General features: G+C 37.3%; 57 protein-coding genes, 1 tRNA gene, 1 riboswitch and 1 other annotated feature. Of the genes, 45 read left to right on the top strand and 13 right to left on the bottom strand.

All coding sequences use genetic code 11. The features are described from left to right. The 12 genes from ACFTQ7_RS06180 to ACFTQ7_RS06125 all read left to right on the top strand — a co-directional run. The coding region (locus tag ACFTQ7_RS06180) for a group II intron maturase-specific domain-containing protein (protein ID WP_386827742.1) at nucleotides 1-451 on the top strand (451 nt) is incomplete at its 5' end. Between the two features lie 258 nt (nucleotides 452-709). Next, entirely contained in the window at nucleotides 710-1282 is a 573-nt protein-coding gene (locus ACFTQ7_RS06175) for a hypothetical protein (protein WP_386827741.1), read from the top strand. A 450-nt stretch (nucleotides 1283-1732) separates the two neighbouring features. Further along, a complete protein-coding gene (locus tag ACFTQ7_RS06170; RefSeq protein ID WP_386827740.1) occupies nucleotides 1733-3424 on the top strand; it encodes an AMP-binding protein in 1692 nt (563 codons plus the stop codon). 164 nt (nucleotides 3425-3588) lie between these two features. Further along, nucleotides 3589-4170: a fatty acid metabolism transcriptional regulator FadR gene (locus ACFTQ7_RS06165; protein ID WP_079563171.1), complete on the top strand. Its 582-nt coding sequence runs from the start codon at nucleotides 3589-3591 to the stop codon at nucleotides 4168-4170. 14 nt (nucleotides 4171-4184) lie between these two features. Next, nucleotides 4185-4958 carry an enoyl-CoA hydratase gene (locus ACFTQ7_RS06160; RefSeq protein WP_197144744.1) on the top strand — a complete coding sequence of 258 codons (774 nt, stop codon included), beginning with the start codon at nucleotides 4185-4187 and terminating at the stop codon, nucleotides 4956-4958. A 117-nt stretch (nucleotides 4959-5075) separates the two neighbouring features. Further along, nucleotides 5076-5849, top strand: a complete 774-nt coding sequence (locus tag ACFTQ7_RS06155) for an electron transfer flavoprotein subunit beta/FixA family protein (RefSeq protein ID WP_386827739.1) — start codon at nucleotides 5076-5078, stop codon at nucleotides 5847-5849. A 51-nt stretch (nucleotides 5850-5900) separates the two neighbouring features. Continuing rightward, on the top strand, nucleotides 5901-6878 hold the full coding sequence (locus ACFTQ7_RS06150; protein WP_386827738.1) for an electron transfer flavoprotein subunit alpha/FixB family protein: 978 nt from the start codon (nucleotides 5901-5903) through the stop codon (nucleotides 6876-6878). Nucleotides 6879-7147: 269 nt separating this feature from the next. Beyond that, nucleotides 7148-7381 (top strand) — a binding site (T-box leader). A 187-nt stretch (nucleotides 7382-7568) separates the two neighbouring features. After that, entirely contained in the window at nucleotides 7569-8918 is a 1350-nt protein-coding gene (locus ACFTQ7_RS06145) for an amino acid permease (protein ID WP_386827737.1), read from the top strand. 133 nt (nucleotides 8919-9051) lie between these two features. Then, nucleotides 9052-9363 carry a thioredoxin gene (gene trxA / locus ACFTQ7_RS06140; RefSeq protein ID WP_386827736.1) on the top strand — a complete coding sequence of 104 codons (312 nt, stop codon included), beginning with the start codon at nucleotides 9052-9054 and terminating at the stop codon, nucleotides 9361-9363. 112 nt (nucleotides 9364-9475) lie between these two features. Further along, the gene (gene uvrC / locus ACFTQ7_RS06135; protein ID WP_386827735.1) at nucleotides 9476-11272 is read left to right on the top strand and encodes an excinuclease ABC subunit UvrC; all 1797 of its coding nucleotides are present in this window, start codon (nucleotides 9476-9478) and stop codon (nucleotides 11270-11272) included. Nucleotides 11273-11866: 594 nt separating this feature from the next. Further along, nucleotides 11867-12045: riboswitch (Lysine riboswitch) on the top strand. 217 nt (nucleotides 12046-12262) lie between these two features. Next, nucleotides 12263-13489 (top strand): aspartate kinase, encoded by a 1227-nt coding sequence (locus ACFTQ7_RS06130; protein WP_386827734.1) that lies wholly within the window; start codon nucleotides 12263-12265, stop codon nucleotides 13487-13489. Between the two features lie 125 nt (nucleotides 13490-13614). Then, entirely contained in the window at nucleotides 13615-14874 is a 1260-nt protein-coding gene (locus tag ACFTQ7_RS06125) for a methyl-accepting chemotaxis protein (protein ID WP_386827733.1), read from the top strand. Between the two features lie 50 nt (nucleotides 14875-14924). On the opposite strand, the gene ACFTQ7_RS06120 is transcribed toward ACFTQ7_RS06125, so the two are convergent. Beyond that, complete coding sequence (locus tag ACFTQ7_RS06120; RefSeq protein WP_349659269.1) at nucleotides 14925-15359, bottom strand: YslB family protein; 435 nt, start codon at nucleotides 15357-15359, stop codon at nucleotides 14925-14927. A gap of 272 nt (nucleotides 15360-15631) precedes the next feature. On the opposite strand from ACFTQ7_RS06120, the gene ACFTQ7_RS06115 reads away from it, so the two are divergent. The 13 genes from ACFTQ7_RS06115 (at nucleotide 15632) to ACFTQ7_RS06055 (ending at nucleotide 26781) form a co-directional block, all read left to right on the top strand. Further along, nucleotides 15632-16246, top strand: a complete 615-nt coding sequence (locus ACFTQ7_RS06115; protein ID WP_197144751.1) for a succinate dehydrogenase cytochrome b558 subunit — start codon at nucleotides 15632-15634, stop codon at nucleotides 16244-16246. 67 nt (nucleotides 16247-16313) lie between these two features. Then, complete coding sequence (gene sdhA, locus ACFTQ7_RS06110; protein ID WP_386827732.1) at nucleotides 16314-18068, top strand: succinate dehydrogenase flavoprotein subunit; 1755 nt, start codon at nucleotides 16314-16316, stop codon at nucleotides 18066-18068. Nucleotides 18069-18073: 5 nt separating this feature from the next. Then, nucleotides 18074-18853 (top strand): succinate dehydrogenase iron-sulfur subunit, encoded by a 780-nt coding sequence (gene sdhB, locus ACFTQ7_RS06105; protein ID WP_132357129.1) that lies wholly within the window; start codon nucleotides 18074-18076, stop codon nucleotides 18851-18853. Between the two features lie 386 nt (nucleotides 18854-19239). Continuing rightward, the gene (locus ACFTQ7_RS06100; protein WP_349659271.1) at nucleotides 19240-19698 is read left to right on the top strand and encodes an acyl-CoA thioesterase; all 459 of its coding nucleotides are present in this window, start codon (nucleotides 19240-19242) and stop codon (nucleotides 19696-19698) included. 168 nt (nucleotides 19699-19866) lie between these two features. Then, nucleotides 19867-20088: a helix-turn-helix domain-containing protein gene (locus ACFTQ7_RS06095; protein ID WP_004226437.1), complete on the top strand. Its 222-nt coding sequence runs from the start codon at nucleotides 19867-19869 to the stop codon at nucleotides 20086-20088. Nucleotides 20089-20163: 75 nt separating this feature from the next. After that, nucleotides 20164-20616 (top strand): MarR family winged helix-turn-helix transcriptional regulator, encoded by a 453-nt coding sequence (locus ACFTQ7_RS06090; RefSeq protein WP_053484913.1) that lies wholly within the window; start codon nucleotides 20164-20166, stop codon nucleotides 20614-20616. A gap of 10 nt (nucleotides 20617-20626) precedes the next feature. Beyond that, nucleotides 20627-21424: a glutamate racemase gene (gene racE / locus ACFTQ7_RS06085; protein ID WP_386827731.1), complete on the top strand. Its 798-nt coding sequence runs from the start codon at nucleotides 20627-20629 to the stop codon at nucleotides 21422-21424. 132 nt (nucleotides 21425-21556) lie between these two features. Next, on the top strand, nucleotides 21557-22306 hold the full coding sequence (rph, locus tag ACFTQ7_RS06080) for a ribonuclease PH (protein ID WP_386827730.1): 750 nt from the start codon (nucleotides 21557-21559) through the stop codon (nucleotides 22304-22306). 1 nt (nucleotide 22307) lies between these two features. Continuing rightward, nucleotides 22308-22901: an XTP/dITP diphosphatase gene (locus ACFTQ7_RS06075; protein ID WP_386827729.1), complete on the top strand. Its 594-nt coding sequence runs from the start codon at nucleotides 22308-22310 to the stop codon at nucleotides 22899-22901. A gap of 12 nt (nucleotides 22902-22913) precedes the next feature. Continuing rightward, a complete protein-coding gene (locus ACFTQ7_RS06070) occupies nucleotides 22914-23417 on the top strand; it encodes a metallophosphoesterase (RefSeq protein ID WP_386827728.1) in 504 nt (167 codons plus the stop codon). A gap of 491 nt (nucleotides 23418-23908) precedes the next feature. Next, nucleotides 23909-25369, top strand: coding sequence for a protein adenylyltransferase SelO (locus ACFTQ7_RS06065; protein ID WP_386827727.1), 1461 nt, complete (start codon nucleotides 23909-23911; stop codon nucleotides 25367-25369). Nucleotides 25370-25838: 469 nt separating this feature from the next. Then, entirely contained in the window at nucleotides 25839-26018 is a 180-nt protein-coding gene (locus ACFTQ7_RS06060) for a DUF2639 domain-containing protein (RefSeq protein ID WP_349659277.1), read from the top strand. Nucleotides 26019-26079: 61 nt separating this feature from the next. Further along, entirely contained in the window at nucleotides 26080-26781 is a 702-nt protein-coding gene (locus tag ACFTQ7_RS06055) for a YqjF family protein (RefSeq protein ID WP_386827726.1), read from the top strand. A 2-nt stretch (nucleotides 26782-26783) separates the two neighbouring features. Here ACFTQ7_RS06055 and ACFTQ7_RS06050 read toward each other — a convergent pair whose 3' ends face one another. Beyond that, nucleotides 26784-27449 carry a hypothetical protein gene (locus tag ACFTQ7_RS06050; protein ID WP_386827725.1) on the bottom strand — a complete coding sequence of 222 codons (666 nt, stop codon included), beginning with the start codon at nucleotides 27447-27449 and terminating at the stop codon, nucleotides 26784-26786. Nucleotides 27450-27998: 549 nt separating this feature from the next. Here ACFTQ7_RS06050 and ACFTQ7_RS06045 point away from each other — a divergent pair. The 3 genes from ACFTQ7_RS06045 to ACFTQ7_RS06035 all read left to right on the top strand — a co-directional run bounded on the left by ACFTQ7_RS06045 (nucleotide 27999) and on the right by ACFTQ7_RS06035 (nucleotide 28959). Continuing rightward, nucleotides 27999-28072, top strand: a tRNA-Arg gene (locus ACFTQ7_RS06045). 139 nt (nucleotides 28073-28211) lie between these two features. Continuing rightward, nucleotides 28212-28367 carry a hypothetical protein gene (locus ACFTQ7_RS06040; protein WP_386827724.1) on the top strand — a complete coding sequence of 52 codons (156 nt, stop codon included), beginning with the start codon at nucleotides 28212-28214 and terminating at the stop codon, nucleotides 28365-28367. A gap of 151 nt (nucleotides 28368-28518) precedes the next feature. Continuing rightward, the gene (locus ACFTQ7_RS06035; RefSeq protein ID WP_386827723.1) at nucleotides 28519-28959 is read left to right on the top strand and encodes a tyrosine-type recombinase/integrase; all 441 of its coding nucleotides are present in this window, start codon (nucleotides 28519-28521) and stop codon (nucleotides 28957-28959) included. A gap of 105 nt (nucleotides 28960-29064) precedes the next feature. On the opposite strand, the gene ACFTQ7_RS06030 is transcribed toward ACFTQ7_RS06035, so the two are convergent. Then, complete coding sequence (locus ACFTQ7_RS06030) at nucleotides 29065-29628, bottom strand: DUF6241 domain-containing protein (protein ID WP_349659283.1); 564 nt, start codon at nucleotides 29626-29628, stop codon at nucleotides 29065-29067. Nucleotides 29629-30362: 734 nt separating this feature from the next. Between ACFTQ7_RS06030 and ACFTQ7_RS06025 the strand changes: the two genes are divergently transcribed. From ACFTQ7_RS06025 to ACFTQ7_RS06015, 3 genes are all read left to right on the top strand, one after another. After that, complete coding sequence (locus ACFTQ7_RS06025; protein ID WP_386827722.1) at nucleotides 30363-30563, top strand: hypothetical protein; 201 nt, start codon at nucleotides 30363-30365, stop codon at nucleotides 30561-30563. 435 nt (nucleotides 30564-30998) lie between these two features. After that, nucleotides 30999-32357, top strand: coding sequence for a lytic polysaccharide monooxygenase (locus tag ACFTQ7_RS06020; RefSeq protein WP_386827721.1), 1359 nt, complete (start codon nucleotides 30999-31001; stop codon nucleotides 32355-32357). 159 nt (nucleotides 32358-32516) lie between these two features. Further along, nucleotides 32517-32804, top strand: a complete 288-nt coding sequence (locus ACFTQ7_RS06015) for a hypothetical protein (protein ID WP_049667586.1) — start codon at nucleotides 32517-32519, stop codon at nucleotides 32802-32804. 195 nt (nucleotides 32805-32999) lie between these two features. Here ACFTQ7_RS06015 and ACFTQ7_RS06010 read toward each other — a convergent pair whose 3' ends face one another. Genes ACFTQ7_RS06010 through fdhF form a run of 3 tightly spaced genes read right to left on the bottom strand, consistent with a single transcriptional unit; the run spans nucleotide 33000 to nucleotide 37473 of the window. Further along, a complete protein-coding gene (locus ACFTQ7_RS06010) occupies nucleotides 33000-34046 on the bottom strand; it encodes an Mrp/NBP35 family ATP-binding protein (protein ID WP_386827720.1) in 1047 nt (348 codons plus the stop codon). A gap of 12 nt (nucleotides 34047-34058) precedes the next feature. Further along, entirely contained in the window at nucleotides 34059-34535 is a 477-nt protein-coding gene (locus ACFTQ7_RS06005; RefSeq protein ID WP_386827719.1) for a helical membrane plugin domain-containing protein, read from the bottom strand. Nucleotides 34536-34539: 4 nt separating this feature from the next. After that, nucleotides 34540-37473: a formate dehydrogenase subunit alpha gene (gene fdhF, locus ACFTQ7_RS06000; RefSeq protein WP_386827718.1), complete on the bottom strand. Its 2934-nt coding sequence runs from the start codon at nucleotides 37471-37473 to the stop codon at nucleotides 34540-34542. A 616-nt stretch (nucleotides 37474-38089) separates the two neighbouring features. Here fdhF and ACFTQ7_RS05995 point away from each other — a divergent pair. The 3 genes from ACFTQ7_RS05995 to moaA are packed head-to-tail and all read left to right on the top strand — an operon-like array spanning nucleotide 38090 to nucleotide 40327. Then, nucleotides 38090-38437 (top strand): Na-translocating system protein MpsC family protein, encoded by a 348-nt coding sequence (locus tag ACFTQ7_RS05995; RefSeq protein WP_323651379.1) that lies wholly within the window; start codon nucleotides 38090-38092, stop codon nucleotides 38435-38437. A gap of 12 nt (nucleotides 38438-38449) precedes the next feature. Further along, nucleotides 38450-39286 carry a formate dehydrogenase accessory sulfurtransferase FdhD gene (gene fdhD / locus ACFTQ7_RS05990; RefSeq protein WP_386827717.1) on the top strand — a complete coding sequence of 279 codons (837 nt, stop codon included), beginning with the start codon at nucleotides 38450-38452 and terminating at the stop codon, nucleotides 39284-39286. A gap of 24 nt (nucleotides 39287-39310) precedes the next feature. Next, entirely contained in the window at nucleotides 39311-40327 is a 1017-nt protein-coding gene (moaA, locus tag ACFTQ7_RS05985) for a GTP 3',8-cyclase MoaA (RefSeq protein WP_386827754.1), read from the top strand. Between the two features lie 299 nt (nucleotides 40328-40626). On the opposite strand, the gene moaC is transcribed toward moaA, so the two are convergent. The 3 genes from moaC to ACFTQ7_RS05970 are packed head-to-tail and all read right to left on the bottom strand — an operon-like array spanning nucleotide 40627 to nucleotide 42183. Beyond that, nucleotides 40627-41109, bottom strand: coding sequence for a cyclic pyranopterin monophosphate synthase MoaC (moaC, locus tag ACFTQ7_RS05980; RefSeq protein ID WP_386827716.1), 483 nt, complete (start codon nucleotides 41107-41109; stop codon nucleotides 40627-40629). Beyond that, nucleotides 41102-41692 (bottom strand): molybdenum cofactor guanylyltransferase, encoded by a 591-nt coding sequence (locus ACFTQ7_RS05975; RefSeq protein ID WP_386827715.1) that lies wholly within the window; start codon nucleotides 41690-41692, stop codon nucleotides 41102-41104. The genes moaC and ACFTQ7_RS05975 overlap by 8 nt, the downstream gene beginning before the upstream one ends. Next, on the bottom strand, nucleotides 41689-42183 hold the full coding sequence (locus ACFTQ7_RS05970) for a MogA/MoaB family molybdenum cofactor biosynthesis protein (protein ID WP_386827714.1): 495 nt from the start codon (nucleotides 42181-42183) through the stop codon (nucleotides 41689-41691). Before ACFTQ7_RS05970 ends, ACFTQ7_RS05975 begins: the two co-directional genes overlap by 4 nt. 120 nt (nucleotides 42184-42303) lie before the next feature. On the opposite strand from ACFTQ7_RS05970, the gene ACFTQ7_RS05965 reads away from it, so the two are divergent. The 5 genes from ACFTQ7_RS05965 to moaD all read left to right on the top strand — a co-directional run bounded on the left by ACFTQ7_RS05965 (nucleotide 42304) and on the right by moaD (nucleotide 46127). Then, a complete protein-coding gene (locus ACFTQ7_RS05965) occupies nucleotides 42304-43320 on the top strand; it encodes a thiazole biosynthesis adenylyltransferase ThiF (RefSeq protein ID WP_386827713.1) in 1017 nt (338 codons plus the stop codon). A 14-nt stretch (nucleotides 43321-43334) separates the two neighbouring features. Continuing rightward, nucleotides 43335-44627, top strand: a complete 1293-nt coding sequence (locus ACFTQ7_RS05960; RefSeq protein ID WP_386827712.1) for a molybdopterin molybdotransferase MoeA — start codon at nucleotides 43335-43337, stop codon at nucleotides 44625-44627. Further along, nucleotides 44588-45118: a molybdopterin-guanine dinucleotide biosynthesis protein B gene (gene mobB / locus ACFTQ7_RS05955; protein WP_386827711.1), complete on the top strand. Its 531-nt coding sequence runs from the start codon at nucleotides 44588-44590 to the stop codon at nucleotides 45116-45118. Before ACFTQ7_RS05960 ends, mobB begins: the two co-directional genes overlap by 40 nt. 303 nt (nucleotides 45119-45421) lie before the next feature. Next, nucleotides 45422-45901 carry a molybdenum cofactor biosynthesis protein MoaE gene (locus ACFTQ7_RS05950; protein WP_386827710.1) on the top strand — a complete coding sequence of 160 codons (480 nt, stop codon included), beginning with the start codon at nucleotides 45422-45424 and terminating at the stop codon, nucleotides 45899-45901. Further along, nucleotides 45894-46127 carry a molybdopterin converting factor subunit 1 gene (gene moaD / locus ACFTQ7_RS05945; protein WP_386827709.1) on the top strand — a complete coding sequence of 78 codons (234 nt, stop codon included), beginning with the start codon at nucleotides 45894-45896 and terminating at the stop codon, nucleotides 46125-46127. The genes ACFTQ7_RS05950 and moaD overlap by 8 nt, the downstream gene beginning before the upstream one ends. Before the next feature lie 111 nt (nucleotides 46128-46238). Here moaD and modB read toward each other — a convergent pair whose 3' ends face one another. Both modB and modA read right to left on the bottom strand, forming a co-directional pair. Beyond that, nucleotides 46239-46895, bottom strand: coding sequence for a molybdate ABC transporter permease subunit (gene modB, locus ACFTQ7_RS05940; RefSeq protein ID WP_386827708.1), 657 nt, complete (start codon nucleotides 46893-46895; stop codon nucleotides 46239-46241). 3 nt (nucleotides 46896-46898) lie between these two features. Then, on the bottom strand, nucleotides 46899-47684 hold the full coding sequence (gene modA, locus ACFTQ7_RS05935) for a molybdate ABC transporter substrate-binding protein (RefSeq protein WP_386827707.1): 786 nt from the start codon (nucleotides 47682-47684) through the stop codon (nucleotides 46899-46901). 397 nt (nucleotides 47685-48081) lie between these two features. On the opposite strand from modA, the gene ACFTQ7_RS05930 reads away from it, so the two are divergent. Then, nucleotides 48082-49005, top strand: coding sequence for a substrate-binding domain-containing protein (locus ACFTQ7_RS05930; RefSeq protein WP_386827706.1), 924 nt, complete (start codon nucleotides 48082-48084; stop codon nucleotides 49003-49005). A 52-nt stretch (nucleotides 49006-49057) separates the two neighbouring features. Here the strand turns inward: ACFTQ7_RS05930 and ACFTQ7_RS05925 are convergent, their stop codons facing one another. Next, nucleotides 49058-50110, bottom strand: a complete 1053-nt coding sequence (locus tag ACFTQ7_RS05925; protein ID WP_386827705.1) for an ABC transporter ATP-binding protein — start codon at nucleotides 50108-50110, stop codon at nucleotides 49058-49060. A 481-nt stretch (nucleotides 50111-50591) separates the two neighbouring features. Between ACFTQ7_RS05925 and ACFTQ7_RS05920 the strand changes: the two genes are divergently transcribed. Together ACFTQ7_RS05920 and ACFTQ7_RS05915 are read left to right on the top strand one after the other, a co-directional pair. Then, nucleotides 50592-50792, top strand: coding sequence for a cold-shock protein (locus ACFTQ7_RS05920; RefSeq protein WP_053484870.1), 201 nt, complete (start codon nucleotides 50592-50594; stop codon nucleotides 50790-50792). A gap of 275 nt (nucleotides 50793-51067) precedes the next feature. Then, a complete protein-coding gene (locus ACFTQ7_RS05915) occupies nucleotides 51068-51406 on the top strand; it encodes a hypothetical protein (RefSeq protein WP_386827704.1) in 339 nt (112 codons plus the stop codon). A gap of 62 nt (nucleotides 51407-51468) precedes the next feature. Here the strand turns inward: ACFTQ7_RS05915 and ACFTQ7_RS05910 are convergent, their stop codons facing one another. After that, the gene (locus tag ACFTQ7_RS05910; RefSeq protein ID WP_386827703.1) at nucleotides 51469-52845 is read right to left on the bottom strand and encodes an MATE family efflux transporter; all 1377 of its coding nucleotides are present in this window, start codon (nucleotides 52843-52845) and stop codon (nucleotides 51469-51471) included. Between the two features lie 517 nt (nucleotides 52846-53362). Between ACFTQ7_RS05910 and ACFTQ7_RS05905 the strand changes: the two genes are divergently transcribed. The 3 genes from ACFTQ7_RS05905 (at nucleotide 53363) to ACFTQ7_RS05895 (ending at nucleotide 54938) form a co-directional block, all read left to right on the top strand. Beyond that, nucleotides 53363-53725: a hypothetical protein gene (locus ACFTQ7_RS05905; protein ID WP_386827702.1), complete on the top strand. Its 363-nt coding sequence runs from the start codon at nucleotides 53363-53365 to the stop codon at nucleotides 53723-53725. A 64-nt stretch (nucleotides 53726-53789) separates the two neighbouring features. Next, the gene (locus ACFTQ7_RS05900; RefSeq protein WP_386827701.1) at nucleotides 53790-54338 is read left to right on the top strand and encodes a TlpA family protein disulfide reductase; all 549 of its coding nucleotides are present in this window, start codon (nucleotides 53790-53792) and stop codon (nucleotides 54336-54338) included. 96 nt (nucleotides 54339-54434) lie between these two features. After that, nucleotides 54435-54938 carry a DinB family protein gene (locus ACFTQ7_RS05895; RefSeq protein WP_386827700.1) on the top strand — a complete coding sequence of 168 codons (504 nt, stop codon included), beginning with the start codon at nucleotides 54435-54437 and terminating at the stop codon, nucleotides 54936-54938. Nucleotides 54939-55385 lie beyond the last annotated feature (447 nt).

The following is a 55385-nucleotide window of genomic DNA, read 5'->3' as shown; positions in this document are numbered from 1 at the left end:
CAGTTTTTCACACCATAAAGAACCAAAAGTTCGAGTGGCGAAAACAAGCCTTGAACGAATGAAGAAGAAAATACGAGAAATTACCTCTAGAAAGAAACCATTTCCAATGGAATACCGTATCGAGAAATTAAACCAATATCTAATTGGATGGTGCGGATATTTTGCGCTCGCAGATACACCTTCAATATTCAACAGATTAGACAGTTGGATTAAAAGGAGGTTGCGAATGTGTCTTTGGAAGAATTGGAAGAAACCCCGAACGAGAGTCAGAAATCTCATTCGTTTAAAAGTTCCATACGGAAAAGCATACGAATGGGGAAATACCCGAAAAGGATACTGGCGCATCTCAAAAAGCCCCATCCTACACAGAACCCTCGGCAATTCCTACTGGGAAAGCCAAGGGCTGAAAAGTCTGCAAATTCGTTATAAAACTTTGCGTTATTCATCTTAATTGAACCGCCGTATACGGAACCGTACGTACGGTGGTGTGAGAGGTCGGGAGCTAATCACTCCCTCCTACTCGATTGATAGGGTGAAGAGAAGAACTGCTGCTCGGATGTCTAGCTATGGAAAGAAGCCAGAGCGACGGAAAGAAGAGCTGGGGCGACGGAAAGAAAGGCCAGAACGACGGAAAGAAAGGCCAGAGCGACGGAAAGAAAGGTCAGAACGACGGAAAGAAGCGGGGGTGACGGAAGGAAGAGCCAAAACGATGGCTAGAACCTTCAAAGTCGTGGATAGAAGAGTCAAAAACGTGGCTAGAACCTTCAAAGTCGTGGATAGAAGAGCCAAAAACGTGGATAGAACCGTCAAAGTGATGGCTAGAACAGCCAAAGCAATGGAAAGAACAGCCAAAGTCGTGGATAGAGGTGTCGAAAACGTGGATAGAACAGCCAAAGTCGTGGATAGAGGCGTCGAAACGTGGATAGAACAGCCAAAGTCGTGGATAGAACCGTCAAAGCGATGGATAGAACAGCCAGAACGACGGAAAGAAGCGGGGGTGACGGAAAGAAGAGCCAAAACGATGGCTAGAACAGCCAAAGTCGTGGATAGAAGAGTCAAAAACGTGGATAGAACCGTCAAAGTGATGGCTAGAACAGCCAAAGTCGTGGATAGAAGAGTCAAAAACGTGGATAGAACCGTCAAAGTGATGGCTAGAACAGCCAAAGCAATGGAAAGAAGAGCCGGAGCGACGGAAAGAAAGGTCAGAACGACGGAAAGGAAGGAAAGCCATAGCGACGGAAAGAAAAGCTACAGCGATAAGTACTTAATTCTAAATGTCTAGTGTAGCTTCGAAAACGGCTCAGATGAGTGAAGAACTGCACAGGTCCGGAGAGGAAGTGGTCAGGTTGAGTGTGCCATCTCATCAATAAATAAAAAACTATAATACCCTCGAAAAAAATCATAAGTTACATCAACCTCATATAAATCATCGCAAAATACTACTAACATTTATTAACATTCCTTCATCTATCTAAAAAGTAAGCAATAAAAAATTATTTTTCGAATATAGAAATATGAACTCACTCTTGAGTATGAAAAAAGTAAGAGTGAATGAGTATTCATAAAGTACATCGATCCAAACCCTAAGAAACACAGTTATATAAATGTTGTTAAATGCATAATAATTAATCGTAAATGCATTTATTTTCTATTTTATGTTTGAAAGAGTATTTCTTTTTCATTATAATTAAAATAAGAGTTTACAAAGTTTGGGACAAAGGGGAGAGGACGTATGACAACAAAACCATGGCTATCAAATTATCCTGAAGAAGTACCATCGTCTTTAACGTTTGAGGAAATTCCTGTGCAAGAGTTTTTGACACGCGCCTATAAAAAGAATCCATCCAAAGTTGCGATTCATTTTATGGGAAAGGATTTGACGTATACTGAGTTATATGAGTCAGCGCTTAGGTTCGCAAACTATTTACAAGCCCTTGGGGTGGAAAAGGGAGATCGAGTAGCGATTATGCTACCAAACTCACCACAAAGTGTAATCGCTTACTACGGGGCAATGTATGCTGGAGCGATTGTCGTACAAACAAATCCACTTTATACTGAGCGTGAACTTCAATATCAAATGGCTGATTCAGGTGCGAAAGTAATTTTATTGATGGATATTTTGTATCCACGTGTTATGAAAATTATCAAAGAAACTGCGCTTGAAAATGTAATTGTCACAGCTATTAAAGATTATTTGCCATTTCCTAAAAATTTGGTATATCCATATATTCAAAAGAAGCAGTACGGTTTTAGTGTCAAGGTTGAACATAGTGGTCAAAATCACTTATTCACAGAAATTATGCGCTCCGCTCCCATCAAAATGATTGATATTCCATTTGATTTTGAAGAGGACATCGCACTGCTTCAATATACAGGTGGAACGACTGGCTTTCCTAAGGGTGTGATGCTAACCCATAAAAACTTAATTGCTAATGCAACGATGTGTGATGCATGGATGTATAAATGTATACATGGAGAGGAAACCATTATGGGCATTCTACCATTCTTCCATGTCTATGGTATGACTACTGTTATGTTATTATCCGTTTTCACGCAAAATAGAATGGTGTTATTACCAAAGTTTGATGCAGAGACGGCGTTGAAAACGATAGATAAGCAAAAACCGACTCTTTTCCCAGGTGCACCGACCTTATATATTGGTCTATTAAATCATCCGGATATTGCAAAATATGACTTATCATCTATAAAAGCATGCTTAAGTGGTTCTGCTTCATTGCCAGTAGAAGTGCAGGAGAAATTTGAAGCGGCTACAGGGGGAAAGCTTGTAGAAGGATATGGTTTAACAGAAACTTCTCCTGTCACACATGCTACACCTATTTGGGGTAAGCGTGTCATGGGCTCAATTGGTTTACCTTGGCCAAATACGGATTCAGTAATTTTACGTACAGGGGATACAGAGGTGCTTCCAGTCGGTGAGGTAGGAGAAATAGCTGTAAAGGGACCACAGGTTATGAAAGGTTATTGGAATCGCCCTGAAGATACGGCAGCGTCGTTCGTAGATGGCTGGTTTTTAACAGGCGATCTGGGCTATATGGACGAAGAAGGGTATTTCTATGTAGTTGACCGTAAAAAAGATATCATTATCGCAGGTGGTTTTAATATTTACCCTCGTGAAGTAGAGGAAGTATTATATGAACGAGAGGAAATCCAAGAATGTGTAGTTGCGGGCATACCAGACCCATATCGTGGAGAAACAGTAAAAGCTTATATTGTTTTAAAAGAAGGATATTCGATTACGGAAGACGAATTAAATAAATATTGCCGTCAAAACTTAGCCGCTTTCAAAGTTCCGCGCTATTATGAGTTTAGAGATGAGCTACCGAAAACGGCTGTTGGGAAAATTTTGCGTCGCTCGTTAGTAGACGAGGAAAAAACAAAATTGGTGAATAAAGAAGCAAAATAAATACGTGGTAAAGTATTGACAAGCAAAGTTGTAAATTATAATATGAAAATATGAATGAATGACCATTCATATTTTCATATTTTTTTAGGTTACCACGTCACATCCTTCGCAATAGATCAGCATGAATGGGGCGTGTGCAAGTTTTTTTAGGTGGTGATATAAAGGTGAAACGTGATAAGCCAAAATATAAGCAAATTATTGATGCAGCTGTCATCGTTATTGCAGAAAATGGGTATCACCAAGCACAAGTATCGAAGATTGCTAAACAGGCAGGGGTGGCCGATGGAACAATCTATTTATATTTTAAAAATAAAGAAGATATATTAATTTCTGTCTTTAATGAAAAAATGGCTGTTTTTGTAGAGTCATTACAAGATATAATAGAAAATGGAAGTACGTCTAAGGACAAACTTTCACGAATGATCGCAAATCATTTTAATGTTCTAGCGACAGATCGATACCTAGCAACCGTCACACAATTGGAACTACGACAATCGAATAAAGATTTACGACTAAAGATTAATTCGGTGTTAAGAGAGTATTTAAAATTACTGGATCAAATTTTAATCGAAGGTATGCTATCAGGTGAGTTCAATCAAACGATGGATGTGCGCTTGGCGCGTCAAATGGTGTTTGGAACCATTGACGAAACTATTACGTCGTGGGTTATGAATGAATATCGATATGATTTGATAGAACAGGTTCCAAAAGTTCAGGCATTAATCTTGAACGGTATTAAAGCTTAAAAGGATGTGGAGAAATGGAATTTCTAAGTTGGAAAGCAGAGGATGGAGTAGCGATTATTACAATTGCACGCCCACCAGCAAATGCATTATCTCGCGGAATCATCTCCGAAGTAAATGCTGTGCTAGATGAAGTAGAAAATGATGACACTGTACGTGTCCTTGTACTTCATGGCGAAGGTCGTTTCTTCTCAGCAGGTGCAGACATTAAAGAGTTTACAGAGGTTGTTTCTGGTGATGAATTTTCAAAGCTAGCGAGCAATGGTCAACAAGTTTTTGAGCGAGTTGAAACGTTCTCTAAACCTATTATTGCTGCAATTCATGGTGCTGCACTAGGCGGGGGCTTAGAATTAGCGATGAGTTGTCATCTGCGCTTTGTGACAGAATCTGCGAAATTAGGACTACCTGAATTACAATTAGGTCTTATTCCAGGTTTTGGGGGTACACAACGTCTACCACGATATGTAGGAGTTGCAAAAGCTGCAGAAATGATGTTCACAAGTGAGCCGATTTCTGGTACAGAAGCTGTACAATGGGGTTTAGCAAATCGTGCATTTACAGATGAAGCATTACTAGAAGAAACGTTAAAGGTAGCAAAGAAAATTGCGAAGAAGAGTCCGGTAGCTTTAAAAGCTGCTATTCAAACATTGCAATATGCAAAGCATGCTTCATTCTATGAAGGTATTGAGGCGGAAGCAAAATCCTTTGGTACAGTATTCGTTTCAGAAGATGCAAAAGAGGGAATTCAAGCATTTATTGCAAAACGCGAGCCTGTGTTTACTGGTAAATAATATTCCATCAGTGTCGATAGCGACTTGAAAGAGTGTTATCGACGTTATCGACACTGAAAATATATAATATTTATAAGTTTACTTAGAAATAAAAATCGTTTCAGGGGGTATGGATATATGAATATTTTTGCATTAATTAAACGTACGTTTGATACAGAAGAAAAAATCGTTGTGTCGGGTGGTAAAATCCAAGAGGATGGCGCAGAATTCATCATCAATCCTTACGATGAATATGCCATTGAAGAAGCTATTCAAGTACGAGACGCTGCAGGCGGTAAAGTAACAGTTGTTTCAATTGGTGGCGAAGATGCAGAGAAGCAATTACGCACAGCACTTGCAATGGGAGCTGATGAAGCGGTTCTGATTAATACAGAAGACGATCTAGATGAATTGGATCAAAATGCAGCAGCATATATTTTAGCTCAATATTTAAAAGATAAAGACGCTGATTTAATTTTATCAGGAAACGTTGCAATAGACGGAGGCTCTGGTCAAGTAGGACCTCGTGTTGCAGATTTACTAGGCATTAACTATGTTACAACAATTACAAAGCTTGAAATTGATGGAACATCTGCGAAAATTGTACGCGATATTGAAGGTGACTCAGAAGTAATCGAGACATCTTTACCACTTTTAGTAACAGCTCAGCAAGGTTTAAACGAGCCACGTTACCCATCTTTACCAGGGATCATGAAAGCGAAGAAGAAACCGCTTGCAGAACTTGAGTTAGATGATTTAGATATCGATGAAGACGATGTAGAAGTTAAGGTAGAAACAGTTGATATTTTCTTACCAGCTCAAAAGGCAGCAGGTCGTATTCTTGAGGGCGAACTTTCTGCTCAAGTAAAAGAGCTAGTAAGCCTACTTCATACAGAGGCAAAAGTAGTTTAAGTCATCTGGTGACACAAATCGAATCTTAAAGGGTAACGGAGGGAATATACTATGTCAAAAAAAGTATTAGTATTAGGTGAAGTTCGTGAAGGAAGCTTACGTAATGTTTCTTTCGAAGCAATTGCGGCTGCAAAGCAAATCGCTGATGGCGGTGAGGTTGTTGGTGTTCTTTTAGGAGATGCTGTAGCAGGTTTAACGGGTCCACTATTTGAATATGGTGCTGACCGTGTTGTAACGGTAGAGCATCCACATTTAAAACAATATACATCTGATGGCTATGGCCAAGCTTTATTAGCTGTAATTGAGGAAGAAAAGCCAACAGGTATCGTGTTTGGTCATACTGCAAACGGTAAAGATTTATCACCAAAAATTGCAAGTAAATTACAAGCAGGTCTTGTATCTGATGTAACGTCTATGGAAGGTGATGGTGATGATGTTGTATTCATCCGTCCAATTTACTCTGGTAAAGCTTTTGAAAAAGTGAAAGTAAAAGACGGCTTAGTTTTAGCTTCAGTCCGTCCAAATAATATTGCGCCGTTAGAAAAAGTAGCAGGGAAATCTGGTGACATCACTTCTCTTACTGTAGATATTACAAACCTTCGAACAATTATTAAAGAGGTTGTACGTAAATCTTCAGAGGGTGTCGATCTTTCAGAGGCAAAAGTAGTTGTAGCAGGTGGTCGTGGCGTAAAGTCGGAGGATGGTTTTGAACCATTAAAAGAGCTAGCAGATTTACTTGGAGGTGCAGTTGGAGCTTCACGTGGTGCATGTGATGCTGAATATTGTGACTACTCACTTCAAATTGGTCAAACAGGTAAGGTAGTAACACCGGACCTTTACATTGCAGCGGGTATTTCTGGAGCAATTCAGCACTTAGCGGGGATGTCGAATTCAAAAGTAATTGTTGCGATTAATAAGGATCCAGAGGCAAATATTTTCAAAGTTGCGGACTACGGTATCGTAGGCGATTTATTTGAAGTAGTGCCTCTTCTAATCGAAGAATTTAAAGCGTTAAAAGTGAACGCATAATAAATGTGCAGGGAGGATGCATCTTCCCTGCTTTTTTTGTTGAATTTTTTGACTTTTTAAAGTTATTGCAAAATAAAATGTTGACATAATTAATTTTTGAACGTATAGTGATGAATATTAAATTAACTTATTTCAGCGGATCAAACACTCACTGAAATAAGTTAAAGCCTCCGGCGGATGTCACGGAATCAGGAAGGAGTTCTTTGTGCAAGCACAAAGCTGATTCCAGACGCAATTATGCCGAGGCATAATTGATTTTTATTCAAAAAAGAAACGCAAAGATTAGGAGTAGTAAAAGCCCATTATTTGGTGAAGAGAGCTGCGGGTTGGTGCAACGCAGTCCAATAAGACTTTGAACTTGCCTATGAGCGGTAAAATAAATGGAATTTTCATAATATTCTATTTGTTGAACGGTTAACCTTCGTTACTAGGTTTTTAAGTAGGGTTCTAAAAGAACCAATTAGAGTGGTACCGCGGTTTGCTTATGGCATATCGTCTCTTCTTTCATTTGTTAATGAGGGAACAGACGATATGCCTTTTTTTCGTCTAGGCTAAAGCGCTACATCCTCGAGATCGCTTCGATCCCTTGGGCAAAAGTGGAGGAACGTTTACTTTTGCTTCGGGCTCTCCAGCGCTTGTCGGATGTAAACGAGCTCTTTAGCGCATTTGTTGATTTTAGGAGGTAAGGAAATGGAAAACGGCAATCAGAAATTAAAAAGAACGATGACCTCACGGCATATTACGATGATGGCTTTAGGTGGTGCCATTGGTGCAGGGTTATTTAAAGGAAGTAGTGCAGCTATTGATATGGCAGGGCCATCAGTACTTATTGCGTACTTAATTGGTGGGATAATCCTGCTGTTTGTTATGCAAGGTTTAGCAGAAATGGCAGTCCGTAATAGCGAAGCCAGAACATTTAGAGATCTAGTGCAAGCCGTTTTAGGAAAGTATCCAGCTTATTTCCTAGATTGGATTTATTGGAAAATGTGGGTGTTAAATATTGCTGCAGAATCTATAGTTGCGGCCATTTTTATTCAATATTGGTTGCCAGATTACCCGATTTGGATACTTGCATTATCTGTTTCAGTGTTAGTTACAGCCGTAAACTTGTTATCAGTGAAAGTTTTTGCTGAAACGGAATATTGGCTGGCGTTAATTAAAATTACCGTTATTGTGGTGTTCATTATAGCGGGATTAATTTTATTGCTTGTTACTTTTGGTAATCATACAGCTGTTGGTTTTTCTAATTTAACGGAACATGGTGGTTTCTTCCCGAACGGATCAATGGGATTGATTTCTGCAATGCTTGTAGTTATTTACTCTTATGGTGGTACTGAAATTATTGGTATTACATTAGCTGAAACGAAGAATCCTGAAAAAGTAGTGCCAAAAGCTGTTCGCAGTACATTAGTACGTATTGTAACTTTTTATTTAATTCCTTTCTTTATTATCGTTAGCTTGATTCCTTGGAATGAAGTAAATGGGGTTCCGGAAAGTCCGTTTGTGATGGTCTTTAAAATGGTTGGGATTCCTGGTGCTGACCATATTATGAACGCTGTTGTTATACTCGCAATTATTTCGTCAATGAACTCAGGGCTTTATGGTTCATCGCGAGTTCTGTATACACAAGCTGTAGACGGGCGTGTTCCTAAAATCTTTGCATATTTATCAAAACGAAAAGTTCCAGTATATGCCATATTAATGTGTACCTTCGCTTTATATATAGCTGTCATATTTTCTTTATTTGCGGGAAGCAGAACTTTTGATTTCCTAATGGGTTCACTTGGATATACCGTGTTATTTATTTGGCTAATTATTGCGATTGCACATCTGAAATCGCGTAAAAAACAGTCAGAAAAAACAAGTACCTATGCAGTAAAATGGTTCCCTTACACAACTTGGATAGCTATTATTGCGTTAAGTGCAATCCTAATTGGTATTATTTTTACAACATCTATTATCGTAACAGGTATTACTTTAGCTATTTATCTCTTTATTACGTTAACCTATGTCTTTAAAGGTCGTTTTCAAGAAAATTAGGAAACACTAAAAATGAACTTAATGCCTTAATCGACCTGAATTTTCATAAATTATGCATACTAGGCAGATTGTTCGCTCAAGAGAATTTATCCATGCTATACTACAAACATAGTAAGTTTAAGGAGGATTTCAAATGGCAATTGTACATGCAACAGATGCAACTTTCCAAGATGATATTAAAGAAGGGTTAGTACTAGTAGACTTTTGGGCTGCTTGGTGCGGACCTTGTAAAATGATTGGACCAGTTCTTGAAGAAATGGATGCTGCAGGTAGTGCGGCTAATATTGTAAAAGTAGATGTAGATAACAACCAAGGTACTGCAGCAGAATACCAAATTATGTCTATCCCATCATTACTATTATTCAAAGACGGTGAATTAGTAGATAAAACAGTTGGTTTCCAACCAAAAGAAGCGTTAGAAGCATTTATCGCAAAACATGCTTAATCTGTAAGAAAAAAAGAGTCAAGCCATCAATAAGATGTGCTTGGCTTTTTTTTCGTTATATAATATAGAGAAAAAGCGAACGCTATTTTAAGAAAATGGGGGCAGGTAGGCGATGAATGATTTAATTAAACGAAAGCTTGAAATTTTACCAGATCAGCCTGGCTGCTATTTGATGAAAGATCGACAAGGTACTATTATTTATGTCGGGAAAGCAAAAGTGTTGAAAAATCGAGTTCGCTCGTATTTTACTGGTACGCATGAAGGGAAAACACAGAGACTTGTAAGCGAAATAGAAGATTTTGAGTACATTGTAACATCCTCCAATATCGAGGCATTAATTTTAGAGCTTAATCTTATAAAACTACATGACCCGAAATACAATGTTATGTTGACGGATGATAAAACGTATCCGTATTTAAAAATTACAAATGAAAAACATCCACGACTTATTACAACACGAAAAGTGAAAAAGGATAAGGCAAAATATTTTGGTCCATACCCAAATGCGTATGCAGCAAGTGAGACGAAAAAGCTGCTAGATCGTTTATATCCTCTTCGAAAATGTGTACAACTTCCTTCAAAGGTTTGTTTGTATTATCACATGGGGCAATGTCTAGCTCCTTGTGTGAAAGAGATTGATGTTGACACTTACAACGATATGATTGAAGATATGACAAAATTTTTAAATGGTGGGGTTGAAGAAGTTAAAAAAGAGTTAGAGGTAAAGATGCTAGCGGCCGCAGGAAATTTAGAGTTTGAACGTGCAAAGGAATTTCGCGATCAAATTGCACATATTGATACAGTCATGCAAAAGCAAAAAATTGTATCAAGTGATACAACAAACCGCGATGTATTTGGTTATGCAGTCGAGAAGGGCTGGATGTGTGTGCAAGTTTTCTTTGTCCGTCAAGGAAAGCTCATTGAGCGTGATGTCTCGATATTTCCGATTTATCAAGATGCAGAAGAGGAATTTTTAACGTTCGTTGGGCGCTTTTATGACAAGCTAGAGCATATTAAGCCTAAAGAAATTTTTATCCCACAATCTATTGATGCGGATATTTTAACAGAATTATTAGAAGTGAAGGTACTAACACCAAAACGTGGCCAAAAAAAAGAGCTTGTTGATTTAGCGATTAAAAATGCTGAAATTGCTGTAGCAGCGAAGTTCCAGCTTATTGAACGTCAGGAAGAACGCACAATAGGAGCATGTGAGGCGCTCGGTGAAGCTATGGGCATTTCTGTGCCTTTACGGATCGAAGCTTTCGATAATAGTCATATGCATGGAACAGATGCTGTATCTGCAATGGTTGTATTTATCGATGGAAAACCTGCAAAGAAGGAGTATCGAAAATACAAAACACGTACAGCTGCCAAGCACGATGATTACGGGGCAATGCAGGAAGTGATCCGTCGTCGTTACACACGAGTATTAAAAGAAGGTCTACCTTTACCAGATTTAGTACTAATTGATGGCGGGAAGGGGCAAATGGAAGTCGCACGGGAAGTATTAGAGGATGAGCTCGGCCTTGTCATTCCAATTGCCGGATTAGCAAAAGATGACAAGCATAATACGTCTCAGCTTCTATTTGGTGATCCACCTGAAGTAATTGCATTAAAGCGCACAAGTGATGGCTTCTATTTACTGCAACGAATTCAAGACGAAGTACACCGCTTTGCTATTACTTTCTTACGACAGCAGCACGAGAAGCATGCTATACAATCTGTCCTCGATCAAATAGAGGGAGTTGGTCCAAAGCGAAAACAGCAATTACTTAAGCATTTTGGCTCTGTCAAAAAAATTCGTGAGGCAAGTGTGCAAGCATTACAGGAAGCTGGGATGCCGGCTAGTCTAGCTAGCAATATCCATACTTATTTTCATTCAGCAGAAAACACTACATCTGAAGGGTAAGTGAGATGAATGTAGATGGAATTCCTTTTCGGTGGGTGTCCAAACACCTGTACCTGTCGCTACGCTTTCGGTACAAAAGACATTTGCTGAATGAAAATAGAGCCTCCGAAGGATGTCACGGAATCGGAAAGGAGTTCTGAGGGGATGTTAGCCTAAAATCATCGCATCCATGCGATAACGGCTAACTGACCTGCATCGGTAAAAACGCCACGTCCTGTGGTATTATCGAAATGACCGATTTCGTGTCGGCCCTCGTGTCGCTGTCGCTACGTTAGCACTGCGCTTTCGTACAAAAAACATCTGCAGACCTAAGCACAAAGCCGATTTCGGACGCTTTGTTCATCTGTAGCGAAAGCAAAGCGACAGCGGCAAATGTTTTCTGCGCGAAAGCAAAGCGACAGCGGCAATTACGCTAAGGTGAAATTGATTTTAAACAAGAGACATTGTCAAAGGATTAGACGTATGCTAAGGTTTGTATATAACATAGCTATTCAATATAGCAATGTCATACACAGCATCTTAGTTTATAAGTAGTTTCTACTTATTAAATTGGAAATTTCTTCGCTAAGATTCAATTAAATACAATCACTATTTAGTGATGATAGAGGTGCAAGGTTCAAGAGTAGTACATACGAGGACGAACAAGTCCAGTGAAAATGTATGAAAGGGGAACTTGCCGAAGTGGAGCATCGTTGTTTCCGATGCTGTGCTGGTTTTACATTTAAGAGATGTAAGACTGTCGATTCTAAACGTTTCGGAGAGCTATCACACATGCGCAAGTTACTTTTATTGTACATGTTATAGGCGGCTTTCACGTTATGTGAGAGCTGCCTTTTTAGATTTCTCGAAACAACATTTTTTCAAGGCTGTTACTCTTACCTAAGAGTTGAAGGATGTTATTTGCTTTTGCGATGTTTTTTTGTGAAAGCTGCAAAATTTTAGCTACTTTATAATCAGCGAAATGATTAAATACGAAGGAGAATGAAAAGAATGGAGAGAATTGTGATGAAATTTGGTGGTGCTGCATTAGCATCAACTGAACACATTCAAGATGTTGCAAAAAAGGTAATTGCAGAAAAGGAAAGTGGTTTTGATATTGTCGTTGTCACTACAGCAATGAGAGGGACGTCTAAAGAATTAGCAAAGATGGCTTGTAATCTATCAGACAATGCGTCTAAACGTGAACTAGACGCACTATTGTCAACAAGCTCACAACTATCAAGTGCATTAGTGGCAATTGCTTTGCAGGAAGAAGGTTATGATGCAGTGTCATTAACAGGCTGGCAGGCAGGTATTCAAACTGATGCGGTGTATGGCAATGCACGAATTGATGTGATAGAAGCTAGTCGAATAGAAGAGTATTTTACTCAGGGGAAAATCGTCGTCGTTGCAGGGGAACAGGGGATCGGTAATTCACGGAATATTACGACGCTTGGTAAAGGTGGTGCGGAGACGACGGCTTTAGCTATTGCTGCAGCATTAGAGGCAGAGCGTGTAGATATTTATACGAATGTGGATGGAGTCTATACAGCTGATCCAAGTCAGATTGCTGGGGCACAAAAGGTAAAAGAAATTTCCTATGATGAAATGCTAGAGCTATCAAATTTAGGATCACAAATTTTACACCCACGGGCTGTAGAAATAGCAAAGAAGTTTCAAATCCCAGTTATCATTCGGTCAAGCGAAAAAGATACAGAAGGTACTTTATTGAAGGAGGAAGTTGAAATGGAGAAAAATTTAATTGTACGTGGTGTTGCCTATGAGTCAGACGTTATTCGCCTAACGGTAGGGTATGATGCTTATTCTAATGCTTCGTTAGCAGATATGTTCACAATGCTTGCAGAAAATCGCATAAACGTTGATATAATCGTACAAGCAATAATTGATGGCTTAAAGCCGACTGTATCATTTACTATTTTAAAAGAGGAGTTCGCTGATGCATTACGTGTCCTAGAAGATAGTAAAGTATCACTAGGGTTTAGTTTTGCTGATTTTGAAATTGGTTTAGCGAAAGTCTCTATTATTGGCTCAGGAATGGCATCTAACCCGGGAGTGGCAGCCCGTATGTTTGATCGTTTACGTCGTGAAGATATCCCTGTGAAAATGGTAAGTACATCTGAAATAAAAGTGTCTGTCGTTGTTCCTCAGGACGAAATGATTCGTGCAGCAAATGCATTACATGACGAATTTAATTTAGAACAAGCGCTTTACATATAATATGAATAGGGTGTGTCATTAAATGGCACATCTATTTTTGTTTACATTAATTTCATACTTTATCTAATTTAGTTGTTATATAATAAAATGTGACATGTTTTTCCAAATGGAAGGTGGGAGTTAATATGGTGCTATTCGGTTTATTTCAAAAGCCAGTGGATGAAAGCGTTGAGCAACACAACGATTTAGAAATACAAATATTAAAAAAGCGAATTTTGGAATTAGAACTTGAGCATGACAGTATTGATGTGAAAAATGCGATTTTAGACTTTGTACTAGCGCATATGGAGTTAATTAATTTTCAAACGGCGCTAAAGGTTCAAAATGTCTCAACAAGTGTAGGGGATATTTCAGCAATGAGTGAAGAAATGTCGTCAAATACAGAAGAGATACTTGCAGTTGAGCAAAATGTTAATGCAAACATTCAAGAAATCAAACAGCATTCATTACTCCTTGTAGAGGAAATGGAAGCGTCCATTACAAAAGGTGAACTGGTTCAGGAGTTGTTGTCTAAAGGAGCTCATTCAACAGAGCAGTTGTATAATGAAATAACTAAAATGGATGATATCGGTAAAGGTGTGACTGGGATTGCTGATCAAACACAACTACTATCCTTAAATGCCTCTATAGAAGCTGCACGTGCTGGTGAACATGGAAAAGGATTTAATGTTGTTGCGATGGAGGTAGGGAAGTTAGCTAACAGCTCGAAAGGTTCATTGCAAGAAATGACGAAGATTCGATCAGTCATTGATAAGAAATTACATAATACAATAACAAATATTAAAGAAGTCGAACATTATTTAACTGACTTTTTAAGTATCATGAAGAGCAATATTACTAATTTGACTGTAACAAGTAAAAATATTGAAGAAGCAGCACATGGCATTGATCAAATGACAGTCGCATCAGAAGAAAATGTAATAGCTGTAGGACGTTTAGCGGAAACAACGACGGAATTATCTCATACTAGTGACTTCTCGGATATAATACAAAATCAAGTATCTGAAATGTTAAAAGCTATTGCTCCTACAATCCGTAAGCCTAAAGAGCAAACGGTAGTTAGCCAATTGGCAGCAAGGTTAATGGATCATGCAAGCTTTTTAAGAAATGCTTTACAAAAGGCTGGCCTAAAAGAAATTATAAAAACGCATCATGAATGTAAGTTTGGGGAATGGTATTATGGCTATTTTGAGGAATATCGGAATTTGCCAGAATATCTTCATATAGAACAACCTCATGAATTAGTACATATGGCTGCACAAAAATTAGTGAATGAACTGTCAATCAAAAACTTAGAGGAAATGATTCAATACTCACTAAATATTTTAGAAGCGTTTATTTCGTTAATAGATGTACTTTTAAAAGAAAGACATGCCCACCTATAAATATTAAAAGGATTGTCATCCATAAATTTGGAATGACAATCCTTTTCGTTTTACTCTGAAGGAACGGTGTTCATGATTCGTTCCTTGACGTCCCATTTAACTGTAAATGTAACGTTCTGTTGCTTTTCACGTTTTTCATCATAGCATTCAGTTAAGTAACCTTTTGCTTGCTGGATTTGTTCAGCTATAAATCCTGCTTCGAGTCTAAAGCTACGAAGACCGATTTGTAACAGTTCTGAATCATTTGTCAACTGGAATGTACGTCCATCCTTCGATTCCTTGACAAGCTCTAAATTACCCCAGCAGGCATCTGCGAAAAATGCGATAAGTTCATCTTGACTTTTACATGGGAACTTCCGTGCTAGGTCTTTTCCTGCCCAGTAAAGAACATCACCTTCATGTTTACCAAGAATGGAAGATAAAATATAATCGCGAATTATCTCATAGCCAAAAGCTGAGATTGTAGGTGATGAAGTGTTTAACATTTAAATCCTTCTTTCTTAGAATTTTCTTATAATTCGACACTGATAAAGTAAAGATAGGTTTTTCGAGAAAAAACGACGCATCATGTACTAGATTGTTTCTTTAATAAGGAATACGAAAAACTCTTAGTTGCCTTGACGCTCGTAGCTCTTGAGAGTACAATAAACATGTCATAATATTGTACCATGATGAAATACACAGTCAATGAAGTATCAGTTACAAAATGATGACTTCTTTTGATGTGATATTTTAAGTACTAAGGGGGGTAACAGTCTTGTCGAAAGATCGAGAGTTTTTATGGCGTCGTTTACATTCTCTACTTGGTGTCATTCCAGTAGGTCTGTTTCTGATGTTCCACTTGTCAATGAACTTCACTGCTGTTGGTGGTGAACAAGCTTACAATAATGCAATAGGTAAGATGGATTTAATTCCACACAATCTTCTGTTAGTAATTGAATGGGTAGTTATTTATATCCCATTACTGTTCCACGCATTCTATGGTGTATTCATTGCATTCACAGCTTCACCAAACACAGGGCGTTTCAGCACATACCGTAACTGGATGTTCTCATTACAACGTTTCACTGGTGTATTCTTAGTGATTTTCATTGCATGGCATATTTTCCAAACACGTATCCAAAAAGCGTTAGGTTCAGAAGTTGAATACAATATGATAGCAGATATCGTATCGAATCCATTCATGCTTGGATTCTACATTGTTGGTATTATATCAGCAACTTTCCACTTATCTAACGGTTTATGGGCATTCCTAGTAAGCTGGGGTATTACACAGTCTCCTCAGTCTCAAAAGGTTGCTACTTATGTAACAAACATTATTTTCGTAATTCTAAGTGTAGTTGGTGTAGCTGCTATTTTAGCTTTCGTTTAATGTAATAGAAGCTACTATAGAGTACATGGCAATCATTGCAATTTTTTAAGAGGAGTGAGAAATAATCATGGCGAAAAGCAAAATAATTGTTGTTGGCGGCGGTCTAGCTGGTCTGATGGCAACGATTAAAGCAGCTGAAGTTGGTACTGAAGTTGATTTATTCTCATTAGTTCCTGTAAAACGCTCACACTCCGTATGTGCGCAGGGCGGAATTAATGGTGCGGTAAATACAAAAGGTGAAGGGGATTCTCCTTGGATCCACTTTGATGATACAGTATACGGTGGGGACTTCTTAGCGAACCAACCACCAGTTAAGGGTATGTGTGATGCAGCCCCTGGTATTATTCATTTAATGGACCGTATGGGTGTTATGTTCAACCGTACACCAGAAGGTCTTCTTGATTTCCGTCGTTTTGGTGGTACATTACACCACCGTACAGCATTCTCTGGTGCGACGACTGGTCAACAATTACTATACGCACTAGACGAGCAAGTTCGTTCTCACGAAGTAGCTGGTTTAGTTAACAAATATGAGCACTGGGAATTCCTTGGTGCAATCGTCGATCCTGACGGCGTTTGTCGTGGTATCGTAGCGCAAGATATGCGTACAGAAGAAATTAAATCATTCCGTGCAGACGCTGTTATTATGGCGACTGGTGGCCCTGGTATTATCTTCGGTAAAACAACAAACTCTGTAATTAATACAGGTTCTGCTGCTTCTATCGTTTATCAACAAGGTGCTACTTACGCGAATGGTGAGTTCATTCAAATTCACCCAACAGCTATTCCTGGAGATGACAAAAACCGTCTAATGTCAGAATCAGCACGTGGTGAAGGTGGCCGTATTTGGACTTATAAAGACGGTAAACCTTGGTACTTCTTGGAAGAGAAATATCCTGCATATGGTAACTTAGTACCTCGTGATATTGCAACACGTGAAATTTTCGACGTTTGTGTAAACCAAAAACTTGGTATCAACGGTGAAAATATGGTATACCTAGATCTTTCTCATAAAGATCCACATGAGTTAGATGTAAAACTTGGTGGTATTATTGAAATCTACGAAAAATTCGTAGGGGATGATCCACGTAAATTACCAATGAAAATTTTCCCAGCAGTTCACTATTCAATGGGTGGATTATGGGTTGACTACAACCAAATGACTGAAATTCCTGGTTTATTTGCAGCGGGTGAATGTGATTACTCTCAACATGGTGCAAACCGTCTTGGTGCGAACTCATTATTATCTGCTATCTATGGTGGTATGGTTGCTGGTCCAAACGCAGTAGATTATGTTAAACATCTTAAAAAGCATGCTGAAGATCTTCCACAAGAGATTTTCGATGCTCGCGTTAAAGAAGAACAAGCTAAGTGGGATGCTATCATGAAAATGGACGGCACAGAAAACGCTTACTTACTTCATAAAGAACTTGGTGAAATGATGACAGCTACTATGACAGTAGTACGTTATAACGACCAACTTGAAGATACATTAAACAAACTTGATGAATTCCAAAAACGTTGGGAAAACATTAACATCAACGATACACAAAAATGGAGTAACCAAGGTGCTCACTTTACGCGTCAGTTGAAAAATATGATTTACCTTGCGAAAGTAATGACAAAAGGTGCATTATTACGTGACGAATCTCGTGGTGCACACTATAAACCAGATTTCCCGAACCGTGATGATGAGCAGTTCTTAAAAACTACAATGGCGAAATTTGACCCAACTACTGGTAATCCAATCATCACATACCAAGAAGTCGACGTTTCATTAATTCCACCACGTAAACGTGATTACTCTGCGAAAGGAGACTAAGAATTATGAATATCGCAGCTAATACTGGAAGAATGGTCAAAGTTGAAATTTTACGTCAAGATACACAAGGTGGCAATGGCTACTGGCAGAAATTCGAAATTCCTTACCGTCATGGTATGAACGTTATTTCTGTATTAATGGAAATTCAAAAGAATCCAGTTATGTCAAATGGTGAAAAAACAACACCAGTTGCATGGGATATGAACTGTCTTGAAGAAGTTTGTGGTGCATGTTCAATGGTTATCAATGGACGCCCACGTCAATCTTGTTCAACGCTTGTTGACCAATTGACTGAGCCAATTAAACTTGAGCCTATGAAAACTTTCCCAGTTATTCGTGACTTACAAGTTGACCGTGAACGTATGTTCAATGCACTAAAAAAAGTTAAAGCATGGGTTCCAATTGATGGTACTTATGATTTAGGTGAAGGTCCACGTATGCCAGAAGGTAAACGTCAATGGGCTTATGAATTATCTAAATGTATGACTTGTGGTGTATGTATGGAAGCATGTCCAAACGTGTCTGAAAAAGCTTCATTTATCGGACCTGCACCATTATCACAAGTACGTCTTTTCAATACTCACCCAACTGGTGCAATGATTAAAGACGAGCGTTTAAATGCGATCATGGGTGATGGAGGCCTTGCAAACTGCGGTAACTCACAAAACTGTGTAGCTGCTTGTCCAAAAGGTATTCCTTTAACAACATCTATCGCATCATTAAACCGTGCAACTACAGTGCAAATGTTCCGTAACTTCTTCGGTTCTGACCACTACGTTGACTAATAGTACAAGCTTTTACTCACAAACTCCCTTACACATAATGTGTGAGGGAGTTTTTTTCTATGGAAAATATTAAATAAATTTATAGATTTACTACTTGTAAATGCCCGATTGGCAAAGACTGATAAAACGCCCGCTGACTAATGTTTCGCATGATAGGGAGTTCTCAATAGGGGCATTTTTAAGAAAAACTAAATAGGATAATTTAAGTACAGCGTAGAAAGACTTTGTTGCATAAAATAAGGGATTTTTAAATATAACGAGCTAAAATGTAAATTTTCTATGATAAAATAGTATTTTGCTTTATAATGAATGCATATTCATTTATCAATCGCTAATTCTATCTACTGTTTGGGAAGAGGCGAATGAAAATTAGGGGGATGGCTAAGATGAAAGCAAATTATATCGGAAATTTTCAGGAATGGACTAAGGATTTTGCATTTTATATTGAGATCCGTGTACGTTTTTCAGAAACGGATATGTACGGTCATATGAATAATACAGTTAGCTTTACATATTTTGAACAGGCACGAATCGATTATTTCCGCCATTTAGGTGTTCTCATGCCATCAGCAATGGATGAAAATATAGAGGGGATTCCGATTGTAGCTGACTTACAGTGTGATTACGTGAAGCAAGTTTTCTTTGATGATGTGCTCAGAATTTATACGAAAGTAGCGACAGTAGGGAACTCATCAATGGATATTCATTATTTAGCGAAAAATCAGCATGATGAGGTTTGCTTTACAGGTAGGGGGACGGTAGTGCAAATGAACCCTCGAACTGGGAAGAGTGTACCCTTATCTGAAGAGACAAAAACTCAGCTAGCAAGCTTAGTGATCATATAATGATCTCTCGACGGCTGAAATTGCATTTTCTCATTGAATTTATTCTTTTATGGAAGCAATTTCCGAATTTTTTTAGGAAACACGAGATATTAATGAAAATAGCCGTCACCGCTCCTCAATCCTTAACATAAGTTACAATACGTGCGGGGGAGGAGGGTGTAACTGAAAATGAATGGCTCTCATCATCGTTCTCTTTTAACAAACCGAGAACGTGAAATATTTGCGCTTTTATTAGCTGAAAAAACAACGAGGGATATTGCAGAGCAACTTGGTATTAGTGAAAAAACAGTGCGAAATCACATTTCCAATACAATTCAAAAGTTAGGTGTAACAAATCGATCTCAAGCGTTAATTGAGCTGTTACGCTTAGAAGAATTTAAATTAGACTAAAAGGACACTTGCTATTTTAGAAAAAAAACGACAAAATAGAACTATTCAACGTATTTTTAGGAGTGAAATAGTTATATGTCGGATGAAGTAACAAAACACTCACCTGAAACCGTTGCAACGGTTGAAAAGGAATTACGCTATATAGCGGCGATTGTGAAGCAAAAAGGAAGAGAGATTGTTTCACAATATGCGATTACGCCGCCACAATTTGTTGCATTACAGTGGTTAGAAGAGCTTGGCGATATAACAATTGGCGACCTGTCAAATCGACTATACTTAGCTTTTAGTACAACAACAGATTTAGTGGACCGTATGGAGAAAAATGAATTAGTTAAGCGAGTGCGTGACGAAAATGATCGTCGTGTCGTTGTTGTTCATCTTCTCGAAAAAGGCGAACGTATTATTCAAGAGGTTATTGAAAAAAGACAGCAATATTTGCAAGAGAAGCTTGTTGGTTTTAACGAACAAGAAGTCGCGCAATTATCAAGCTATTTAGAAAAACTACATGTACACATGAAACAGGATTGAGGCGGAAAGTATGAATGCCCCGATAGGCGTTATTGACTCAGGAGTAGGCGGTTTAACCGTAGCAAAAGAAATAATGAAGCGATTACCAAATGAAACGATCTATTACATTGGTGATACAGCAAGATGTCCGTATGGTCCAAGAACTCGACAAGAAGTGCGGAATTTTACTTGGCAAATGGCAAAAGCACTAGAAAAAATGAATATCAAAATGCTCGTCATTGCTTGTAATACAGCGACTGCAGTAGCACTCGAAAGTTTACAAAGAAATATGCCTTTTCCGGTACTAGGCGTTATTAATGCTGGCGCACGTGCAGCTGTAAAGAAAACGAAGCGACATGAAGTCGTTGTGCTTGCAACTGAAGGAACAATTAAAAGTGGGGCGTATGAGGAAGCCTTATTATCACTGAATACGTCAACTCATATAATTCCACTTGCTTGTCCAACATTCGTACCACTTGTAGAAAGTGGCGAATATAAAGGTGAATTTGCAAATAATTTAATTGCGGAAGGCTTAAAGCCACTGAAAAATGAACAATTTGATACGGTCATACTAGGATGTACGCACTATCCAATTTTGCAAAAACAAATTGAAGCTGTTGTGGGAGAAGAAGTTTTTGTGCTATCTTCCGCAGAGGAAACAGCGAAGGATGTTCAAGAAATGCTTGCTTACAATGGCACTTTGGCTGACCCAGACGCTGTGCCTGCTCATAAATTTTATGCAACGGGTTCTGTGCCAATTTTCCGTTCAATTGCTGAAAATTGGCTTGAGCAAGGTACTCTTCAAATAAAACGTATGACATTAAAATAAAAAATCAGCTTAGCTATGAGCTAGGCTGATTTTTGACGTTTTTTAGCATAGTACATAAGGAATGAGCACTTTTTTGAAGATCAAAATTATGTTAAGATGAGTGCGCGAAAGTATTTAGGAGGAACGAAAAATATGACAAGATTTGATGGAAGAAATGTAGATGCACTGCGTCCGGTGAAAATAGATAGTGAGTATTTATTGCACCCAGAAGGCTCAGTTTTAATTCAAGTAGGTAATACGAAAGTAATTTGTACAGCAACGATTGAAGATAAGGTTCCTGGTTTTTTACGTGGACAAGGCAAAGGATGGATCACTGCAGAATACTCGATGCTACCTCGTGCAACAGCACAGCGTACAGCACGCGAATCATCTCGTGGTAAAGTCAATGGCCGCACAATGGAAATTCAACGATTAATCGGTCGTGCATTACGTGCAGTCGTGGATTTAGAAGCACTTGGTGAACGAACTGTATGGATTGACTGTGATGTGATTCAAGCAGATGGCGGGACACGTACAGCTTCAATTACAGGAGCATTTGTAGCGATGACACAAGCAATTGCTAAGTTTGCTGAAGAAAAACAATTTAAAAAATTCCCAGTAACAGACTATTTAGCTGCAACAAGTGTTGGTATTGTAGAGGATCATGGAGCCGTTTTAGACTTAAACTATGTTGAAGATGTCGCTGCTGCTGTAGATATGAATATCGTCATGACAGGAGCAGGACGATTTGTTGAGCTTCAAGGTACAGGTGAAGAAGCAACTTTTTCTCGTGAAGAGTTAAATGAACTACTGGAGTTAGGTGAAAAGGGCATTCAACAATTGATTGCACTTCAAAAAGAGACATTAGGTGAATTAGCTAACAAAGTGGGAGGTAATGAATAACATGAAACAAGTAGTAATTGCGACAAAAAATAAAGGAAAAGCAAAAGATTTCGAAGCGTTATTTGGACCGCTTGGCTATGAAGTTGTAACGATGTTTGATGTAGCCCCAGAGATGGAAATAGACGAAACAGGCACTACCTTTGAGGAAAATGCTATTCTAAAGGCAGAAACATTAGCAAAAGAGCTTGGTACAATTGTTATTGCTGATGATAGTGGTTTAGCTGTTGATGCATTAAATGGTGAACCAGGTGTGTATTCAGCACGTTACGCTGGTGATCATGATGATGAAGCAAACATGGTTAAACTACTAGAAAACTTAAAAAATGTCGAGGTTGAAAAGCGTACAGCACGCTTCTGCTGTTGCATTGCTATTGCAGGGCCTGGTTTTGAGACGACAACAGTTTTTGGTACTTGTGAAGGTGTTATTGCTCACGGAAAACGTGGCACAAACGGATTTGGTTATGATCCAGTCTTCTTTGTCCCAAGCTTAAACCGTATGATGGCAGAGCTTACAGCCGATGAAAAAGGAGCGATTTCCCACCGTGGGAATGCGATTCGTAAGTTAAAGGAACAATTACCTAATCTTATAAAATAAGAGGTGATATCCATGCAAATACTTGTCATGAGTGATACACATGGCGATAGTAATGTGATTGAAAAAGTTCGTGGCTTTTACCCAAATGTCGATGCAGTCATTCATTGTGGAGATAGTGAACTTCCTTTCTCCCATAAAGCATTGGAGGGATTGAAGAAAGTCCGAGGGAATTGTGACATTGATAAAGCTTTCCCTGATGAAGTAGTATTCGATTTAGAGGATGCTACAATCTTTGTCACACATGGCCATTTATTCAATGTTAAAACTTCTATCTTGTCTTTATCCTATCGTGCAAAAGAAGTAAACGCGCAAATTGCGTGCTTTGGTCACTCTCATGTCCTTGGGGCGGAAATGATTGATGATGTATTATTTTTAAATCCGGGGAGCTTATTAAAACCACGAGGTCGTAAAGAAAAAAGCTTTGCCCTTGTAGAGGTTGAAGATACTTATTTTGAAGTAAAGTTCTTTACGGATGATAATAGCTGTATTTCCACCCACAAGTTTATGCGAAAATGATGAAACAAAAACGCTTAAGTTATAGAAACTATAAGCGTTTTTTGTTTTATTTCTCAATCAATTAAGCCTCGGCATAATTCCGTGACATCCACCGGAGGCTTTGGGCCAACAGATGTTTTTTGCGCGAAAGCGTAGTGCTAACGCAGCGTCAGCAACGTGTTTTTGTCTGTGCGAAAGCGAAGCGACAGCAACACAGCAAGATGTTGGTCACTCAGTCGTTGCCACAGGACGTGGCGTTCTTAGACTGAGTTCCTCTATTTCATCGAGTGTTTGGACACCCGCTGAAAAGCAGCTTAAATCTGCATTCATCTCACTCCCTATGGAGGTAGGAGAATTCTGTACCTGTCGCTACATAAAACATTTGTAGCTGATGCTTCGCTGTCGCTACATAAAACATTTGCTGAAAGAAGTTTATACAAATGGTAAAAATGGCTATGAATTGTTTATGATGAAGTAGAAAAAATAAATATAAACGAAACAAAGGAGAAAACATGGAAAATACAATGGGATGGAATTTTAATAATAGCTTTACCCGCCTACCAAGCATTTATTATACAACAATCAATTTAAATCCAGTTCGCTCACCAAAGTTAATCTTATTAAATGAATCAGTAGCCAATTCACTTGGATTAAACAGTAATGCTCTGAAAAGCGAAGAAGCGGTAGCGATTTTTGCTGGTAACAACAATCCGAACGGAGGCATGCCTATAGCACAAGCTTACGCAGGGCATCAATTTGGTCATTTTAATATGCTAGGAGACGGCAGAGCACTGTTATTAGGTGAACAACTAACACCAGCTCATGAACGCTTTGATATCGCACTAAAAGGCTCAGGAAGAACGCCTTATTCCCGCGGCGGAGATGGCAGAGCAGCACTTGGTCCAATGCTACGTGAATATATTATGAGTGAAGCTATGTATGCACTTGGCATTCCAACTACTCGAAGTTTAGCAATCGTGACTACAGGCGAAACGATTCTCCGCGAAACAGAGCTCCCAGGCGCAGTTTTAACGCGTATTGCAAGCAGTCATTTGCGTGTTGGAACTTTCCAATATGGAGCGAATTTTGGAACGGAGGAGGAGCTAAAAGAATTGGCAGATTATGCTTTAGAACGGCACTTTCCTAATGCTGATAAAGCTCAAAACCGTTATTTAACCCTACTACAGGAAGTTATAAAGAAACAAGCGTCTCTTATTGCAAAATGGCAGCTAGTTGGTTTTATTCATGGGGTCATGAACACAGATAATATGGCCATTAGTGGAGAGACAATTGATTATGGTCCATGCGCTTTCATGGATACTTATGATCCAGCGACAGTATTTAGCTCGATTGATCGACAAGGTCGTTATGCATATGGTAACCAGCCTAATATCGGAGGATGGAATTTAACACGATTTGCCGAATCATTAATACCGTTAATCCATGAAAATGAGGAAGAAGCTATACACATAGCTCAAGAGGCTCTAAAGCAATATCCTCAATTGTATTATGCAAACTGGGTAACAGGTATGCGAGCAAAGCTAGGGATGTTTAACGAAGAAGATCAGGACGTGGCACTTATTGAAGAGCTTCTAAAGTTAATGCAACAACATCAAGCAGACTATACGAATACATTTATCGCATTAACCTTTGAAAAATTCACTGAATCAGCGTTATTTAGTACAGAAGAATTTAAAGAATGGCATAAAAATTGGCTAGCAAGACAAGAAAGACAGCAAGAAACAAAAGACATGTCTCAGCAATTAATGCGTGAGCACAATCCAGCGGTTATTCCACGAAATCACCGTGTAGAAGAAGCATTAGAGGCTGCTGTTGAACGAGAAGACTATAGTGTAATGGAGCAATTACTAGAAGCTCTTGCTCAACCTTTTGCACATACTAAAGAGCAGCAGGAATACGCGACATTACCAACACCATCTAGCCAACCATATCGAACGTTTTGTGGCACATAAGTGGAGAATGAGGGAATAGAGCCATATTAGATAAAGTATGGCTCTACGGAAAAACAAGGGGTTGATTTCCGTTCCGGCTGGGCGCTTTCCTGGGGGCGTCCGATGAGCCGCTTCGCTTCGCTGCAGGGTCTCATCTGTGACGCTAATCCCCAAGGAGTCGCCCAGCCTCCACTCCAATCAACCATTTTCACATAGTATGTATAGGACATATCACTCTATTTGATGATTATAAAAGCAAACTTCAGTAATAAGGGCTTTTTGTGCGAATGCGAGGCGACAGCAATAATGTTTTATTCTGCGCGAAAGCGAAGCGTCAGTGACAAAGCGTGTAGCCTGGAACGGAAATCACCATTTAAAGAGCCACAACATTCATCAAAAATTCTTTGACCATTTCGTTTTTTTATTTTGAGAAAATTGTCACTACATAAATTCCTGAGCATACGCTATGTATGAATAGTAGTGAAGGGGAATGTGTACAGTGCATAAGTATTCAAAAGGTTGGTTTGTAAAGCAACTTCGAGATCATGGTATTTTGGTGCATCCACAATTTAAAAGTCATTTAGGCAATTATAAAGAATCCGAACTGCGCAATTTATATTACCGATATGTAGAAAAAGAAACGGAAACGTTAGATTCAGAACAAAAATAATCATGTTTGTTTGAATAACTCCTTCGTAGGAAATAATTTAACTACAGAAAGGAGTTATTTTATGTGGAATAAATCATGGGTTTTGACGCAAATTTGGCAAGATGTGTTGTTCTTACATTGGCCGGTATCACCTAAGGATATAGAGCAGTACATTCCGCAAGGGTTACAATTGGATCTCTATGAAAATAACGCTTGGCTTAGTGCTGTCCTATTTAAAGTTAATGGGCAACGACTAAGATACCTACCACCATTACCAGGAGTGGATTCCTATTTGCAGCTTAATGTACGGACATATGTTACATATAACGGCATGAAGGGAGTCTATTTTTTAAATTCCGATATTACGAATTGTTTTATTGTACAAATAGCTACAAAGGGCGGTTTAACATATCGTCATTCTAAAATATCTATCAAACAAAAAGAGAACAATTTTTCGTTTACAAGTTTATTTTACGGTGCACTGGCAGAAAGGTTGAAAATTTCATATCAACCGATTGCCAGTGAAATAATTAGTTCTACCTTTGATAAATGGCTAGTGGAACGTTATCATTCTTGGTCAAAGTGGAAAAATTCTTTATTTCGCATAGATATAGAGCATCTGCCATGGCAGCTACAACGAGTCCACATTAATATTGAAAGAAATACAATAGCGCCATTTGTGAAGGAATCAATACAAGGCATTCAACCGATTGCTCATTATTCAAAGAGTAAACAGGCTAAAATTTTCTCGCCAATTTTGGAAAAGAAATCATCGATTTATTGACGTTAATAAAAGAGGTAATAAAATTGCTTAACAATGGCGCTTGCAATCATATCCGACATAGCAAGTGCCTCTGCTTCAATGTCATCAAAAACTTCAACATCTTCTTGATAGTTTTTCTGAATCATAGTCACGGCTTCTTTTTTTGTTAAAGCTAGATGTGTATAGAACATTTTTTGTACTTCCTCCATACTCAAGTATGGATTAATTTTACTTAAAAATATGGAAATATCGTCAGCATTACGATACCATTCTTTTTCCTTCGCATCCGCTGTTGCTGTATCTCCTTTGGCAGCTGCAGTTACTAGCTGCGCAGCAATAACAAGATGTTCTTTAATCAGCTCAGTATAACGATCAGCAATTTGGTCGCCGTAAAAAGGACGTAGACAATTGCCTAAGTCCGTCGCATTTTGTAACAGTCGCTTCTGCACAAAGGGTAGATCAGGTAAGCCAAACACTATACTAATAATCGTCATCCTCGTCCAATTGACATGCTCCATCCATAATAAACGATTCATAGCCATAAAATCTGCTTCTGCTCTACTGATACAGCGACGAGAATCGTTCTGCGGCAATAAAAAATGGCGAACAGGTGCAGTATATTGCGTGGAAGTAGCTTTATATAACGCACTTAAAGGACTGACGTAATATCCACTTGAATATGGGTACAATGTATATCCACTCCCTCTAATTTTTCCTTCTACTGTAGAATACTCTGAGGTATTTCCATATATGAGAAAACAATGTTATGAACGGAGTGAATATGGTTTTTTTTATACATCATTTTCTTTGTCTTCCCACCATCAACTATTAGATTAATGATTGTAAAAAATTATTTGTTTGTATCAAATCATTCCATTCATCCATGTTACGTCATAAAAAGATTTATGTTGAAATTTACCCGCCTTATTATTAAAATATGAATGATATCGAAATGATCAACAAGACAACCTGTTCTTTCGTATTAGCTGTCCAATCCCTTGTGCACCGCTAGTTACGACAACTACTAAATCTTTAAACATGTTAGCTCCTCTCAGTTTTTTGCTTTTTATTATTTAACAAAAGTAGAGTAGAAAGATGGCATAATGAGGTACAGGAAATCATATAATATTAATAATGAGGCAAACCTTGCCTTCATAGTAAAATTAATGTTGACTTTATCGTGAAAAGGACATATAATAAATATTGTCCTTGATATGGACTACATAAAATAACATCATGTCTCAGTAGCTCAGCAGGATAGAGCAACGGCCTTCTAAGCCGTCGGTCGGGGGTTCGAATCCCTCCTGGGACGTCACAAAACTTTGAGAAAACTCAATAGTACCAACGGTTTGTCGAGTGTAGGTATTACTAAAGGTTTTCAAACCTAACGTGAAAATCCCCGATAAATCGTTACAATCAACTTCCAATGAAATTATTGGAGGTTTTTTGTTTTGACAAAGAAAAAAGGTATATTTGATGTTGCTATCGACATTGATGTTCTAAAACCGAAAGAAGTAGCACCAGAACCAAAAGGAATGACTACGGAAAATGCTCTTGAAATTGTTGCTCTTCAAATGGAGTTGAATGGTTATCGGGACGTACATTAAAAGATTATAAATTAATTTTTAATCAATTCGTTGAAGCAGCTGGAATTAAATACGTTGAAGAAATCAATGTGAATACAATTTACAAATGGTTTGAAAGCATGAACGTAACAGATTCTACAAAATTAACTCGATTAAATGTCTAAAGGCAGTATTGGGTAAATGTCACAATAACGGTTGGTTACCTATTAAATTCTGGTTAAACATTCAAATCAAAGTCGATAAAGTTGTTAAAAAGGGTGCTACTGCAGATGATTTGAATATTTTGCTTTCACTATTGGATACCTCAACGTTTATTGGTTTACGTGATGCCATAGCAGTTCTTACAATGTATAAAACAGGTGTCCGTATAAAAACCTTAGGCATGATTGAAAGCAGCCACATTGATTTTGAAGAAAAGGTATTAACTTTGCCTGGCAGTATAATGAAAAATCATAAACTGTTAAAACTGCCATTAGATGAACAACTTATGGATCTATACAAAGTGCTAATCGAACAAAATAATAAAATTCGCTCGTATTACGGAAAAACAAATGATTTTTTATTTATTAGCGTAAAAGGTGCATTAAAAAAATCGCCTATTTTTTGTCCGTAAAATGTTGTTCTATATATTGTATTTCTTCAAATTAGTAAACCTACTAACATAAAATATTTTAATATTTTCATATGGTTGGTTCTAAAGATGAATAAAAAATAGCACTCATTGCTGAGAGCTATTATTTGATTCGTCTTGATTGTCAGGTTTATCTGTGAAGTATTCTTTTATATAGTACATTTCTTCCTCTGGTGTGGACAAACGACTTGCTTTTCCTGGAGCTTCTTCATCTCCGCCATGAATTTCCCAAACTGCATTATGATCTTCAACTGCTTTAGAAAAATCACCTTTCGACCATCTTTCCAATATTGAGATGTAAATCTCATTATATTTATAATCGTTCATTTTACATACAATCAGCAATCGTTCAATTTTTTCTTGTGTTATTTGCTCACGACCCCATTGGGCACCAGATTGAACTTTTTGGTGAGACATGCTGTGAATGGCTTCGCTCACTTGGCTTTCTACTAAATTATCAGGATAAAGCAATTCTGCTTTTGTTTTACTTTCAAGAATTTCTCCATCATTACCAACAACAACTGCTTTTACTTTTTCTTCCTCGGGTGTAGGTTTCTCCACTTGTTCGGTGAATTTGAAGTAACTAAATGCTCCACCGAAAATGATTAAAATTACAATGATACTGATAACCGATTTTGTTTTTCTCTTCATGTTATTACCCCTCAGTAATTTTTTATCATTATGTAATTATATATTGGATTTAATTATGTAATTAGGATAATAATAACAGAAAATTGAGGCGAGGTTCAATGGATATTTAACCAACTCAATTTTTAGTTGGTTAAAATTCGGCAACACTAAGGGGAACAGTGGTTACCGCATAAACTTCTTAACATTTTTGTTAGAAAGTTTGTGGCATTTTTGCCATTAACTTAAGGATGTGCATAATGTTCTCCCAAAGATGTGAACATTATTCAGATCCTCCAAGGATGCGATTAGTGTTCGCACCCTTCAAGGGTACATATATACGTAATGAAGCGGTCTAACTGCCGAAATTGAAACGCCTTCTAACTAAACGTAAGGGGGTTTTTTGCATGGTCTAAAAAAGACAGTTTAAATGTAAATACGGATTTAAAGGGAATATTTAGCGTGGAGGTAAGCTAGGACTCGATCGTTGTTAATCCGATGTCTACGCTATCTATCGTAGAAAATATTTGTTGAACTTAACTCCTATTTGGTTAAATGTAATTATTCACATGTAATAAGTAAGTTCACGCCAAACTATTTTTTAACTCTGTTAAGTAATGTATGTACGAGATACAGAATGAGTTTTTAAATTCATATAGCACTCTGGATTTCTCTCAGCAACGATTCTTTTATAAAATTAGAATAATTTATATAAAAAAAGGAAAGAAATAGGTGTAAAAATGTTGGAGTTGATCGTTATGGAATTTGATAAAGAGAAAGAGGTTTACTGCTACAGCTGCCGTAAAAAAACTGTATTTACACGTAAAGATATGAATAATAAAAGTGGGGTAGACAGTCATTGTAGTGAATGTTCTGGTATTTGGTTTGAATGGCAAAATCGAGCCGTGGAGAGAGAAATGGAAAAGTGGATTGAATATAATAAAGGGCTCGCAAATTAGAATAAGGCGAGTTTTCCTCGTTCGAATAAGAATAAGTATTGCTAATCTCATTACTAATAGTTTATATATATTTTAGATAGATAGTAAAGAAGCAAAAGAGTCAGTTTGGAATTGAAAGTACTTCTTGTGAAAATAGCTCATGCCTAGGAAGCAAGAGCTGTTTTTTAGTCTTTATTTATTTGTCGAAATTGTAAAAATGACAAATTTAACTTGAACACTTTATGAACATTTTGATAAAATCCGTAGCACTTCTAAATGAAATATAACAAAATGATAATGTATTTATTATATTTAGTACTATTTCTCTATGTGTTTTAAGGGAAAACATACTCAACTAATATACCTTTTATCATGTTTATTTACAGTTTGCTTATTAGTACATTAGTAGCTATTATACCAATAGAAACACAATTTCAAAATAAGGAGACTAGTTATATGAACATTAAATTCACAAAATTAGGTAAGAGTAAAAAAGGGATAAGTGCTGCATTATTAGCAGCGGGAATCATGGGGATTGCAATGGCACCAAATGCATCTGCGCATGGGTTTGTTGAAAAACCAGCTAGCCGTGCTGCTTTATGTAGCCAAAGTTATGGCGCGCTTAACTTGAGTTGTGGAAGGGTTATGTATGAGCCACAGAGCTTAGAGGCAAAAAAAGGATTTCCACAAGGTGGACCAGTTGATGGTAAAATTGCATCTGCAGGAGGTCAGTTTGATGGCATCCTAGATCAACAAACTGCAACTCGCTGGTTTAAGAATACGATTACAGGGGGATCGAATACCTTTACATGGAAGTACACTCAGTCGCATTTAACAAGTAAATGGCACTATTATATTACGAAAAAGGGATGGGATCCTAATAAGCCATTAACCCGTGCTGATCTTGAGCCAATTGGAACTGTTGAACATAACGGTACTGAAGCATCAACTAATTTAACTCATACAATTAACGTACCAACGGATCGTAGTGGCTACCACGTTATTTTAGCTGTTTGGGATGTATCGAATACTGCAAATGCTTTCTATAATGTCATTGATGTTAATTTGATGAATAATGTGGAAATAGATAAGGAAGCTCCATCTCAAGCAACTGGATTACATGCAACGAAAGTTACTTCTAACAGCGCTGAGCTAAAATGGAATCCTTCTACAGACAATGTAGGTGTAAAAGAATATCAAGTATTACGTGATGGTAAAGTAGTTGGAAATGTGGTGGGAACTACATTCGCAGATAAAAATTTAAAAGCAGAAACAAAATATACATATACAGTAAAGGCAGTGGATGCAGCTGGAAATGTTTCTAAAGAAAGTGAGTCTATAGCTGTAGAGACAATGAAAGCAACTCCAGATACGGAAGCACCAACGCAACCAACTGCACTACATACGATGGCGGTAACATCATCAAGTGTAGATTTAATGTGGAGCGCATCAGAGGATAATGTAGCAGTTGACCATTATGTTATCTATAGAGGGACATCAGAAGGACAAATGACTGTAGTTGGAACATCGAAAACTACATCCTTTATGGACAAGAATCTTCAATCAAATACAACTTATAAGTATTCGGTCACAGCCGTTGATGCAGCTGGAAATGAATCTATTAAAAGTTCTATTTTTACTGTAACTACAAAAGAGCAAGGGTCGTCTTATGAGCAATGGAGCCCAAGTAAGGCGTACACAAAAGGTGATAAAGTAGAGCACCAAGGTAAAGTATATGAAGCGGTTCAAAGCTATCAAGGATATGGAGATCCGAATTGGATTTTCGCATTGTCTTTATGGAAAGAAGTTAAATAAAAAGTAAAGTCCTAAAAAGTCTTGCTTATGCAAGGCTTTTTTCAAATTTAGTTAAAGACTTTAATAATCCAAATGTCTAAGAAACGAGAGAAGAGAAATCTTATAAAAAGAGATATAATATAATAGGAAGAAACTCAAGATAGAAAGATGGATTTTAAAATGAATGAACAATTAGTAGATTGGATTACACGTTTTCAAAAGGAGAAAGATATAGAAGCTCTCGCAAACTTAAAAGACTATTGCTACTATATGATTGAACCTTTAATTGAGGAGTTTACGGAGAAATATGGTGAAGATGCTGGGGAGTTATTACGGTTAAAATGGGATAAACGTTTTTATTTTATTTTTACAAAGTATCAATTAAATGTTGGGCTGCCTTTAGATTCTTTCGTTAAAAATACGTACCGTTTTTATTTTATGCAGGTTTTAAAGAAGGCTGGCTATTGAACTAAATAGTAGGGAGTATTTCAAATTTGAACATGGCTCCATAAAAAAATCCTTGTCTCATGTTAAAAGCGAGACAAGGATTTTTGTGTTTTATCATGCTCTTAGGCGGAAGATTAACTGCCTGTAAAAGCCTGCTTGGTGAAGACTATTCATCAGTAGGGGATGAAGAAAACGCCTACTGATGAAAATTTCACTTTATTGATACATCAAATCTTCTGCAAGGTGGGTAAATACTTCACCGATAATAGAGTCTTCGTCGTAAACAGAAGAACCTGTATTTTCCTCGGGTTGCGCAAATGGAATTTGAGCAATGATACTTGTCTGAAGCTCATCTGCTAATTTTTCTGCGCCACCTTGACCGAATAAATAGTTCTTTTCACCATTTGAATTTTCGAAATAAGCCATGTTTTCAACAACACCAAGAATTGTGTGTTTCGTATGTTGAGCCATTAGACCTGCACGAGAAGCAACATGAGAAGCTGCAAGGTGTGGTGTTGTGACAATGATTTCCTGTGCTTGTGGAATCATTGCTGCCATGTCAATGGCTACATCTCCTGTACCAGGTGGTAAATCGATAAGGAGATAATCTAATTCATCCCAATGTGTATTAACAAGGAAATTGCGAATCCATTTGTTGAGCATTGGACCACGCCACATGACAGGTTGGTTTTCGTTTGTGAAAAAACCCATCGACATGATTTTTACACCATGGCTTATTACTGGAATAGCTGTTTGGTCAAGCATTGTTGGCTTTTGATGGATCTTCATCATAGCTGGAATACTAAATCCATAGATGTCTGCATCTAAAATACCAACACGTTTGCCAAGACGGGCAAGGGCTACTGCTAAGTTAATCGTCACAGTAGACTTACCGACGCCCCCTTTACCACTAGTAATTGCAATAAATTTGACACCAGAATCGGGTAGAAGCATTGTAGGCATACCTTTATCCGTAACTTTTTCTGATTTTAAAGAAGCTGTTAAACTTCGACGTTCTTCATCCGTCATAGAACCAAATGTAATGGAGACTTTTGATGCACCGATCTCTTTCAACGCTTCTTCAACATCTTGTTGGATTTTTGCTTTTAAAGGACAACCTTGAATAGTCAAGATAATATCTAGTGAAATATCCGTACCGTTAACTTGAATATTACGTACCATATTCAAGTCAACGATGCTTTTATGAAGTTCTGGGTCATCAACTTTCTGCAAAGTTTTTAAAATGTGCTCGTTCGTTAGCATATAACCATCCTCCTATTTTAGGCCTTTGCCAAGCCCTTTTAAGAAGTGAGCGCCAAAATTTACAGCACGATTAACATCAGGATCGTTTAGCATTTTGAACAGCTTAAAGGCACTAACTTTTTCATCAGATTCAACAGCTTTGTTCGCTTCATCTAAGCCAGTATTTAAGCCTTCAATTAGCTTTGTTGTTGTTTCTGGGTTCAGTTCGGTTAATGCTCCCGCAACACCCATTAAGTTGTTGATGATATTCGTAACAGGCTTACGAGTTAATTGACCAAGAGCAATATGGGTAACCTCTTCTTTTGCTTCTAGTAGTTTCGTAGCTGCTTCTAGTGCTCCGATATCATTTAGTTCTGCCATGATCGTAAAGACCTGGTTAACCATTTCTTCATTCTCAGAAAGAAGTTGCTTTAAATTTTCTAACTTTTCTTCCTTTAGTTGTTCTTCTGTTACTTGCGCTTTTTTTATTGTCGTAATTGGTGCTGCCATGAAATCACTCCCTTTCGTTAGTTGTTAAGTGAACGTAGCCAGGACGATTCCATTTGCGTTCTACCTCAACACCATTTTGTGGATGACGTTTTTTATAACGCGGGTTTGTTCTAGGAAGTGGAGATTTTCCTTTTTGTTTCAATACTTCTACGCGTACTTTTGTTTGTTTGTACGCTGGTGTCGATGTATTGATATCTCCTGCTGGGCCCGTTAAGAAATTAATCGCTGAATCTTTGCTAACAGAGTTCATAGGTAAGAAAAGCTCATTTCCTTGTACGCGATCTGTTACTAGGGCATTTAATTTTAATGCGCCTTGAGGAGACACTAAACGAAGAAGAGCTCCATCTTCAATGCCGCGTTCTTTTGCTAGTTCTGGTGATACTTCAACAAAAATTTCAGGTACTTTCGATTGAATACCTTTTGATTTATTTGTCATATTTCCTTCATGGAAGTGTTCAAGCATACGACCGTTGTTAATATGGCAATCATATTGCGCTTCGTATTCAACCGGTCTGATCCAATCATTTAAAGCAAAGCGAGCTTTTTTGTCAGGGAAGTTAAAGCCATCTTCATATAGTAAAGGTGTGTCTTTACCATCATGGCTACCCCAACAGAAGCTACCCCAATTTTCTAATACATCATAGTTCGCTTGCGAGAAGAATGGAGCAAGACTAGCCATTTCAGCAAAGATTTCACTTGGGTGACTGTAATTCCAATCAGCACCTAGGCGACGGGCTACTAATTGAAGGATTTCCCAATCGGCTTTTGATTCACCAAGTGTTGGTAATACTTGATATAGTCGTTGTACACGACGCTCTGTATTCGTGAAAGTACCTTCTTTTTCAAGAGAAGGTGCTGCTGGTAAAATAACATCCGCATATTGTGCTGTACGTGAAAGGAAGCAATCTTGTACAACAAAGAAGTCTAAGTGTGAAAGTACTTTATCTACATGGTTAGCATCGCAATCTACAAGTGCCATATCTTCCCCAACTAAATACATTGCTTTCATTTTACCTTCCATGATAGCATCTAACATTGCCATATTCGTACGACCTGGTTCAGGTTTGATTTTCACACCATATGCTTCTTCAAATTTCTTACGTGCTTCGTCGTCTATTACTTTTTGATTACCTGGTAATAGATTTGGTAGTGTACCCATATCACAAGCACCTTGAACATTGTTGTGACCACGAAGAGGGTAGGCACCTGCGCCTGGACGACGATAGTTACCAGTAGCTAGAAGTAGGTTAGAGATTGCAGCTGATGTATATGAGCCACCTGTATTTTGTGTAACACCCATACCCCAAAGTACACATGTACCGTCAGCATCACGAATCATTTCAGCAACATTTATCAACGTTTCTTTTGAAATGCCCGTTTCTTTTTCTGCATATTCTAGTGTGTATGTTTCAAGTACATCTTTAAAATCATCAAAGAAGTGCACGTTCTCTTTAATGAAGGCTTCATCGTGCCAACCTTGATCGATCATATATTTTGTAACGGCCATTAACCATACTTGGTCTGTTCCTTGTTTTGGGCGTATGAAAATATCAGAACGCTCAGCCATTTCATGTTTACGAACGTCGGCAACAATTAATTTTTGACCGTGTAACTTATGGGCACGTTTTACACGAGTAGCTAAAACAGGGTGACCTTCTGCAGGGTTTGCCCCAACAATAATAACAAGGCCAGCTTTTGCGATATCTTTGATCGTTCCAGCGTCGCCACCTATACCAACTGTGCGTAGTAGGCCATCTGTAGCTGGAGATTGACAATAGCGTGAGCAGTTATCAACGTCGTTTGTTTCGAATAATTGACGTGCCATTTTTTGAATTAAGTAGTTTTCTTCGTTTGTAATTTTTGAAGAAGAAATAAAGCCGACAGAACCAGAACCGTGTTCTTTTTGAATGCCACCTAGTTTAGTAGCAATTAAGTCAAGAGCTTCATCCCATGAAGATTCAACAAATGCATCATTTTTACGAATTAATGGTTTTGTAATTCGTTCTTCAGAGTTGATGAAGTCCCAACCGAATTTTCCTTTTACACAAGTAGAAATAGCATTTACAGGACCTTCAGAAGGTTGCACTTTTAAAATTTTGCGGTCTTTTGTCCACACTTCGAACGAACAACCTACTCCACAGAAAGTACAAACTGTTTTTGTTTTCTTCGTACGTTTACTACGCATAGCAGCTTCGACTTCAGAAACAGCGAAGATACCGCTATAGCCAGGCTCGACTTCTTTAATTAAACTAATCATCGGATCTAATGTTTCTTGCTTAAGTCCAGTCATAAAACCAGCTTCACCAAGCATTGATTTTTCCATTAATGCGTTACATGGACAAACGGTAACACATTGTCCACAGCCTACACATGAAGAATCGTTAATGGCAACGCCTTCATCCCAAACTATTTTTGGTCTTTCAGCTTCCCAGTCAAGAGATAATGTTTCGTTAACTTGTAAGTTTTGACAAACCTCTACACACTGTCCACATGCGATACATTGGTTTGGATCATATCGATAAAATGGGTGCGACATGTCTACTTCGTGAGGTTCAACTTTTGGTTGATAAGGATATTTTTGATGTTCAATTTCCATTAATTCTGCTGTGTTATGTAATGTACAATTGCCGTTGTTATTATCACAAACTGTACAATACAGCAGATGGTTTTCTAGTAGACGATCCATCGCTTCTGTTTGTGCAGCTTTCGCTTTATCAGAAGTAAGTTGGATATCCATGCCGTCTATAGCTTTTGTTGAACAAGAGCGAACTAACTGTCCGTTTACTTCAACGATACATGTATCACAAGTTTTGATAGGGTCAACAGATGGTACATGACAAATTTGTGGGTGGGCGATGCCATTTTGATTAATGGTATCAAGTATTGTAGCTCCCTCTGCTACATCATACGATTGGCCATTAATGTTAATTTTAGTCAAGGTGATTTCCTCCTTTTGTTCTTTGAGACTTTTTTGGCAACAGGTTAATACTGGGGATATACCGAGAATAGGACTACGAGTTTTTTTGTTGAATTGTCTTGTTCATTTAAAAAAATGGTCTTGTTATCATGTCATTTCCCGATTTATCCATTTTCTACATTAAAATAGATGTAGGAACATGTATTACTAGTTGTCAATGTTGATATTGCTGAAAAATAAAAAAATCCACCATGAAAAAGCACGTTAAAACATGCTGATTAGTCATGGTGGATAAAATTCTTAACAGGCCTTGCTAAAAATTCAATCTACTTTTATTTTTTATTCAATATAACTATAGAATATAAATATTAAAACCACCATGCCAAAAGTTCAAACCTTTTGTATAAAACCATGACATAAGAATCAAAATACTTTCATTCCATACATAATATCACTTATTATAGCCTTTTCAGCTAAAATGGACAATAATTATAATAAAAATTATTGATTGAGAATAATTATCATTGAATATTTTCTCTTTAATTTTTATTTAAGTTGCTATATTATTAACAAACTATAAGGGTGACCCCCATGAACATAGGATAAAAAGATTAATTACGTTGGGAGAATCGTTAAAATGTCAAAAAAAGTGCATGAATTCAACGACATTATTCGAAAACTACGCAAAGATATATTTGGAAAAGGACCGGAGCGTATTCATACGGTTTTCGTCGAGAACATGGCCGTGTCAACTTTATATGGTAATATCACACCGACAGAAAAGTTTATTGCGAGTACACCTGAAGGGTTAAAAATGGTCCATGCTGCACGTACTAGGATGATTCAAGATTTGTATACTAAATCACCTCCAGAAGGCATGGAAGAATTGATGGGCACTAAGTTACTCCATTTATTTTCAGATATCAAAATTGAAGAAGATTTTGCTATTTCCGTATTTGTTTTTGAAAATAATATTAGTGAATAAAGGGGATGCCATATGGAACGAGCAGTAGTAAGAGACATAATACGTGTTGAAGGTAATCAAATCAAAGAAGTAAAAGATACTGTTGTCACAGAATATGCTGTTACAGTGAAGATTAATGAGCAAGAATTTGTGACGATGGTTTGCACACCAGAGTATGTAGAAGATATGGTTATTGGCTATTTGGCTTCTGAACGAATTATTCGTAATTACGATGATATTGAAGAAATTTGGCACCAAGAAAAAGAAGGCTTTGTGCATGTTAAAACAAAGCGTGTGAATCCTTACTTTCAACAAATTCAAAATAAACGTTACATAACTTCTTGTTGTGGCATGAGCCGCCAAGGTTTTGTTTTTGCTAATGATGCATTAGTAGCAAAAACAATGGAAGGTATTCATGTGCGTATTACAACAGATGATTGTTTTCGTTTAATGCGCGATATGCAAGATTTGGCTGAAATCTTCAAACAAACTGGTGGTGTTCATAATGCAGCACTATGTGATACGAATGGAGTTTTATTAAGCCGAATGGATATTGGGCGCCATAATGCCTTAGATAAAATTTATGGTTATTGCCTAAAAAACAATATTAGCATTCAGGACAAAATTATCGTGTTTAGCGGAAGGATTTCATCAGAAATTTTACTTAAAGTATCGAAAATTGGCTGTGAAATTGTTTTGTCCAAATCTGCTCCTACAGAATTGGCATTGCAATTGGCAGAGCAACTAGGTATTACGACGGTAGGCTTTATTCGCCAAAATACACTTAATATTTATACACATAAGGAACGTATTCATTTACCTCCAAATGAGTTAGAGCCTCCGGAAACAATTACGCCAAGGCGAGATTGATCAAAATGAAAGGAAGAGATTAAAATTACTAATCTAAGTGACCAACTACAAAGACCATTAAGAGATTTAAGGATATCAGTAACAGACCGTTGTAATTTTCGTTGTCAATATTGCATGCCAGCAGAAGTATTTGGTCCTGATTATGCTTTTTTACCGTCCGATAAAATATTGAGTTTTGAAGAAATCGAACGATTAGTAAAGATTTTCGTTTCATTAGGTGTGAAAAAAGTGCGCATTACTGGTGGTGAGCCTTTACTACGTCGTGATCTGCCAAAATTAATTGAACGTATACATCGCATAGTTGGAGTAGAGGATATTGCTTTAACGACTAATGGCACATTGTTGAAAAAATATGCAAATGAATTGGCGAGAGCTGGTTTATCACGAGTAGCTATTAGCTTAGATTCTCTAAACGAGGAACGTTTTTTCGAGATGAACGGTCATCGCGGAAAAGTGAAAGCGGTATTAGAAGGTATAGAAAAAGCGGCAGAAGCAGGTTTACAAGTTAAGATCAATATGGTTGTTCAAAAAGGAAAAAATGACCAAGATATCGTTGCGATGGCAGAATATTTTAAAGAGAAACAGCATATTCTTCGCTTTATTGAATATATGGATGTCGGTAATTCAAATGGTTGGCGGCTAGATGACGTTCTGTCGAAGAAAGAAATCGTTGACCAAGTCCATCAATTTTCTCCACTCCATCCTGTCGACCCTAATTATAAAGGGGAAGTAGCTACACGTTATCAATATGAGGATGCCAAGGGTGAAATTGGCGTGATATCATCTGTAACAGATTCTTTCTGCTCAACTTGTTCGCGTGCCCGTATTTCGGCAGAAGGAACATTATATACGTGTTTATTTGCAACAGAGGGAACGAGTTTACGAGAATTGTTAAGGTCTGGGGAAGATGATGAAACTATCACCCAATGCATTTCGAATGTTTGGGAAAATAGAAAAGATCGCTATTCCGATGAACGAAATGAACAGACGATGGAAAAGCGGAGAAACTCAAAAATTGAAATGTCACACATCGGTGGTTAGACGAAATAGAGTGGTATTAGTTGGTACTAGCTTGTTAGTATTAGTGACTTATAGTTAAAGAGCAGAAAAAAACGGCACAATAATGCCGAATTTTTATCTTCATTCAGCAGAAAACTACTGTCCTAGAAGGTATGATATGGATGCGTATGAGGTTTCTTTTCAGTGGGTGTCCAAGTACTGGTACCTGCTGAATGAAGATAAAGCCTCCGGCGGATGTCACGGATTTTCAAAGGAATGAATTGTGCTAGCACAATTCAAAATCCGGACGCAATTACGCCAAGGCGAAATTGATTGGATGTTTATTTATGCACAAAGTCACCACTTTTTCCGCCTGTTTTTTGAACAAGGTAAGTTTCTTTAATGACCATAGACTTGTCGACTGCTTTACACATATCATAAAAAGTCAGTGCAGCAATGGATACAGCAGTTAGTGCTTCCATTTCAACACCTGTTTTACCACTACATTTCACTGTAGCTTGAATGTGTAGTTCGTAACCAACCTCTGCTTTTGTATAGTCAAATTGAAGGTCGGTTCCTTGTAACATAATCGGATGGCACATTGGGATAATATCAGCCGTTTTTTTAGCACCTATAATCCCAGCAATTTGTGCCACTTGAGTTGGGTCGCCTTTTTTAATGCCTCCTTGTTGGATGGCTTCATAGACCTCATCAGATAACGTGATTGTACTGCGAGCGATCGCTGTACGGTTTGTGCTTGTTTTTTCTGAAATGTCGACCATTTTAGGACGACCTTCTTCATTCCAGTGTGTAAAATTACTCATTATTAGATTTCCTTTCAAATGTTTGTAGCCAATCTTGTTGTGAATTGATATTGATAAATGTTGAGCTGTCGTCTTCAAAGGGAACATAACACACTTGAAGTTGCTCTAACAAGGCTTTCATACTTCGCTTGTTTTGGTGGACTAATTGATGTGCTTTTGGTAAAGCACTGCGTCGATATAAAGCAGCAAGAGGTTGTAATCTCGAAGCTTGTTTAGGAACAATAGCCTCATAACGATCATCGATAAATGTTAGCATAGTTTGGACAAATTCTGCATTAATAAAAGGCATATCACTTGCTATTACGAAAAACCACTCTACTTCTGGGAAGTTTGTCATGATATGATGCAAAGCAAATAGAGGTCCTTGATGAGGCTGTTTTTCGATGCTCCATTGGACATCTTCTTCTACAAACTTCGATTGCAAGCTAGCATTCGTAGCAATAATTAAAGGATGTAGTTGATTTTTTTGGAAGGCTATGAGACTTTGCTTATATAAAGGCAGACCAGCAAATAATTCAAACATTTTCGGTTGACCATACCGAGAAGATTGACCGCCAGCTAAGACAACACCAGCTATTTTCATATGCGATTCAACTCACCGACAAAATGTTGCACAGTAGGAAGAATCAGTTTTGTCATGGCAAGTGTCACGGCATTCGTGGAACCTGGTAGCACATAGATAGCCGTTTTATCGAGACTACCTGCTGTTGCACGACTAAACATAGCTTTTGGGCCGATTTCTTCATAGCTTAGTGTTCGAAATAACTCACCAAATCCCATCATTTCTTTTTCGAAAAGAGGGAGAATCGTGTCATAAGTTTGGTCTCTAGGTGTAAACCCTGTTCCACCTGTTACGATAATGGTATTAATGGTAGAATCAGCGCACCATTTTTGTACATGGTTTGAGATTTCAAGTGGTTCATCTTTTGATATTTGATAGTCTGCTAATTCAAATGAAGCTTCTTGAAGCAATGTTTGTATACGCTGACCACCATGATCATCCGCCTTCGTGCGTGTGTCACTTACTGTTAAAATGGCAGCTCGTATAGGAAGTTGACTATGTGTAGGATGCAAGATAAAAGGCCTCCTTTTTAAAGAGTTGATATTGTTTTTGCTGAAAAACATTGCTTTTATTATAAAGCTATAAATGAAAAGGTCAAACTAAAATTCATAGAAAGAAAGGCAAAAACGTTTATGCATAATAGATATTCTAGACAACAATTATTCAGCCCAATCGGAGAACAAGGGCAGCTATTACTAAAACAAAAGCATGTCCTAATGATAGGAGTTGGTGCTTTAGGAAGTGCTAGCGCAGAGGCTCTAGTAAGGGCAGGCATCGGAAAATTGACGATTATTGATCGTGATTATGTAGAATGGAGTAATCTACAAAGACAACAACTATATACTGAGCAAGATGCACAAGAAAAAGTCCCTAAAGTCATCGCTGCAAAAAAACGACTACAAAGCATTAACTCTGAGGTAGAAATCAACGAATATATAGTTGATGCGTGTACAGAGCAATTAATTTCACTGCTTGAAGATGTAGATATGATGGTAGACGCAACGGATAACTTTGATATTCGCTTTATGATGAACGATCTTGCACAAAAATATCAAATTCCTTGGGTTTATGGTTCTTGTATTGGCAGTTATGGCGCTACTTATACGATTGTACCAGGTAAAACACCTTGTTTACATTGTTTGCTAGCAGCGATACCCAATACGGGGATGACATGCGATACTGTAGGAATTATCAGTCCGACTGTTCAAATCGTAGCAGCTTATCAAGTAGCTGAGGTATTAAAGTATTTAGTAGGCAATGAAGAAGCATTACGAAAAAGTTATTTAACTTTTGATGTTTGGCAAAATCAACACTATGAAATAAACGTTGAAAAAATTCGTAATCATGATTGCCCATCTTGTGGGACAAATCCGACTTATCCGTATTTGTCATATGAAAATCAAACAAAATTAAATGTATTATGTGGTCGGGATGCTATTCAAATACGTCCACCTAAACCGCTTCACTATAATTTGGATCAGCTCGCTATCCAACTTCGTCCTTATGGTGATATTCAACAAAATCCCTATTTATTATCTTGCCAAGCAGAAGATTATCGACTAGTGATTTTCCAAGATGGACGAGTTGTTATTCACGGTGTAAAAGATATACAAAAGGCTAAAACCATTTATTATCGTTTATTCGGATAAAGGAGTGTTCTAAAATGTTAGAAAAAAGAAAACCAATTGCTGTTGCGGAAGCTGTTCAACGTGTCATGCAGTTTGCATTCCAAGAAAAAGTAGAAACCGTATCACTACAGCAAGCACACGGACGTTTTTTAGCAGAAGATATTGCTGCAGACCAAGATGTACCAGCCTTTGATCGCTCACCATATGATGGTTATGCTATTCGCTCGGTCGATAGTCAGGAAGCCTGTTCAGAAAATCCAGTAACCTTTAAAGTAGTGGGGGAAATTGGTGCGGGCTATGTATTTGAGGGCTTAGTAGGTGATCGAGAAGCGGTACGCATTATGACAGGAGCTCCTATCCCTCGCGGATGTGATGCAGTCGTTATGCTAGAATTAACGCAAACTTTTGAAGAAGACGATCAACGCTATATGTCAATTAAACGCTCTTATGAAGCAGGAACAAATATTTCCTATAAGGGTGAGGACGTTCAAAAAGGCACAATCCTTATTGAAAAAGGGCAATACATCAATCCGGGTGTTGTCGCATTACTTGCTACTTTTGGCTATGATCAAGTACCTGTTTTTCGAAAACCAATCGTAGGCGTTATTGCAACAGGAAGTGAATTGCTAGAACCAAGTGATGCATTACAGCCTGGGAAAATTCGTAATAGTAATGCCTATATGATAATGGCTCAAATTGAACGTGCTGGGGCAACCGTCAAATATTTTGGTAAATTTAGCGATGAGTTAAATTTATGTATTCAAGCTGTAGAAAAAGCTCTTCAGGAAGTAGATATATTGATTACAACAGGAGGAGTATCAGTAGGTGATTACGATTACTTACCTGCCATTTATGAAGCCATTGACGCACAAGTACTGTTTAATAAAGTGGCGATGCGACCAGGTAGTGTAACAACTGTTGCGGCTCGAAATGGTCAATTATTATTTGGACTTTCAGGTAATCCATCAGCTTGCTATGTTGGGTTTGAACTATTTACAAGACCTATTATTCGAACAGCATTCGGTAATAAGCAACCACATTTACGTAGAGAACAGGCTGTTTTAGGTGCGGACTTTAAAAAACCGAATCCGTTTACTCGTTTTGTACGTGCTAATGCTTCGTACGAAAACGGTCAATTAGTTGCAGTTCCTTCTGGTTTTGATAAATCTAGTGCGGTTTCTTCTTTAGCGGAAGCTAATGCCTTTATTGTATTACCAGGTGGATCACGTGGATACGAAAAAGGAATGCAAGTTGTTGTCTTAATGTTAGAAGATTTGCAGGGAAGTGAGTGGCCATGGGACAACATCGAAAAATCCTACAAATCGTAGGCTATCAAAATAGTGGTAAGACGACGTTAATGGAACAGCTCATTACACAAGCCACAACAGAGGGTTTTCGTGTAGGAACAATCAAGCACCATGGACATGGTGGTATCCCTATGTTCGAAAGTTCAAAAGATAGTGTTCGTCATGAGAAGGCTGGTGCAAGTGTCACAGCAGTTGAGGGAGAAGGTACTTTGCGCATGAGTATTCACCAAAGTAACTGGCAGCTTGCTGATATACTAGCTATTTATGAAACATTTAATATGGATATCATTTTCATAGAAGGCTATAAAAATGAAGACTTTCCGAAGGTTGTTCTTTTGCGCCAGGCGGAAGATGAATCTTTGCTACAAAAAGTAAGCAATATCATCTGTGTTCTTTATTGGCCAACATATCCACTAAATAAACCGTTAGATTATCCAACTTTTTCAATTCAGGATAAAGTACAATATATGGAATTTTTAACTTCTTTCATCAGAAGTCTCCCACCTTTATAGTGATGAGATAAATGTGGATTTAAGTTATTTTTCAACGGGTAACCATACACCTGCTGAAATATAGGAACTCAGTTTAAGAACGCCACGTCCTGTGGCAAAGACTGAGTGACCAACATCACGTTGGCCCAAACCCTCGGCGGATGTCACAGAATCGGAAAGGAGTGCTTAGGGGATGTTAGCCTAAAATCATCGCATTCAAGCGATAACGGCTAACTGACCTGCTTCGTGCAGTCCTAAGCACAAAGCCGATTCCGGACGCAATTACCCGAGGCATAATTGATTACATGAAATGAGGAGAAATTCATGACTATACCGTTGTTTGACATCGTTGATAAACCGATTGATGTTGAAGAAGTTAGACAAAAAGTTACAGATCGAAATGCTGGTGCAATCACTGTTTTCATCGGAACAGTACGTGAAATGACGAAAGGCAAGAAAACACTACATTTGGAATATCAAGCCTATCCATCTATGGCTATTAAAATGTTTGAACAAATATCTAAAGAAATACAAGAGCAATGGCCAGCAGCGAAAATAGCCATTACACATCGTGTTGGCCATTTAGAAATTTCGGATATTGCCGTAGTCATTGCGGTTTCATCACCACATCGTAAAATAGCCTATGAAGCAAATGAATATGCTATTGATCGTATAAAACAAATTGTGCCTATTTGGAAAAAAGAGTATTGGGAAGATGGGACCGAATGGATTGGTGATCAATTAGAAAATGTCCCTTATCCAAAAGGAAATCCATCAATCAGTGAGGAGGAATCTTGTGATTAACATATTATTATTTGCTCACTTACAAGAAAGTATAGGGGAGTCAAAATTATGTGTAGACCTGTCAGATAGAACAATTGGACAAATTAAAGAATGGATGGAAATACAATATCCACAAGTTTCTTTACAGCATGTTATGACAGCGGTAAATGAGGAATTTGCAACAGATGCAACGATTGTAAAAAAAGGGGATACAGTCGCGTTTATTCCACCCATTAGTGGAGGATAAAAAGAAAAGATGTAGTTGGTCCAGTTTAGTGAACCGACTACATCTTTTATTATATTGATCCAGAAAAAGCTCGTCAGTAGGGGAAGACACTCTACTGGTTAAAGTTTTACTTTATGCCTTTATGAGATGAACGCTCAGAAGCATAAGGAAGGAAATGCCTATCATACAAATCACCCACGACCAAGCAAGTGACATGTTACCTGAACCAATCGCCATGTAAATAGCAAGTGGCGTCGTTTGCGTTTTGCCTGGGAGGTTACCAGCAAACATTAAGGTTGCACCGAATTCACCTAAAGCTCGTGTGAAACTTAAAATTCCACCTGAGACAATTGATTTTAATGCAAGAGGGATAGAAATAAAGAAAAAGACTTGCCATTCTTTTGCGCCATCAACACGTGCAGCGTTCTCGATGTCTACATCAACAGATTCAAAGCCGGTTTTTGCTGATTGATACATTAAAGGAAATGCAACAACAGTAGAGGCTATGACTGCCGCCCACCATGTGAACATAACGGGTTGGTTAAAAAGCCATGTAATCAAGTTACCTAGCACACTATTTTTACCAAAAATAATAATTAGAAGAAATCCTATAACAGTAGGGGGCAATACTAGTGGTAAAAGTAACACTGTTTCTAGAAATAACTTTCCTTTGAAATTACGTTTTGCCATCCATTTACCAAATAGAATACCAGTTACTATCACAATTATTCCTGACACAAGAGCTATTTCGATAGAAAGTTTTAGAGGTGACCAGAAATCAGTACTCATCTATTAATGAGTCCCTTGAAACCCATATTTTTTAAATACTTTCATCGCTTCATCACTTTGTAAATAGTGATAAAAATCTTCCGCTTCTTTTGCATGCTTACTATCTTTGATAACACCTACAGGATAAATAATAGGTGTATGCATATCTTCTTTGGCTGTAGCAACGACATCGACTTTTTCTGATACAAGAGCATCTGTTTTATAAACTAGACCTGCATCGACATTTTCAGTTTCTGTATATGTAAGAACTTGTCGTACGTCTTTTGTATACACTACTTTTGATTCTACATGTTCCAGAAGGTTCATGTTTTTCAATGTTTCTATACCGTACTTGCCAGCAGGAACCGTTTCAGGTGTACCAAGGGCAATCTTATCAGCTTTCGTTAAGTCTTCAAATGATTGAATCTGTTTTTCATTTTTCTTAGGAACAATTAATACTAATTCGTTCGCTAAAAGATCTGTTCCTTGTTTTTTATTGATTAAATCTTCTTGAACTAGCTCATCAAATTTATCTTCGGCTGCTGAAAAGAAAAGATCAACAGGAGCACCTTCTAAAATTTGTTGTTGTAAAGCACCAGAGCCACCAAAGTTAAATGTGATTTTAATAGCATCGTGCTCATTTTCATAGGCTTTTTGAAGCTCTTCTAACGATTCTTGTAAACTAGCTGCCGCGGAAATCGTTAATTCAACAGGTTCTTTTGTTTTGTTGTTGCTTTCTTGGTTACCGCAGCCTGCTAAAATGCCGATCAGTAGTAGCAATGAAGCTATCAAACTATAAAACTTTTTCACTTTGTTTATACTCCTTTTATAACTCGTTATAACAAGACATAACTAATTATAATTAGTTATGTCTAAAAAAGGAATACCAAATCGTTAGAAACACTCAAGATATTAATAATATGGTTCATCACCAAAAGTTGTGGATGAGTTTTGTTAAACGTATACTATGTAAATAAGTTGATTGGAGTAGAGGCTGGGCGACTCCTTGGGGATTAGCAATAAAGGAACGAAGGCTAAAACCATCACATCCTGTAATAACGCCTTTGTGACCAACATCGTGCTGTGTTGCGGCAGCAACGAAGCGTCCAGTCGCAACAGAAATCAACCACACGTTTTGGTAATGGTTCAAAAATATTATAATTACGTTACTATAGAATCAATAGAATCATAAGGGGAGATTTTTTACATGTCACATGAACATTCCTATACGATTGAAGAGGTTGCTCAATTATTAAAGGTTTCAAAATTAACGATCTACGATTTAGTGAAAAAGGGAGATTTACCTGTTTTTCGTGTAGGTCGACAAATGCGTGTAGATAGAACTGATTTACAATCATATATCCAAAAGAGCAAGACAGGAACAACTCCTACTGCATCTACTACCTCGTCTACTCCTTCGACAAACAATAAAAAAATAATTATTAGCGGACAAGATTTAGCTTTAGACTTACTAGGAAAATATATAGAGAAAAAACAATCCAATAAAGTATTGCGCTCTCATGAAGGTAGCTTTAATGGTGTCATGGCGCTATATAATGGGGAAAGTGATATTGCTAGTTTACATTTGTACGATGGTGATACAGGGGATTATAATACACCTTATTTGAAAAAGATTTTTGTAAGTCACTCTTATATTCTTCTCAATCTGATTTCACGCCGAGCAGGTTTCTATGTAAAAAAAGGAAATCCATTGCAAATTCAATCAATCGATGATTTTAAGACTAAATCACTAAAATTGATGAATCGTGAAAAAGGTTCAGGTGCTCGTACTTTCTTAGATGAGCAATTACGCATTCATCACATATCACCATCCTCTATTGAAGGGTATAACGAGGAAGAAATGAGCCATATCGATGTAGCTTCTGCTGTCGCAAATGGAAATGCAAACATTGGAATAGGCATTGAAAAAATATCAAAACTTATAGATGTTGACTTTATACCACTTGTTAGAGAGCGTTATGATGTTGTTCTATTAAAAACCCCAGAAAACCAACTGCTGCTTGAAACGGTAAAAGAGATTTTAAATTCACCAGATTTCCAATCAGAAGTAGTCGCCTTAGGAGATTATGATGTCAGTCAAATGGGACAAGTAATATATGAAACACTTTAATAATGAAAAAAACTTGCCGAAAAGGCAAGTTTTTTTACATTGATCGGAATAGTTATAATAATACTTCTGTTTCTGCATCAAAAAATAGTAGGTGTTGAGGCTGGAGAGAAAGTGTTTCTCCGATTTTAAAGCTATGTTGACCACTCCATTTAATCGTCCATGTTTGATCTGCCAATCGAACAATGATATGCGTTTCATGTCCTAGCTGTTCAATATTTACTATAGGAAGATGCAAAACGTCTCCTTTTTGGAGATGCTCTGGCCGAACGCAGACTGATAATGGTGTATGTTGAGGTAAACGTGCATAAACATCGGTTGGAAGCTTCATATAAAATTGATTTTCAATAATGAGCGTAGAATCTTCTAAAACTGCACTTGCCATGTTTATAGCTGGAGAGCCTATAAAGCTTGCGACAAATAAATTTTTTGGTTGATTATACAATTCTAGAGGTGTTCCAATTTGCTGAATACATCCATTATGTAAAACCATTATTCGATCCCCCATGGTCATTGCTTCTGTTTGATCGTGGGTTACATAAATAGTTGTTAAGCCCAATTTTTTTTGTAGTTGTTTGATTTCTGTCCGCATTTGTGTTCGTAATTGTGCATCTAAATTGGATAAAGGCTCATCCATCAGGCACAGTGGAGATTGGCTAACGATAGCACGTGTAAGAGCAACACGTTGACGTTGACCTCCGGATAAAGCTTTTGGTTTTCGATGTAAATAATCTGTCAGCTTTAGCAATTCAACACTTTCTTGCAAACGTTTCTGCTGCTCTTGTTTATGAACACCTTTTCTTTTTAAACCAAATAAAATATTTTGCTCCACTGTTAGATGTGGGTATAGTGCGTAATTTTGGAAAACCATTGATAAATTTCGTTCTTGAGGGGAAGCCATATCTAATGTTTCCCCATTTATTTGTATGGTGCCAGTCGTCATTTTATCTAAGCCAGCAATAAGGCGCAGAAGTGTACTTTTACCTGAACCAGACGGACCTACTAATACAAAGAATTCACCTTTTTCAATCGTTATATTAATATCTTTTAATACAGGTGGCTGGGCATTGTATGCTTTTTCGACATGCATTAGCTTCATAAAACTCATTTGTTATACCTCATTTCAAATGATAACTAAAACAAAAGTCATTGTAACATGCTGTGGGTGTATTTGCAGTACTACCGAACCCTGATACTGACTTTATAGGGGGTGCAGCAATCATTAATCTGGGTGATTCAACGCTTGCGATGAATATCTTCTTCAAAGATATTGCCTGACTACTTTTGAAAGATACTTACTGTTCAACTAACGGGATTTGTTGATCTTAAAACGGTTGCTGTTCCTAGTTAGTTGAACATATTTAGTAACGGATTAGGTTAGTTTGAGAAAGGATTTAAAAAAAATTAGCTTTTACACTAGACAAATACGATTTTTTTATATATAGTATAATTAATAAAATCGTTTTCAAGAGAACAATAAATTCACATATTACAAAGAGTAATCGTGTTTTATTTGATGCTTTTTGTAATATGTGAATTTTCTTTTGGTAATATGATTTTAATTAATACAATTAATGGAGGTCATTCAAATGACACAAGGTACAGTAAAATGGTTTAACTCAGAAAAAGGTTTCGGTTTCATCGAAGTAGAAGGTGGAAATGACGTATTCGCTCACTTCTCAGCTATCCAAGGTGACGGCTTCAAAACTCTTGAAGAAGGTCAAAAAGTTGAATTTTCAGTAGAAGAAGGTCAACGTGGACCTCAAGCTACAAACATCGTAAAACTTTAATTTTAATGATGTAACCATAAAAAAGGCATCCTTTCAGTAGGGTGCCTTTTTTTTATGCATAGAAGGAAGTGATGGAAAGTGGAAAAGTGGGGTAGTACTACCTATTTTTATTCCATCTCAAAATTCAACTCATCGAACATTAATTTAATTTCTTTCCCATTAACAGAAAAAGAATGCATAAAAATAGCAATTAAATTTAATTAAAAATGGAACTTAATTCCTGTTTAATCGTATACAAAGTAATAGGAGGTATAAAATTTAGGGGGAGAGTTTATATGCGTAGTAAAAATTTAATTATTATGATAGTGGCATTTATTGTAGAAGTTTTAATTACGTATTTTATTGCTTCATTTTTCTCCGTAAGGTTTATCGAGATAATGTTTTTTACTGGTATAGCTTTTGCTGGGGGCAGTTTTTACTTTTCGAGTAGTGGTGGAGATATGACTAGGTTATTTACATCTCAAGTTAGTGGGCAAACAGGCATAATTCAGAAAAGGGAAAATTTCACTTATCAATTAGGTCCGATATTTATTACGTCAGTTATATTCTTTTTAATTGGTTTAGTACTCTTTCTCTTATTAGTTTGGGGAATAATTCCTCCTGTGGAAGTTTGAAATACTTATAAAATTGCTGTAGACAAAGTAATGTATAGCTTTGTCTACAGCAATTTTAATGATTAATCGCTTAGCATTGCTTTTAATGTTCGTTTTTGCCAGCCTAGCTTGAAGTATGCGTATTGTAATACAAAATGCACACAGAAGGCAGCAGGGTAAGCTAACCAAACACCATTTAGCTCGAATGTAGTGTAGTGCGATAAAACAAACGCTAATGGCACCTCGACTACCCAAATCGCGATAACTAGGAAAATTGTAGGCCATAAGACAACACCTGTAGCTCGCATTGTAGCCGAAACTGTTTGTGTATGGCCAAAAATTAAATAGCTCCAAAATGCAATATATAGATAATTTTTTGCAATCAGTACCGTATTCTGTTGATCAATAAAGAAAGATAAAATAGGCTCCGCAAATAAATACATAATTAAAATAATCGTGCCACCTAAAATATAGTTAATAAGCACACCTAGTTGACGAATTTTTTTAATCATTTCTGTAGAGTTAGCCCCTAAAGCTTGCGCCACAAATACAGATGTCGCAATCGCGATACTCATCGCAGGCACCTGTGCATAGCTAGCCACTTGATTGACAACACCGTAAGCGGCAGTAGCATTGGAGCCGTAAACATTAACGAAGCCTATTACAGCAATTTCTGCTACAGAGATTGCAACCATACTAATGCTGGCTGGAATGGCTAACTTTAATAATGAAGCTAAAATATCCTTCTTTAATTTAAAATGCTGTAATATCGATTTGTCTAGGCGCAAAATATGCTTTGTTCTATGCAAGTAGGCAAATAATAATAACATCGTTACTAGATTGGATAAAACAGAGGCATAAGCAGCACCGTTTAAGCCAAATTCAGGTAGACCAAGCCAACCAAAAACTAATGGTGGTAGGAATGCAATATTTAAAATAACGCTTATAACTAAAAATAGAAAAGGTGTTTTAGAGTCACCTACACCACGCATAAAGGTAGTATACACCATATACCAAAACATAATCGGTAGGGTGAAAAATAAAATTTGAGCATAGCTAATACTCATATCTAAAATGTTTGCAGGTGTTTGCATAAAACGTAAAATCCATTCAATGAAAAAGCCACCAAAAATTGCGACGACAATTGATATAATCGTCGTGAAGGCCAGTGTTACCCCAACAACTTCCTTCATCTTCTCATGATTGCCAGCCCCATATGTTTGCCCTACTAAAATCGAGCTACCAGAGCCAATCCCAATAGCAAATGCCATTAAAAAGAAGAAGAATGGGAAAAATGCTGAAATCGCCGCTAGCGCATCAACTCCTAAATTACGTCCAACTATAAACATGCCAAAGACTTGCCCTAAAGATTGCAGCACATTCGCTAGCATTACAGGTATTAGAAAATTAAAAAAAGCTTTCTGTAGCTTTTTATCATCATGTAAAATTTGTTGGTCCATTTTTATGCCCTCTTGAGTTTTAATAACCCATTTCCTTTTAAATATGTGATAGCTTGCGCAGGCGTTGGTCAATTAGCCCACCATCCGCACTTAAAACTTGATTAGAGACCTTAATATCCGTTCGTTTTCTGTACATGACTACCGCTGTCATTGCATCCCCTATAAGCTAATAACGGGGTTTCATCATAAAAATGTTCGTAGCGATAAGCTTTTTTATGCTTGCCTTTTAATGTATAGTTATTTTCATCAATTTCAACCCCTTGGAAAATATTTGAATTTAGTTTAGTAAATGTACCACCAGAAAAAAAATGAAGTCATATTAGTGTGGAAATTTTTTCATATTGTTACATAATGAGGCGTTAATGGTCTTTAAAGGGTTCGTTGCGGTTATAGAGTAGAGCGAATTTAGGGAATTGATTAATGTGGTAAATTATTTATATAATGGTAAAAGTGAGTAATGATTGATACTCAAATAAAGGGGTATCCTCTATAAAAATTAATGAAGGAGGTAAATAGAATGATGATCCCATCTACAAATAATAATTACATAAATACAATAAAAAAAGATGAACTAAATGGACTATCTCCAAATTTATTTTTAGATAAAAATAAACAGAGTAAAGCGAAATATGAAATTAAAAAAGAAGATGGTTATATTCGTCATTATGTCACAAATTTAAATGGTGAAAGAGTAATGATTAAAGAAATCAAATTACCAAAGGGACAAGACACAGAACAAAGCGCAGGCGAGATGCTCGATGTTTTAATAGAAAACTTATTAAAACAATTTACAAAAATAGTAGATCATCAAAATTCTACTGAATTATTTAAAACAGGATTAGCTGGTCAAAAAGCCAAAGAAAAGTTAATAGTATCTTAACAAAATTCAATCTAGGTATGCTTGAAGAAAAATAATATTTAAAGGGTAATGTAGGTGATCATTTATGCAATTTAAAAAGCGTTTAGGTTTATATTTCTCAGCTTTATTAATCGTATTACTTGTTGGAATTGTTTTGAAAGATGTATTCCTAAAAGAAACAACAGTTAACTCAGTTAACCCATTAGTAGAAAATGAAGATGGAACAAAAAAGCTTGCTTTTGACGCAAAGTTAACACGATTAGACGAATCAACAACAACGTTTAAAGAATACAAGGGAAAGGTCTTAATCGTTAACTTTTGGGCATCTTGGTGTGGACCTTGTCAAGAAGAGGCTTCTGAATTTAGGGATTTTTATAACAATAAATCTGAAAATGTTGAGCTGTTAGCGATTAATACAACTTCTGTTGATAGTATTGAAAATGCTATGGAATTTCAAGAGTCATACAATTTGAATTTCCCTATATTTCTTGATTTAGAGGGTACACTTCAAAAATCATTTGGATTAGTGGCATATCCAACAACTTTTATTTTCGATTCTAAAGGTATATTAAAGAACAAGATAAAGGGATCGATGAATCAAAAACAATTAAATGATTATATTGATAAACTCTAATAATTTGTAAATTAATCACTTCCTTTACGATGGGAGCATTTATATGTTGGCGTCATTTTTAAGGAAATTATTAACGCAAGAAAGAGGAGGATTATTATGTATCAGACATTAAATGGTTTTTTTAAGTCTTGGGAGTTTGAAGCCGATTGTACACAGAAGTTATTGAATAATCTAACTGATGAATCACTTAAGCAGGAAATAACGTCTGAAAATTGGACTTTAGGACGTATTGCTTGGCATACGGTCACTGCAATTCGCATTATTACTTCGAATACAAGTTTAACATTTGATGCTCCAACTAAAGATTATCCTGTTCCTACTTCAGCGCAATTTATTGCAAATAGCTATTCTCAAGCTAATAATGCGTTTATGCAAGCGGTAAAAACAAATTGGACTGATCAAACCCTTCACGAGCACATTCAATTTTTCGGTCAAGACATGCAAATTGGTACACTTTTAATGTTCTTGATTCAACATCAGAATCACCATCGGGGACAAATGACGGTTCTTATGCGACAGGCGGGGTTAACTGTTCCCGGCATTTATGGTCCGGCTAAAGAGGAATGGGCAAATTTCGGTATGGACGCTCCGGAAATGTAAAATGAAATAAATGAAGATGAGGGACCAGAGCATTAAAACATGGAAGAGTATAAGGTAAGTAAAAGGACTTGTTGATAAATCATAAAAACAAGTCCTTTTTTTATCATGTTAAATACTGTCGTGAGCTTTGTCTTTCATTGTTATTACCTTTAGTAGATTCTTCTTCTGGATAAATAAAATAACTAAGGCTTGTATTGTCATTGCTAAGACAAGGAGAATGAAGTGTGAATTGTGGTACAAAATTATTGAAAGAAAATAAAATATTGGTGCAGACGAAAGGTACGAAATATATTGGTTTTTAGTTACTAAATAAATAATAGTTGAAATACAAGTTGTCACCAAAAGAAGTTCGAGTAAAATTCCGATTGAAGCACTATCAATATAATACTGTAAATCGTTTATATAGGACATATTAAAAAGATCCCCCTATTTCGATAAAAATACTTA

It is taken from the genome of Lysinibacillus sp. NPDC056959 (genome assembly GCF_042674095.1).
In the GTDB taxonomy this organism is placed as follows: domain Bacteria; phylum Bacillota; class Bacilli; order Bacillales_A; family Planococcaceae; genus Lysinibacillus; species Lysinibacillus zambalensis.
This window is presented reverse-complemented; position numbering and strand designations above follow the sequence as displayed.

Bases quoted from the DNA above. Each gene is read 5' to 3' on its own strand.
- ACFTQ7_RS06175 (WP_386827741.1), top strand. From the start codon at position 710: ATGGCTAGAACCTTCAAAGTCGTGGATAGAAGAGTCAAAAACGTGGCT.
- ACFTQ7_RS06170 (WP_386827740.1), top strand. From the start codon at position 1,733: ATGACAACAAAACCATGGCTATCAAATTATCCTGAAGAAGTACCATCG.
- ACFTQ7_RS06160 (WP_197144744.1), top strand. From the start codon at position 4,185: ATGGAATTTCTAAGTTGGAAAGCAGAGGATGGAGTAGCGATTATTACA.
- ACFTQ7_RS06155 (WP_386827739.1), top strand. From the start codon at position 5,076: ATGAATATTTTTGCATTAATTAAACGTACGTTTGATACAGAAGAAAAA.
- ACFTQ7_RS06150 (WP_386827738.1), top strand. From the start codon at position 5,901: ATGTCAAAAAAAGTATTAGTATTAGGTGAAGTTCGTGAAGGAAGCTTA.
- ACFTQ7_RS06145 (WP_386827737.1), top strand. From the start codon at position 7,569: ATGGAAAACGGCAATCAGAAATTAAAAAGAACGATGACCTCACGGCAT.
- trxA (WP_386827736.1), top strand. From the start codon at position 9,052: ATGGCAATTGTACATGCAACAGATGCAACTTTCCAAGATGATATTAAA.
- uvrC (WP_386827735.1), top strand. From the start codon at position 9,476: ATGAATGATTTAATTAAACGAAAGCTTGAAATTTTACCAGATCAGCCT.
- ACFTQ7_RS06130 (WP_386827734.1), top strand. From the start codon at position 12,263: ATGGAGAGAATTGTGATGAAATTTGGTGGTGCTGCATTAGCATCAACT.
- ACFTQ7_RS06125 (WP_386827733.1), top strand. From the start codon at position 13,615: ATGGTGCTATTCGGTTTATTTCAAAAGCCAGTGGATGAAAGCGTTGAG.
- ACFTQ7_RS06120 (WP_349659269.1), bottom strand. From the start codon at position 15,359: ATGTTAAACACTTCATCACCTACAATCTCAGCTTTTGGCTATGAGATA.
- sdhA (WP_386827732.1), top strand. From the start codon at position 16,314: ATGGCGAAAAGCAAAATAATTGTTGTTGGCGGCGGTCTAGCTGGTCTG.
- sdhB (WP_132357129.1), top strand. From the start codon at position 18,074: ATGAATATCGCAGCTAATACTGGAAGAATGGTCAAAGTTGAAATTTTA.
- ACFTQ7_RS06100 (WP_349659271.1), top strand. From the start codon at position 19,240: ATGAAAGCAAATTATATCGGAAATTTTCAGGAATGGACTAAGGATTTT.
- ACFTQ7_RS06095 (WP_004226437.1), top strand. From the start codon at position 19,867: ATGAATGGCTCTCATCATCGTTCTCTTTTAACAAACCGAGAACGTGAA.
- ACFTQ7_RS06090 (WP_053484913.1), top strand. From the start codon at position 20,164: ATGTCGGATGAAGTAACAAAACACTCACCTGAAACCGTTGCAACGGTT.
- racE (WP_386827731.1), top strand. From the start codon at position 20,627: ATGAATGCCCCGATAGGCGTTATTGACTCAGGAGTAGGCGGTTTAACC.
- rph (WP_386827730.1), top strand. From the start codon at position 21,557: ATGACAAGATTTGATGGAAGAAATGTAGATGCACTGCGTCCGGTGAAA.
- ACFTQ7_RS06075 (WP_386827729.1), top strand. From the start codon at position 22,308: ATGAAACAAGTAGTAATTGCGACAAAAAATAAAGGAAAAGCAAAAGAT.
- ACFTQ7_RS06070 (WP_386827728.1), top strand. From the start codon at position 22,914: ATGCAAATACTTGTCATGAGTGATACACATGGCGATAGTAATGTGATT.
- ACFTQ7_RS06065 (WP_386827727.1), top strand. From the start codon at position 23,909: ATGGAAAATACAATGGGATGGAATTTTAATAATAGCTTTACCCGCCTA.
- ACFTQ7_RS06060 (WP_349659277.1), top strand. From the start codon at position 25,839: ATGTGTACAGTGCATAAGTATTCAAAAGGTTGGTTTGTAAAGCAACTT.
- ACFTQ7_RS06055 (WP_386827726.1), top strand. From the start codon at position 26,080: ATGTGGAATAAATCATGGGTTTTGACGCAAATTTGGCAAGATGTGTTG.
- ACFTQ7_RS06030 (WP_349659283.1), bottom strand. From the start codon at position 29,628: ATGAAGAGAAAAACAAAATCGGTTATCAGTATCATTGTAATTTTAATC.
- ACFTQ7_RS06025 (WP_386827722.1), top strand. From the start codon at position 30,363: ATGGAATTTGATAAAGAGAAAGAGGTTTACTGCTACAGCTGCCGTAAA.
- ACFTQ7_RS06020 (WP_386827721.1), top strand. From the start codon at position 30,999: ATGAACATTAAATTCACAAAATTAGGTAAGAGTAAAAAAGGGATAAGT.
- ACFTQ7_RS06015 (WP_049667586.1), top strand. From the start codon at position 32,517: ATGAATGAACAATTAGTAGATTGGATTACACGTTTTCAAAAGGAGAAA.
- ACFTQ7_RS06010 (WP_386827720.1), bottom strand. From the start codon at position 34,046: ATGCTAACGAACGAGCACATTTTAAAAACTTTGCAGAAAGTTGATGAC.
- ACFTQ7_RS06005 (WP_386827719.1), bottom strand. From the start codon at position 34,535: ATGGCAGCACCAATTACGACAATAAAAAAAGCGCAAGTAACAGAAGAA.
- ACFTQ7_RS05995 (WP_323651379.1), top strand. From the start codon at position 38,090: ATGTCAAAAAAAGTGCATGAATTCAACGACATTATTCGAAAACTACGC.
- fdhD (WP_386827717.1), top strand. From the start codon at position 38,450: ATGGAACGAGCAGTAGTAAGAGACATAATACGTGTTGAAGGTAATCAA.
- moaC (WP_386827716.1), bottom strand. From the start codon at position 41,109: ATGAGTAATTTTACACACTGGAATGAAGAAGGTCGTCCTAAAATGGTC.
- ACFTQ7_RS05975 (WP_386827715.1), bottom strand. From the start codon at position 41,692: ATGAAAATAGCTGGTGTTGTCTTAGCTGGCGGTCAATCTTCTCGGTAT.
- ACFTQ7_RS05965 (WP_386827713.1), top strand. From the start codon at position 42,304: ATGCATAATAGATATTCTAGACAACAATTATTCAGCCCAATCGGAGAA.
- ACFTQ7_RS05960 (WP_386827712.1), top strand. From the start codon at position 43,335: ATGTTAGAAAAAAGAAAACCAATTGCTGTTGCGGAAGCTGTTCAACGT.
- ACFTQ7_RS05950 (WP_386827710.1), top strand. From the start codon at position 45,422: ATGACTATACCGTTGTTTGACATCGTTGATAAACCGATTGATGTTGAA.
- modB (WP_386827708.1), bottom strand. From the start codon at position 46,895: ATGAGTACTGATTTCTGGTCACCTCTAAAACTTTCTATCGAAATAGCT.
- ACFTQ7_RS05930 (WP_386827706.1), top strand. From the start codon at position 48,082: ATGTCACATGAACATTCCTATACGATTGAAGAGGTTGCTCAATTATTA.
- ACFTQ7_RS05925 (WP_386827705.1), bottom strand. From the start codon at position 50,110: ATGAGTTTTATGAAGCTAATGCATGTCGAAAAAGCATACAATGCCCAG.
- ACFTQ7_RS05920 (WP_053484870.1), top strand. From the start codon at position 50,592: ATGACACAAGGTACAGTAAAATGGTTTAACTCAGAAAAAGGTTTCGGT.
- ACFTQ7_RS05915 (WP_386827704.1), top strand. From the start codon at position 51,068: ATGCGTAGTAAAAATTTAATTATTATGATAGTGGCATTTATTGTAGAA.
- ACFTQ7_RS05910 (WP_386827703.1), bottom strand. From the start codon at position 52,845: ATGGACCAACAAATTTTACATGATGATAAAAAGCTACAGAAAGCTTTT.
- ACFTQ7_RS05905 (WP_386827702.1), top strand. From the start codon at position 53,363: ATGATGATCCCATCTACAAATAATAATTACATAAATACAATAAAAAAA.
- ACFTQ7_RS05900 (WP_386827701.1), top strand. From the start codon at position 53,790: ATGCAATTTAAAAAGCGTTTAGGTTTATATTTCTCAGCTTTATTAATC.
- ACFTQ7_RS05895 (WP_386827700.1), top strand. From the start codon at position 54,435: ATGTATCAGACATTAAATGGTTTTTTTAAGTCTTGGGAGTTTGAAGCC.